This is a genomic window from Treponema zioleckii (assembly GCF_014737315.1).
Taxonomy (GTDB): Bacteria; Spirochaetota; Spirochaetia; order Treponematales; family Treponemataceae; genus Treponema_D; species Treponema_D zioleckii.
The window spans coordinates 1-55983 of the sequence record NZ_JPUF01000013.1; the positions used below are offsets into that span (position 1 = coordinate 1).

Below are 55983 nucleotides of genomic sequence, written 5' to 3' on the forward strand. Positions count from 1 at the left end.
CCGTTGCGGTGTTTCACAAAAATGACGGCTGACCGTAAGAGGAATCCGATTCTCTTCGGTCGCGAACGGTCAGAATCATTTTTGTGCTCCACCTCCACTACCGCCCCAGATTTTTGGTCTGGCTTTGCAACTTGAAATTGTTCCCATAAAATCTGTGTCCCATCTGTGTGTATCTGCGTCCATCTGTGTCCCCTCTGTGTCTTCCAAAAATTTCATTTTTCACTTTTCAATTTTCCTTTTTCTAACTAACTTTATTCTATGGCAAAAAAGAAGACCGAAACTGTTTTTAAGTGCACTGAATGTGGCTATTCCCAGCCGCGATGGCTTGGACGCTGCCCTTCCTGCGGTTCGTGGAACACCCTCGAAGAATGTATAATCGACCCGAATTCGACTACGGCGGCCTTTACCGGCAATGCCGCGACCGAAAAAATAAAGCCCGTGCCGCTTTCGTCCGTTGTGGCTCAGGAAAATTCCAGAATCGTGAGCGGAATCGACGAATTTGACCGCGTTCTTGGCGGCGGCGCAATGAAGCGGAGCGCGATTTTGATTGGCGGTGAGCCAGGAATCGGAAAATCCACCCTGATGATTCAGACTTGTGCCGCAATCCACAAAGTCACTTCTGGAAAAATCCTTTACATTTCTGGCGAGGAATCTGCCGGGCAAATAAAAAGCCGTGCCGACCGGCTCGGACTTGACGTTTCATCAATCGAAATCCTCTGTACGATGCGCCTTGAAGATATAAAAGACGCGCTAATCTCCGTGAATCCTGTTTTTGTTATAATCGATTCGATTCAGACCGTTTACAGCGTGGAAGCGGGCGTTGTTCCGGGAACCGTGAACCAGCTAAAATACTGCGCAAACGAACTTATCGGCTGGGTAAAAGAGCGTGATTCGGTTCTCGTGATGTCTGCCCACGTTACGAAAGAAGGCACGATTGCGGGGCCAAAAAGCCTTGAGCACATGGTTGACACGGTGATTTCATTTGAGCGGAATGATGACGAAGTTCGCTTTCTCCGCGCCGCAAAAAACCGCTTTGGCTCAATCAACGAGCTCGGAATTTTCGCCATGACCGAAAAAGGCCTTGAAGGCGTTGGCGACCCAAGTTTGATGTTCATCACGAAACGCACAGGAAAGCCCCCGGCCGGAATTGCGAACACTTGCGTTTTTGAAGGAAGCCGCTCGTTTTTGGTTGAGATTCAGGCTCTTACCGTGCCTGCAAAATCTTCGATAAGCCGCGTGTACAGCGACAAAATCGACAGTTCCCGCGTTGCCCGCGTTGCAGCCGTGCTTGAAAAACGCACCAAGCTCCGTTTTAGCGACCAGGACATTTACATAAACGTTGCGGGCGGTGTAAAACTTTCCGAAAGCTCAATCGACGCGGCTCTTGCGGCGGCCTTGTATTCCGCGCGCACCGACGTTTCGATCAGCGAAGGCTCCGTGATTTTGGGCGAGCTTAGTCTTGCAGGCGAAATCCGCCCGATTCCTCGTGTTAAACAGCGTGTAAAAACTTCGAAAGACTTAGGGTTTGGAAGAGTGTTCGCTCCGGAAAAAGAATCTGGCGTGGTTCAAATAACCTCTATTTCCCAGGGAATAAAAGAGATTTTCGGAGCGTAGTCACTTTTGCTCACGCATTGCACATTTTCCTTCGCCAATTATTTTGCTTTTAGGCACCGGCTTTTCAGGGTTCCGCTTTCGCTCCATTGCGCAAAGCGCAACGGCTACGCCGCCCTTACAATCCGGGCTAGGTTTTGCTTGTCGCGATGTTCCCATTTCTGCTGACTTTGCTTTTGACTTGTGGGACGTTTTATTTCGGTTAAAAATGTGTTATCGATATTGATTTATTTTTTTCACAAAGCTATTCTTTTATCAGCTTGTAAAAAAGCTGATAAACTCTCTCCGATGTCCTTTTTTGGACAGCAAGGGGCTTAAGAAGCGTTGCTTTTTAGGTCCCTTGTTTTTTTTATCCTCAGTTTGAGTTCTTGCTCTGCGAGACCATCGTTTTGGGCGGAACGGACTTTGTGATCCACGTGTTTCCGCCAATCGTGCTTCCCTTTCCGATTACGGTGTTGCCGCCGAGTATCGTCGCGTTTGCGTAAATCGTTACGTCATCTTCAATTGTCGGGTGCCTTTTTTTGTCCATAAGGGATTTTTCAACGCTGAGCGCGCCGAGAGTCACTCCCTGATAAATTTTTACATTGTTCCCGATAATCGTTGTTTCTCCGATTACGACGCCTGTTCCGTGGTCGATAAAAAAACTTTCCCCGATTTGTGCGCCGGGATGAATGTCAATGCCAGTTTTTCCGTGAATGTATTCGCTCATAATTCTCGGAATTACGGGAATTCCGTTTGCATGCAGAAAATGCGCGAGCCTGTGTACTATAATAGCTTCAAGGCCTGGGTAAGAGACAATTATTTCCTCGTTGCTTTTTGCCGCAGGGTCCCCCTTAAAGGCTGCCACAACATCACTGTGGATTGTTTTTCTGAGTACAGGAATTGCTTCGATTAGTGCGAGGGAAGCCTGTTCTGCAAGTCTGAAGCAGTGTGATTTCGGAACGTTTTCTTCTGCTCCGTCACATGCAGAAACTGTGTAAATCAAAGCTTTTTGAATTTCTTTCGTAAGGACCGTTATGATTCTGTTCACCCGTTGCCCTGTTATGTAGCGGATGTTGTGCGTGTTGAGTTCTTCCGCCGTCTTGTATCCCGGAAAAATGAGGCACTGCAAATCATGAATCACCGAAACAACATTTTCCTTGTTAGGAAAAGAATCGATTCCGGCCTCGTTGATTCCGCCAAATTCAACATACGAAGCAAGAATGTTGTCTACCATCGAATCTATGCACATGATTTTCCGCCTTGAATAAAAATTTCTAAAAATGAGACTCAAAAAATGATTTTTTGAGATTCTGAAAACAGTAACATGAATTAAAACAAAATACTACAATCATTTTTTTTGAACTTATTTAAAAAGTTGTATGGAATTCTATTGACACAAAAGAATTGATTGTCTATATTTTCAAAACACGTAAAGTTAACCTGCTCTTGTAGCTCAGTTGGTAGAGCACAGCATTGGTAGTGCTGAGGTCAGCGGTCCGATTCCGCTCGGGAGCTAGTTTGGATTAGTTATTAATTTTGAATAATTGATTATATAGGAGTATAAATAATTATGGGTAGCAAGAAGAAGACTGCAATTGATATCATCGCGCTTCAGTGTACAGAGTGTAAACGAAAGAATTACACAACTACAAAAAACCGCAAGAATATCCAGGGAAAACTTGAGAAGAATAAGTATTGCCCATTCTGTCGCAAAGAAATTCTTCACAAAGAAACAAAAGCAAAATAAAATTAACAGCTGTTTTGTTAACTTTTGCTTGACATTTTGTTAAAAATAGAGTACAACAATACAGCTTTAATAATAATTTAGGTCAGTAGCTCAGTTGGTAGAGTTGCGGTCTCCAAAACCGCCTGTCGTGGGTTCAAGTCCTGCCTGGCCTGATAATTTTTTTTAAGTGAGTGTTAGGGGATTATTATGGGAAAAATGCTTAACTTCTTTAGAGAGTGCGGTGCAGAACTTAGAAAAGTTGTGTGGCCTTCCCGTGATGATGTTGTTGCATCCGTAAAAGTAGTAATTTTTACTACGATTATAATTGCTGTCATCCTTGGTGGATTGGATTTGTTGTTCAGTACACTTTATCGTTTAGTATTCTAGTTTTTTTTAGTAAGCCTGTCGGTTGTGAGCCAAGATAATAAAGCCCATGATTTGACAGGCTTAATATTCATTTTATACATTTTTCTTTTTATTCTTTATTAATAAAAGTTTCGCAGAATCTGAATATTTCGATTTTTATTCATCTTTAATAAAAGATTTTAAGAGATTATAAGGTTGTAGATAATGGCAAAGAGCTGGTATATCGTTCATACATACACAGGTTATGAAAAGAAAATTGAGCGTACAATCCGTACAAAACTTGATGAGCGTGAATTGGATTCAAGCGTCGTAACGGACGTAAAGGTTCCTGAAGAAGAAATCGTAGAAGTCAAAGACGGAAAAAAGAAGACTCGAAAAAATAAATTTTTGTCAGGCTATATCATGCTTGAGATGGATTTGCCTCAGCTTGGCTGGAAAAATACTTGTTCTGTAATCAGAAGCATTCAGGGCGTTACAGGTTTCGTTGGAACAAATCCGAATGAAAAGCCTCGCCCGATTTCTAATGACGAAGCTAAAAATATCCTTATGAAGACTGGTGAAATCAAAGGCGACAAAAATGTCCGCATCAAGCAGGATTATGCTGTTGGTGACCAGGTTAAAATTACGGCGGGACCTTTTGCTACGTTCAGCGGCTCTGTTGAAGATATCAACGCAGAGCAGAATAAACTTCGTGTTTTGGTACAGATTTTCGGTCGTGCCACACCGGTTGAAGTTGACCTGACACAGGTTGAAAAGTTGGTCAACTAGTTAATTAGTTTAGAACTTTTGGGAGAGGTGCAAGTCCGTTGGACAGAGGCATCTCGTCAATACCAATTTAAGGAGCTATAAAATGGCTGCAAAAAAAATTGTAGAAGTGTTCAAAATTCAGGCACCGGCAGGAGCTGCAACTCCGGCTCCACCAATCGGACCTGCTCTTGGACCTAAAGGCGTTCCAGCACCAAAATTCTGTCAGGAATTCAATGCACGAACTGCCAAAATGGAAAAAGGACTTATCATTCCAGCAGTAATCACTGTTTATTCAGATAAGTCATTCACTTTCATCCTTAAAACTCCACCTGCTTCTGTTCTTATCAAGAAAGCATTGAAGTTGGAAAAAGGATCTGCAAATCCACTTCGTGATAAAGTTGGAAAACTCACTCAGGCTCAGCTTGAGGAGATTGCAAAGACAAAGCTTCCTGATGTAAATGCAAATGATCTTGAAGCTGCAAAAAAAATCGTAGCTGGTACTGCTCGCAGTATGGGCGTAGAAGTGGAGGCCTAAGTAATGAAACACGGAAAGAAATATCGTGAGTCACTCAAGAAGTACGATCCACAGCAGTCATATGACGTTGCAAAAGCTTGTGCTCTTGTAAAAGATCTTCACTTCGTAAAATTTGATGAGACTGTAGAACTTCATGTTGCTCTTCGTCTTGGAAAGAGCCAGACTGTTCGTGATACATTGGTTTTCCCAAATCAGTTCACAGCAGAGAAGAAAGTTCTCGTATTCTGTTCTGAAGAGCGTGCAAAAGAAGCCCTCGATGCAGGTGCAGCTTATGCTGGTTCAAAAGAGTACATCGACAAAGTAAAGGGTGGTTGGCTTGATTTCGATATCGCTGTTGCAACACCTGATATGATGAAAGATGTAGGTCGTCTCGGTATGGTTCTCGGACGCAAAGGTTTGATGCCAAACCCAAAAACTGGAACTGTAACAAATGACATCGTAACAGCTATTGGCGAGCTCAAAAAGGGTCGTACAGAATTCAGAGCTGATAAAGAAGGTATCATCCACATTGCTGTAGGTAAGGTTTCTATGGACGCTGACAAAGTTGCAGAGAACGTAAAGACTTTGCTCACAGAACTTGATAGAAAAAAGCCAGCTGATGCAAAAGCTGATTTTGTTCGCTCAGTATCAGTAAGCTCTTCAATGGGTCCTGGTGTTTGGGTTGACTTCAAGGAGGAGGCATAATTTATGGCTATTCTTGCTAAAAGTGTACAGCCTGCTAAAACAGCAGCTATTGAAGCTACAAAAAAAGCATTTCAGGAATACAAAGATTTTATCTTTGCTGAATATCGTGGTTTGACTGTAGAGCAGATTACAAAGCTCCGCAAACAGCTCCGAGAAAAGAATGTACCTCTCAAGGTTGTAAAGAACAACTTTGCTAAAGTTGCATTCGATGAAATGAAAGTTGAGAATGTTGCAGACTTCCTTAAGGGACCTACAGCAGTCGCAATGTCAAACGAAGATTCAAACGAAGTTGCAAAAATTTTGTTTGACTTCGCAAAAGAAGCTCCTGCACTTGTTGTAAAAGGTGCTTACGTAGAAAACGAAGTATACGATGCTGCAAAAATCGAGGCTTTCTCAAAAGTTCCTGGAAAGAAACAGCTTATCGCTATGCTTATGTCTGCTATCAATGGACCAGCTCAGAAACTCGCTGCTACATTGCAGGCTTATGTTGATAAAAAATCACAGGAAGGTGGAGCTGCTCCAGTAGCAGAGGCACCAGCAGCTGAGTAATCAGTTCGCGTGACTGTGAAGTAAGGTCAGGCTTCAATTGCTGTCGACTGTCCTTACGACTTTTATAAAATGCGGAAAAATCAATGACAGTTTGTCTTGACCGCATAATATTTTTTGGTTCGATATAAAAATCAAAATCGAACATGCCTATTTAGGAGAAGATAATATGGCAGCTCTTACAAATGATCAGATTCTCGATGCAATCGCATCAATGACAGTTCTCGAAGCTTCAGAACTCGTAAAAGCAATGGAAGAAAAATTCGGTGTTACAGCAGCTGTTGCTGTAGCTGCAGGTCCAGCTGCTGGTGCTGCTGGTGCTGCTGAAGAGCAGACTGAATTCACAGTGTCTCTCGACAGCTTCGACGCTGCTAAAAAAATTGCTGTTATCAAAGCCGTTCGCGTTGTTACAGGTCTCGGTCTTGGTGAAGCTAAAGCTCTCGTTGAAGGTGCTCCAAAAGTACTCAAAGAGGGTGTTTCTAAAGCTGATGCTGACAAGATCATCGCTGATATCGAAGCAGCTGGTGGAAAGGCTTCAAAGAAATAAGTCTGACGAATATATGATTATTACGGCTGAGCGGGCAGAAAAATCTGTTGCGGCTTAGCTAAATACTCTCGGATTTTGCGAAAAATCCAATTGCGCTTACGTTTTAGGTTGATTTAGTGTATTAATTTTATTAATATTATTTTCATCCTAAAACGTAAGCTTTATGTGTCTATAAAACTTACTCAATAAACTAAATGCTGCCACGATGGCGGTTCGCCTTGCCGAAAGGCTTTAGCTTTTCATTCTTGTGCTGTGAGAAAAATTTGTATGTCATATGAGTTTTGATTCATGTAGCAGTCTGAAACAGCAAATCTTCTATCCAATAAGACAGGGGGATTGAATGTTCGCTAAAAGTAGAACAATCAACCGTCAGTATTACGGGAAAGACATCCAGAATTTCATGGAGATTCCCAACCTTATCGACATTCAGACGTTATCGTATGAATCATTCCTTCAAAAAGAAAAATTAGACAGAAAAGAACCTTTGGAGAACAAAGGTTTGCAGGAAGTTTTCAATACAACCTTCCCGATTGACAGCCCAGACGGCTCAATGGCTCTTGATTTTGAATATTATGAGCTTGATGAGGCTCCGCTCTCTGAGCAGGAGTGTAAGCAGAAGGGAAGAACTTACGCAGCTCCTCTCCAGGCAAGCATAAATCTTACTTTTAAAGAAAGCGGTGCTATTCTCCAGAGAAAAATTTTCATGGGAAATATTCCTCTTATGACAGACCGCGGCACTTTCATCATCAATGGTGCAGAGCGCGTTGTTGTTTCCCAGATTCACCGTTCGCCTGGTGTAATTTTTAATCATGACAAAGGCGTTTATTCATCTCGAATTATTCCTTACCGTGGTTCATGGCTTGAATTTGAGATTGACCAGAAAAAAGAACTCATCTACGCAAAGATTGACCGCAAGAAGAAAATCCTCGGTACAATCTTCCTCCGTGCATTGGGATATTCTTCTCGTGAAGAAATCATCAGATGTTTCTATCTTACAGAGAATGTTTCGGTTGACCCTTCTAAAAAGGATGACCTCGTAAACAAAGTTCTTGCAAGTGCCGTAAAAATCAATGACGGTGATGAAGAAAAAATTCTTTTCAAAGCTGGAACTAAACTTCATCCGCATGACATTGACGACCTTCTCGCACAGAACATCAAGGAAATCTGCGTAATCAAATTCAACGCACGAAAAGATCCTGATAACAAAGATGAGGAAAATCCGTCTCTCGACAGTGAGATGATTATCAACTGTTTTGAGCGTGAGGAAATCCGATTCTCTAAAGAAGGTTCTGAAAATGAAGAGCCTACAAAAGAGGACGCGCTTTCGGCAGTTTACGCCGTTCTCATGCCTGGCGAGCCGATGACCGTTGAGAATGCTGAAAAAGATCTTACTTCAATGTTCTTCTCAATCCGTCGTTACGATCTCGGTCGTGTTGGTCGCTACAAGCTCAACAAAAAATTCGGCTACACAGAGCCTGTTGAAGAACACACTCTCGTAAAAGACGATATTATTCAGACAATGAAATACCTTATTAAGGTATACAACGGTTCTGAACCATTGGATGATATTGACCACTTGGGTAACCGACGAATCCGTTCTGTTGGTGAGTTGATGACTAACTCCCTCAAGACTGCATTTGCTCGTATGGAGCGCATTGCAAAAGAGCGCATGAGCAACAAAGAGACTGAGACGATGAAGCCGATGGACTTGATTTCTAACAAGCCAATCACTGCTGCAATTAAAGATTTCTTTGGTTCATCACAGCTTTCTCAGTTCATGGATCAGGTTAACCCTCTTTCTGAGCTTACTCACAAACGTCGTCTTAACGCTTTGGGACCTGGTGGTCTTTCTCGTGACCGCGCAGGATTCGAAGTTCGAGATGTACACTATACTCACTATGGACGAATGTGCCCTATTGAGACTCCTGAAGGTCCGAACATCGGTTTGATTGTTTCATTGTCTATTTACACAAAAGTCAATGAATACGGATTCCTTGAGGCTCCGTTCCGCAAAGTTGTTAACGGAAAAGCTACGAACGAGGTTGAGTATCTTTCTGCAATGGACGAGGACAAATACTACATTGGTCAGATTGCTGAAGGTATGAAGGCTGATGGTTCGTTCCCTACAGAAATGGTTTCTTGCCGTCACCGTGGTGACTACACGACTCGTTCTGTAAATGACATTCAGTACATGGACGTTTCTCCTCGTGAGGTTATTTCTGTATCAGCTTCTCTCGTTCCGTTCCTTGAGCATGATGACGCCAACCGTGCGCTCATGGGTTGTAACATGCAGCGTCAGGGTGTTCCTTTGCTCTTCCCTGAGCCACCTTTCGTTGGAACTGGTATGGAGCAGAAGGCTGCTTATGACTCTGGCGTTCTTGTTAAGGCTAAGCATGCCGGTGAAGTCGTATGGGTTACAAGCGAGATGGTAAAAGTTAAGCCTGAAGATTCAGACAAGCTTGATGAGTACCCACTTTTGAAATATCAGAGAACTAACCAGGATACTTGTTATCACCAGAGACCGACCGTACAGGTTGGCGAGAAAGTTCAGAAAGGTGCTGTCCTTGCAGATGGTCCTGCTACGTTCAACGGAGAGCTTTCTCTTGGACGAAACCTTCTCGTTGGATTCGTTCCGTGGAATGGTTACAACTACGAGGATGCCGTACTTATCAGCAAGCGCGTAGTTAAAGAAGATATGTATACTTCTATCCATATTAAGGAATTCGAGACTGAGCTTCGGGAAACAAAACTTGGACCTGAAAAAATCACTCGTGATATTCCTAATACAAGCGAGAAATCTCTTGAGCACTTGGATTCAGAAGGTATTATTTGCCGCGGTGCGAAAGTTCGTGCCGGAGATATTCTTGTTGGTAAAACAACACCGAAATCTGAGACGGAGACAACTCCTGAATTCAAACTTTTGAACTCAATCTTCGGTGAAAAGGCAAAAGAAGTTCGTGATTCTTCACTCAAAGTTCCTCACGGTGTTGAGGGCGTTGTAATCGGTATTGAGCGATTGAAGCGTTCTGAAGGCGACGATTTGGAGCCTGGAGTTGACGAGAAGGTAAAAGTTCTTATTGCCAACAAGCGAAAACTCCGCGAAGGTGACAAAATGGCTGGACGACACGGAAACAAGGGGGTCGTTGCGCGAATCTTGCCGGAAGAAGACATGCCATACTTGGAGGACGGAACTCCTCTCGATGTATGTTTGAACCCTCTTGGTGTACCTTCCCGAATGAACATCGGTCAGATTATGGAATCTGAGCTTGGTATTGCCGGACGTTATCTAAATGAATACTACGAGTGCCCTGCATTCCAGACTCCTTCTCAGGAGATGATTGCCGAGAAACTCAAGCAGGCGGGATTGAGTCCTGACTGTAAGCAGATTGTACGCGACGGACGTACAGGTGAGCCGTTCGTTAACCCGATTTTCGTTGGTGTAATTTACTATCTCAAATTGCATCACTTGGTTGACGATAAAATGCACGCTCGTTCAACAGGTCCGTACTCACTTGTTACTCAGCAGCCACTTGGTGGTAAGGCACAGTTTGGTGGTCAGCGTCTTGGAGAAATGGAGGTTTGGGCACTTGAGGCTTACGGTGCTGCAAACACATTGCAGGAGATGATGACGATTAAGTCTGATGATATGAACGGACGCTCAAAGATTTACGAGTCAATCGTAAAGGGCGACCCGGCTGCTCCTGCCGGTGTACCAGAATCATTCAACGTAATGGTTCAGGAACTTCGTGGTCTTGCATTGGACTTCAAGATTTACGATGCCAAAGGAAAACAAATCGCTTTGACAGAGCGTGATCAGGAACTTATCGACAAGGCAAGTTCAGGATTTGATAAGGAGGAAGATGATGCGTGATATTCAGGATTTTGACTCGATTAAAATTAAATTGGCCTCTCCGGACAATATCCGTGCGTGGTCTTATGGCGAAGTAAAAAAGCCTGAAACAATCAACTATCGTACTCTTCGTCCGGAGAAAGACGGTCTTTTCTGTGAACGTATTTTCGGTACGACAAAAGAATGGGAATGTTACTGCGGTAAATTCAAGTCTATCCGCTACAAGGGCGTAATTTGCGACCGATGTGGTGTTGAGGTAACTCACTTTAAGGTTCGCCGTGAGCGAACTGGACACATCGAGCTTGCGGCTCCTGTAAGCCACATTTGGTATTATCGCTCGGTTCCTAGCCGCATGGGCTTGCTCCTTGACTTGCAGGTAGCGGCTTTGCGCTCGGTTCTTTACTATGAGAAATATATCGTCATCGATGCCGGTGACACTGACCTCAAAAAAATGCAGCTTCTTACTGAAGAAGAATTCATTGAGGCTGAGGAACGCTACGGACAGTCTTTCCAGGCTGGAATGGGTGCTGAGGCAGTAAAAACTCTTCTTGAGAACTTGAATCTTGACGAACTTGCAGCAGAGCTTCGCCAGAAGATGATTGAGAAAGGAACAAAAAGCGACAAGCGTTTGCTCAAGCGAATCGAAATCGTTGAGAATTTCCGTTCGTCTGGAAACAAGGCTTCTTGGATGATTCTTGACGTGATTCCTGTCATTCCGCCGGATTTGCGACCTATGGTTCAGCTTGACGGAGGACGTTTCGCAACTTCTGACTTGAATGATTTGTATCGCCGAGTAATCAACAGAAATAACCGCTTGAAGAGACTTATGTCTCTTTCAGCTCCAGATATCATCATTCGAAACGAAAAACGAATGCTTCAGGAAGCAGTTGACGCTTTGTTCGACAACTCAAAACGAAAAAGAGTTGTTAAGGGGGCTTCGAACCGACCTTTGAAGTCAATTTCTGACATGCTCAAAGGTAAGCAGGGACGATTCCGACAGAACCTTCTCGGTAAGCGTGTTGACTACTCTGGTCGTTCTGTAATCGTTGTAGGTCCTGAACTTAAGCTCTGGCAGTGCGGTCTTCCTACAAAAATGGCACTTGAGCTTTTCAAGCCTTTCATTATGAAAAAGCTTGTTGACAAGGACGTTGTATTCAACATCAAAAAGGCTAAGATGCTTGTTGAGCAGGAGTCTCCAGAAGTTTACGCAATCCTTGACGAAGTTGTTCGTGAGCACCCGGTTATGCTTAACCGAGCTCCTACATTGCACCGTCTTGGTATTCAGGCGTTCGAGCCAGTTCTCGTTGAAGGAAAGGCTCTTAAACTTCACCCTCTCGCATGTAAGGCTTTCAACGCCGACTTCGACGGTGACCAGATGGCTATCCACGTTCCGCTGACGCAGGCTGCTCAGATGGAGTGTTGGACGCTCATGCTTTCTGCAAGAAACTTGCTTGACCCGGCAAACGGTAACCCAATCGTATTGCCTTCTCAGGACATGGTTCTTGGTATTTACTATATGACTTCCGTAAAACCGAACGCGAAGGGAACTGGAAAACGTTTCTCCGATGCGGACGAGGCTACGATGGCTGCGGAATTGGGATACGTTGAGTGGGGTGCGTTGATTAAAGTTCCGGCTCCAAAGAATTCATTCAAAGATGGTGAATTCAATGCCGGTGATTTGATTTCAACAACTGCTGGACGAATCCGATTTAATGCGGCAATGCCTGATGAGGTTGGATACATCAATCCTCACATTTCGGAAGCGGATCTTAAAAACAAAGTAACCACAGGTATGGGCGATAAAGATTTGAAGAAGATGATTTCAACTGTTTATCACAAGCAGGGCCCGTGGGTTACGATTAAAATGCTTGATGCAATCAAAGACGTCGGATATAAAAATGCAACTTTCTTCGGCGCAACTTTGTCTATGGACGATATCATCATTCCTGCAGAAAAGAAGGAGATGGTTGAGAGTGCAAACAAGCAGGTTGACGAATATGTAAAACAGTACTCTGGCGGTTTGATGACTGCGGAGGAACGTTATAACAAAGTAACTGATATTTGGGCGCGCACTAACGATAAGCTCACAGACATCATGATGAAGCAGTTTAAGGAAGATAAAGATGGCTTCAACACAATCTACATGATGGCTGACTCTGGTGCCCGTGGTTCTAAGAAGCAGATTTCTCAGCTCGCCGCAATGCGTGGTTTGATGGCTAAGCCGAACGGCGACATCATCGAGCTTCCTGTAAAATCAAACTTTAAGGAAGGTCTTTCGGTTATTGAGTACTTCATTTCTTCAAATGGTGCTCGAAAAGGTCTTACGGATACGGCTTTGAAGACTGCGGACGCTGGTTACATGACTCGTCGTCTTGTTGATGTTGCTCAGGATGTAGTAATCAACGAAGAAGACTGTGGCACAATCAACGGTCTTGATTATACGGCAATCAAAAATGGTGATGAAATCGTAACGCCTCTCTCTCAGAGAATCGTTGGTCACTTCACTATTGAACGCGTCGTTCATCCTGTAACTGGAGAACTTATCTGCGATGTAAACGAGTACATCACAGAAGATCTTGCAAAAGCGATTGAAGAAGCTGGTGTTGAGAAGGTTAAGCTCCGCACCGTACTTACTTGTGAAGCTGAACATGGCGTTTGTGTAAAATGTTACGGAAAGAACCTTGCTCGCAACAAGCTTGTTGAGATTGGTGAGGCAGTCGGTGTTATTGCTGCTCAGTCTATCGGTCAGCCTGGTACACAGCTTACGATGCGTACTTTCCACGTCGGTGGTACTGCGTCTAAGGAAACTGAGGATAACCGCATAGTTCTTAAGTATCCGATTCTCGTTGAGGGATTCGTTGGAACTAACGTACCAACAGACGATGGTTACATGCTCTTTACCCGAAAGGGATATATGAACGTAACTCGCATCATTGATGTGCTTGATGTTTCTGAGAGCGAACTTAAAGTTCAGAAGGATTCTCGCGTTCTTAAAGGAACTGTTATCGCTTCTTCTTCAAATGGTGATATTACGGCTTCTGCTAACGGACGAGTTCTCGTTGTTGACGGTAAGGTTTACCTTGCTGGTAACGAACTCAAAATCGATATCGGAAACGGTTCTACAATTCAGGTAAAAGCCGGACAGGTTGTTAATGCCGGTGAAATTATCGGAACGTTCGACCCTTACTCAGAGCCGATTATTGCCGAGGTTTCTGGTATCGTCAGATTTGAGGATGTTATTCCTGGTACAACTCTCGTTGAGAACGTTGATGCTGTTACGGGTTCTGTTGAGCGCCATATCAGCGATCTTCATCTTGACGTAAAACAGCCTCGAATCCTCATCACTGATGATGACGGTTTGAGCTTGGGTTCTTACTTCCTCCCTGCTGGCGCTGTCCTCCAGGTTGAAGAACATGCACAGGTTAAAGCCGGCGAGACTCTCGCTAAAATGCCTGTTGCAGCTGCAAAAACAAACGATATTACTGGTGGTTTGCCACGAGTTTCTGAATTGTTTGAGGCTCGTAAGCCAAAATCTCCTTGTGTACTTTCTCAGATTTCTGGAACAGTTAAATTTGAGAGCGTTCAGAAAGGTAAGCGCGTTGTAGTTGTTGAAGATGCTTATGGAAAGAGATTCGAGCATCTTGTTCCTATTACAAAGCGAATGCTTGTTCGTGACGGTGATACTGTTGTGGCTGGTGAGCAGCTTTGTGACGGTTCTCCGAGTGCGCATGATATTCTTGCAATCCTTGGTGAGAATGCTCTTCAGGAATATTTGATGACTGAGATTCAGCAGGTTTACTCTGCACAGGGTGTATCTATCGATGACAAGCACATTGGTGTTATCGTTCGTCAGATGCTCCGAAAAGTCGAGGTCGTTTCTGTAGGTGACACAAGATTCATCTTTGGTCAGCAGATTGATAAATATCACTTCCACGAGGAAAATGCGCGTGTAATTGCAGAAGGTGGACATCCGGCTGTTGCACGTCCTATGTTCCAGGGAATCACGAAGGCTGCTTTGGCAACCGATTCGTTTATCTCTGCATCTTCGTTCCAGGAGACTACAAAAGTTCTTACGGACGCTTCTATTAAGGGGTCTACAGATACATTGCATGGTCTTAAAGAGAACGTAATCATTGGTCACATGATTCCTGCCGGAACTGGTATCCGTGATTATCGGGACATAAGACTTGAAGATGGTTCTGGTGTTGACTTGAATGCACAGATGGAAGAAATTCTTGCTAAGCGCAAGGAAGAAAAATCTGCCGAGGCTTTGATTGATGAGCCTATGGAAGATTCTGCTTCTTCTGAGGACTAAAAATGTCATCTCCAAAAAGTGGTGAATTCTGATTTTTTGGAGATGCCGGAATGCCTTGCCGACACAGCATCGGTGAGGCATTTATTCACGATACAAATAAATTCTATAAAAACAGGTTTATTTGTATTGACTGTTTGAATGGAAATTCGATAAACTTACCAAACTTGGATTTTCTAGTTAATACTGTCGGGGTGCTGACCGACTAAAATATAGGAGAAATAGGCCGATGCCTACAATTAACCAACTTATTCGCAAAGGTAGACAGTCTTTAGCAAATCAGACTAAAGCACCTGCGCTTGAGTCATGTCCACAGAAACGTGGTGTTTGCACTCGCGTTATGACTGTTACACCAAAAAAACCTAACTCAGCTCTTCGTAAAGTTGCCCGTGTTCGCTTGAGCAACGGTATTGAAGTTACAGCTTACATTCCTGGTATTGGACACAACCTTCAGGAACACTCAGTTGTTCTTATTCGTGGTGGTCGTGTTAAGGATCTCCCTGGTGTACGCTATCACATTATTCGTGGTACAAAAGATACTCTCGGTGTTGATGGTCGAAAACGTGGTCGTTCTAAGTACGGCGCAAAGAGACCAAAGGCATAATAAGAAATATTTGAGAGGATTACTATGGGAAGACATAAGAAGTCAGAAAATCGTCCAATCGTACCTGATTCAAAATATAACAGCCCGGTTGTTACAAAATTTGTATCTCGCATGATGTTGGATGGAAAAAAAGATACTTGTACAAAAATTATCTACAAAGCAATGGATCAGTTGAAAGCTAAGACTGAAAAAGATCCGCTTGAAGTATTCTTGAAAGCACTTGATAACGTAAAACCAGTTGTTGAGGTTAAATCTCGACGTGTTGGTGGTGCTACATATCAGGTTCCAGTAGAAATCAGAGATGCTCGTAAAGAGGCTCTTGCTATGCGTTGGATTATCGCTGCTGCTCGTGCACGAAGCGGACACGGTATGGCTGACACATTGGCTGCTGAGTTGCTTGACGCATTCAACAATACAGGTTCTGCATACAAGAAGAAGGAAGATACACACAAAATGGCTGAGGCTAACAAAGCTTTCGCTCATTACCGCTGGTAGTTTCCGTCTTTATAATGCCTGCTTGTTTTTTTATGAAAATAAAATTGCGGCAGGCTTTTTTTTTATTTAAAAATCCTAAAAAAATAAAATAAAATGCTTGCACTTTTTTTATAAATGTTGTATAAATTAGGAACTTAAATAATAGCAATACAGGGTTCTTTGAAAAATTAGACGAACTTCATTTATTAAGTTCGGTAAAGGTCGTAAAGTCAACAAATAGTAGAGTAATGCGTGAGTAGTCCGCTATTGTTTTCAGGTTTTTACATATCTGAACATCCTCAGTTCAGATAATTCTAAATAAAGACTCTGGATGCCAAACCAGTTGTCAATGATTCATTAGTTAATAATCGTTGATTATGTATCTGTAAGTTCTTTTGTAGGGCTTGCATGTAAGAGTGGTCATAAAAGTGATGATGTAGGTGGGTCCGGATGTTGAGTGCTTCGAAATGTTATGAAGTACTTGTGATAAGGTTTGTGAATTGATTCCTTGTATCCAATATCCTACCATTTTTATAAATAATCTTTGAATTAGTGTGTATGCGAATGTAGCACTTTCGGTTGGAAGTGTTTGCGTTCTGGCTTAAAGTGCAACACATAAATATTTAATATGCCGACAGAGTTTATCGGCAAAGGAGAAAAACATGGCAAAGGAGAAGTTCGTTAGAACTAAACCTCACATGAACGTTGGTACTATCGGTCACGTTGACCATGGTAAGACAACATTGTCTGCAGCTATCACTTCATACTGTGCTAAAAAGTATGGTGATAAAGTACTTAAGTACGATGAAATTGATAACGCTCCAGAGGAAAAAGAGCGTGGTATCACAATCAACACTCGTCACCTTGAGTATCAGTCAGACAAACGCCACTATGCACACATTGACTGCCCAGGACATGCTGACTATGTAAAGAACATGATTACTGGTGCGGCACAGATGGATGGTGCTATTCTCGTTATCGCTGCTACTGATGGTGTAATGGCTCAGACAAAAGAGCACCTTTTGCTCGCTCGCCAGGTAGGTGTACCGAAGATTATCGTATTCTTGAACAAAGTTGATCAGCTCGACGGAGATGAGGAAATGCTCATGCTCGTTGAGGAAGATGTTAAAGATACAATCCAGAAATATGGATTCTCTGCTGATACACCAATCATTAAGGGATCTGCTTTCAAAGCTCTCCAGGACGGTGCTCCAGCTGAAGATACACAGTGTATCGAGGAACTTCTTGCAGCTATGGACTCATGGTTCGATGATCCAGTTCGCGATGCTGATAAACCATTCTTGATGCCAATCGAGGATATCTTCACAATTTCTGGACGTGGTACTGTAGTAACAGGACGAATTGAGCGTGGTGTTGTTAATATGAACGACCCAGTTGAAATCGTTGGTATCCGCCCGACAGCTTCTTCTACTGTAACTGGTATCGAGATGTTCCAGAAGACTCTCGATCAGGGACAGGCTGGTGATAACGTTGGTATCTTGCTCCGTGGTGTTGAGAAAAAGGACGTTGTTCGTGGACAGGTTCTCGCTGCTCCTGGAACAATTCACCCACACACGAAGTTCGAGGCTCAGATTTATATCTTGAAAGAAGAGGAAGGTGGACGCAAAAAGCCTATCCACTCTGGATATCGCCCACAGTTCTACTTCAGAACTACAGATATTACTGGTACAATCGAGCTTGATGAGAATGTACAGATGGTTTTGCCTGGTGATAACACAAAAATCAAGGCAGAGCTTATTCACCCAATCGCTATGGATCAGGGATTGAAACTCGCTATCCGTGAAGGTGGACGTACAATCGCTTCTGGACAGGTTACAGCAATTATTGAATAGTAATTAAGATTTGCAGTGGTTCGGTTTTCCGGGCTACTGCAATATTAGGAGAATAAAATGGCTAACGGAAAGATTCGCGTCAGACTTCGTGCTTTTGATGTTGAACTTATCGATCAGAGTGCAAAGGCCATCGTGCAGACAGTTCTTAAAGCAGGAGCAAAGGTTTCAGGACCTATCCCGCTTCCAACAAGAATCAACAAGGTAACAGTTCTTCGCTCACCACACGTAAACAAAAAGTCTCGTGAGCAGTTTGAGATGAGAACTCACAAACGCCTTATTGACATCCTTGAACCATCATCAGATGTTATGGATTCATTGATGAAATTGGAACTCCCTGCCGGGGTTGATGTAGAGATTAAACAGTAATTAAGCGATAAATCGTACTACGTTGTAGTTAAGGTTTGTTGTTAAAAAAAACGGTAACGGTCCCATGGATCTGGGATGGCGGCCGATTAGCAGAAGATTCTTAGATTCAGGTGCTTTTTTGTGGCTGAATGGTAAAGAGCTTCTTAGGAGTTATATCAGAATGAAAGGTCTGATTGCAAAAAAAGTAGGAATGACTCAGGTATTTGATGCAAACGGAAATCTGACACCAGTAACCGTGATCCAAGTAGAGCCAAATACTGTTGTTGCTACTAAATCGACAGAAACTAACGGTTATAATGCTGTTGTTTTGGGCGTTGAGGATGTAAAAGAATCACGCGTAAACAAAGCTTATAAAGGTCAGTTTCCAGAAAACATTGCACCAAAGCGCCATCTGAAGGAATTCAGAGATTTTGAGAAAGAAGTTGCTATTGGTGATCAAGTGGGTCTTGAGTTGTTTGAGAAAACATCATTTTTGGATGTTACAGCAACTTCAAAAGGAAAAGGTTTCCAGGGTGTTATGAAGCGCTGGGGATTCCATGGTGGACGTGCGTCACATGGTTCTAAATTCCATCGCGAAGCTGGTGGTACAGGAAATTGTACAACTCCAGGACACTGTCTTAAGAATGTTAAAATGCCAGGACACATGGGCTTTGAGCGTGTAACTGTTCAGAATCTTAAAATTGTAAAAATTGATCCTGAACTTAAAGTAATTATGGTTCGCGGTGCTGTTCCAGGTGTTAAGAATGCTACGCTGATCATCAAGTCTGCGGTTAAGAAATAAAGTCGAGGAATAAGATGGAAAAGAAAGTCTTTTCAATCGATGGTAAAGAGCTGCGAACGATTACTCTTGATGATAATGTTTTCGGTCTTCCAGTAAACGAAGATGTTATTTACTATGCCATCACTAATGAATTAGCAAATAAACGTGTAGGAACAGCGTGTACAAAAACACGTTCAGAAGTACATGGAAGTAATGCTAAACCTTACAAACAGAAGGGAACTGGACATGCACGTCGTGGTGATAAAAAATCACCAATTACACGTGGCGGTGGAACAATTTTTGGACCAAAACCACGCGATTTCAGCTATGCTATCCCTAAGAAAGCTAAGCGTTTGGCAATGAAATCAATTTTGAGTCTTCAGGCTCAGAGTGATAGAGTTGTTGTTGTTGAAGATTTTACTGTTGAATCAGGAAAAACAAAGGACTTGTTGAAAGTTCTTAATAACTTCGTAAAAGATGAAAGAACCGTTGTTATCTTGAAGGATGATGATGGAAAAATTAAGCAAGCTGGTAGAAATATCAGACAGCTTTCGTTCCTTTCATACAACAGATTGCGTGCACATGACTTGTTCTATGGTCGCAAGGTAATTTTGTTGGAAAGTGCTGCGAAAAATCTTTCAGAGTTCTATAAAGTTGAAGAGGAGGCTAAATAATGATCAGTTTTAATGATGTTCTTATTGAGCCAGTACTTTCAGAAAAAGCTACTACTTTGCGAGAGCAGGGTAAATATGTTTTCAAAGTTGCTCCTTCAGCTACTAAGATTCAGATTAAAGAAGCTGTAAGAAAATTGTTTGATGTTAAAGTTGTATCATGCACAACTATTAACGTAAGCGGCAAAGCTAAACGGGTTCGTGGAAAACCTGGTAGAACTGCTAGCTGGAAGAAGGCTGTTGTACGCCTTGCTCCTGGCGAAACTATTAAGGTATTTGAGGGCGTTTAAGCCTTCTTGAATTAAGGGGAACCAGATGGCTCTTAAAGTTTTTAAACCATATTCAGCCGGTACTCGCAACCGTATTGATTTGGTAAGAGATGAACTGACAGCTGATAAGCCTGAGAAAACACTGGTATCAGGTAAAAAATCAAATGGTGGTCGTGGTCAGGGTGGACGTATTTCTGTACGCCATCAGGGTGGCGGTCACAAAAGAAAGTATCGTGTAATTGATTTCAAAAGAAATAAACACGGTATTCCAGGAACTGTAAAGACAATTGAATACGATCCAAATAGAAGTGCTAATATCGCTTTGATTTACTATGCTGATGGTGAAAAACGATATATTATCGCTCCAAAAGGATTGACTGTTGGTCAGAAAATTATGTCTGGAGAGAATGCTGCTCCTACTGTTGGAAATGCACTTCCTCTTGAGGCAATCCCAGTTGGATTTACAATTCATAACATTGAGTTAACACTTGGCCGTGGTGGTCAGTTGGTAAGATCTGCTGGAGCTAGCGCTTTGGTAGCTGCTAAAGATGGTGAGTATGTAATCATCCGTTTGCCATCAAGTGAAACACGCCGTGTACATGGAAAATGCTACGCAACAATCGGTATTGTTGGTAACGAAGAAAGAATGAATACACAGCTTGGAAAAGCTGGTCGCAAACGCTGGCTTGGTATTCGTCCTACTGTACGTGGTATGGCTATGAACCCTGTTGATCACCCACTTGGTGGTGGTGAAGGTGCAGGTAAAGGACATGTTCCAGTTACTCCTTGGGGACAGCCTTGTAGAGGATACAAGACTCGCAACAAGAGAAAGACTTCTAGCCGCTTCATTGTTTCACGTCGCAAGAAGTAATCTTATAGGAGTTAACGGTGTCAAGATCTGTTAAAAAAGGACCTTTCATTGAAAAGAGTCTTTATAAGAAAGTTATTGAAATGAACAAAGAGTCAGACAAGAAGATGATTAAAACATATTCTCGTTGCTCTACAATTATTCCAGAGATGGTTGGAAACACAATCAGTGTTTACAACGGAAAATCATGGATTCCTGTATACGTAACTGAAAACCTTGTTGGTCATAAGTTGGGAGAGTTCGCTCCTACTCGTACATTTAAGGGTCATAGCGGTACAGATAAAACTGCTGGTAAATAAGGGTGGATATTATGGCTGAGAAGAAAGGTTATGTAGCCACTACAAAGTTCCTTATCGCATCTCCTACAAAGGTTCGTCCTGTAGCTCATGTGGTAAATCAAAAGTCTTGCTCAAAGGCTATGGCAATTCTTGAAAATATGCCGCAAAAAGGAGCACGACTGATTCAGAGCACTCTGAAATCAGCTGTTGCTAATGCTTTGTATGCAAACAAGAAATTGGATGAAGATATGTTATATGTTAAGGAAATTCGTATTGACGAAGGTCCAAGACTTAAGAGAGTTTGGTTCCGTGCTCGTGGACGTGCCGATCAGCTTTTGCGTCGAATGTGCCATATAACAGTCATCGTTGATGAGAAGGCGGGGGAATAAAGTGGGTCAGAAAGTAAGTCCTATTGGTTTGCGTCTTGGAATTAACAAGACTTGGCAGTCACGTTGGTATGCTAATCCACGTGAGTATGCAGACCTCGTTTTGGAAGATTTGAAAATCCGCAATATGGTAAAAGCACTTCCTGAGTGCCAGAATGCTGATATTGCTGAAATTGAAATTGTTCGTCATCCACAGAGAGTGACTATTGTTATTCATACTGCTAGACCAGGTGTAATCATCGGTGTAAAAGGTGCGACAATCGAAAAGATTAGCGCTGAATTGCAGTCGAAACTTACAAAGAAAGTTCAGATTAAAATCAAGGAAGTTAAGAGAGCAGATATCAATGCTTCTTTGATTGCTCAGAACGTTGGTCGCCAGTTGGCTGGTCGCGGATCATTCCGAAAGGCTTTGAAACAGGCTTCTTCAAATGCAATGAAGGGCGGGGCTCAGGGAATTAAGATTCGTTTGTCAGGACGTCTTGGTGGTGCCGAGATGAGAAGAAGTGAGGAACACAAAGAGGGACGAGTTCCTCTTCACACTCTTCGCGCTGACATTGATTATGGAACATTTGAAGCACATACAACATACGGAAAAATCGGTGTAAAAGTATGGGTTTACAATGGTATGAATTATGGACGTGAACACACCGAGGATGTTGGCCAGACTACAGAGAGAAAGCCACGCCACGAGCGTTCAAACTCAAATGGTGACAAACCAAGAGCAAAACGTCCTGCTCGTGTGGCAAATACTTCTAAGGAGTAACATAAATGCTTAGTCCTAAAAGAGTTATTCACCGTAAGGTTCAACGCGGTAGAATCAATGGTTGTGCTACTCGTGCTAATAATATTGACTTCGGAGACATTGCTCTCGTAGCAATGGAGCCAGTTTGGCTTAACGCAAGACATATTGAGGCTGCACGTGTTGCAATCAACCGTAAGCTTGAACGAAAAGGTAATGTTTGGTTGAGAGTATTCCCAGACAAACCTGTTTCTAAAAAACCTGCTGATACACGTATGGGTAAGGGTAAAGGTGCTCCAGAGTTCTGGGCTGCTGTTATCAAACCTGGTGTAATTCTTTTTGAGGTTGGCGGAATTGATATCAAATTGGCAGAACAGGCTTTGTCTTTGGCTGCTAGCAAATTGCCAATCAAAACAAGAATCGCTTTTAAGCCAACTAAAGATTAAGGAGTAAGAAATGGCTGATACAAAGAAGAAGAATGTAAAAGAATTGTCTTACGCTGAATTAGTTGCTGAACGCGATGAGCTTAAAAAGAAATACATGGACTTAAGATTTCAGATGGTAATTGGTCATGTTGATAGTCCAATTCAGAAGCGTGCGATGAGACGTCAGATTGCAAGAATCAATACGTTTATTCGTCAGAAGGAAATAGCTGAATCAAGCAAGTAGGAGCTATAAAGTGGAAGAACAGGTTCTTCAGACTAAAGAAGGCAAACGTTCACTTGTTGGCATTGTAACTAGCGACAAGATGGATAAAACCATTGTTGTTTCAATTGCCACAAAACGAATGGATAGCCTTTATAAAAAGTACGTAACACGTACTAAAAAGTGTAAGGCACACGATGAAAAGAACGATGCTCATATCGGAGATACAGTTCGAATTGTAGAGTGCAGTCCTATCAGCAAAGATAAATGCTGGAGACTCGCTGAGATTATTGAAAGAGCAAAATAAGTTAAGGAGTTAAAGACATGCTTCAGATGCAATCAAATTTGACAGTTGCCGATAACTCTGGCGCTAAGCTCGTTCAGGTAATCAAGGTTCTCGGCGGTTCACATCGCCGCTATGCCGGAATCGGTGACATCGTTGTAGTAGCTGTAAAGGAAGCAATTCCAACATCTACAATCAAAGAAGGTTCTGTAGAAAAGGCAGTAATCGTTCGTGTTTCTAAAGAATATCGTCGTCCAGACGGAACTTATATCAGATTCGATGATAACGCTTGTGTTATCGTTGATGGCGATAAGAATCCAAAAGGAAAGCGTATCTTTGGACCTGTAGCACGTGAACTTCGTGATATGGATTATATGAAAATCGTATCATTAGCACCGGAAGTACTTTAAGAGGAGTTTCTGAATAATGAGCAAGAATTTCAAAATCCATAAGGATGATACAGTTCAGGTAATTGCAGGAAAAGACAAAGGTAAGAGAGGTACTGTTGTACGTGTTCTTACTAAGAAAGATGCTGTAATCGTATCTGGAATCAACATTGTTAAGAAAGCAATGAAAAGACGTAGCCAGCAGGATCAGGGAGGAATCGCTGATGTTGAGGCTCCGTTGAATATTTCAAATGTAGCACTCATTTGTAAAAAATGCGGTCCTACAAGAGCTGGTTATAAAATTGACGGCGACAAGAAGATTCGTGTTTGCCGCAAGTGTGGAGAAGCACTGTAATGGATAACTACGTACCACGGCTTAAGAAAGTCTATAAGGAAACAATCGCTCCTGAGCTCTTCAAAGAACTTGGTTACACATCAGTTATGCAGATTCCTACTATTAAAAAGGTAGTTGTAAGCATGGGTGTTGGCGAAGCTCTTACTAATAAGAAACTCCTTGATGCCGCAGTAGCTGATATTTCTCAGATTACTGGACAGCACGCTGTTAAAACGAGAGCTAGAAAGAGTATTGCTAATTTCAAACTTCGTGAAGGTAATGAAGTTGGAGTTATGGTAACATTGCGTGGAAACATCATGTATGAGTTCCTCGACCGATTAATCAATGTTGCTTTACCTCGTGTAAAAGATTTCCGTGGAATCAAAGCAACTGGTTTTGATGGTCATGGAAATTTCTCTCTTGGTATTACAGAACAGATTATCTTCCCTGAAATCGACTTTGATAAAATCACTAAGATTTCAGGAATGAATATCTCTATTGTTACTAGTGCACGAACCGATGCTGAGGCACGTGCTCTTCTTACCAAGTTCAGAATGCCTTTCAGGAAATAGTGGGGAATTCATGGCTAAGAAATCAATGATTATCAAGGCGAACCGCACTCCAAAATTCAAGACACGAGAATATAATCGTTGTCAGATTTGTGGTCGCCCTCGTGGATATTTGCGTAAGTTTAAGATGTGCCGTATTTGCTTCCGCAAAATGGCAGGTGAAGGTTTGTTACCAGGTGTAACAAAATCTAGTTGGTAGTGGTAGGAGATTAAAATGAGTGTTTCAGATCCAATAGCAGACATGCTTACAAAGGTTCGTAATGCTGTTCAGGCTCGCCACGAAAAAGTAGATGTTCCTACTTCAAAGCTTAAGCTGGAAATCGTGAAAATCCTGAAGACAGAAGGTTACATTAAGAATTTTAAGAAAATTCAGGAAGATGGAAAAAATATCATTCGTATTTTCTTGAAATATGATGAATCTAACGATTCAGTAATTCATGGTCTTGAAAAAATTTCAAAACCAGGTCGTCGTGTTTATTCTGCATGTAAAGATTTGCCACGTATCTATAATGGATACGGTACATTGATCGTTTCAACTTCTACTGGTGTTACAACTGGTAAGAAAGCTAGCGAAAAAAATGTTGGTGGCGAATTAGTTTGCAAAGTTTGGTAGTGGGAGGAAGAAATGTCAAAAATTGGTAAGCTTCCTGTTTCTATCCCTTCTGGAGTAACAGTTTCAGTTAATTCTGGAGTTGTTGCTGTAAAAGGTCCGAAAGGAGAACTTAAAGAGACTATTAATGAAAAATTGGTTACTGTTGAAGTAAATGGTAACGAATTGATTGTTAAACCTGTTGATGAGTCAAAGAATGCTGGTGCAGCTCACGGTTTGTACCGCAACTTGATTCATAATATGGTTGTAGGTGTTACAACTGGCTTCTCGAAGACTCTTGTAATTACTGGTGTTGGTTATCGTGCAGAAGTTCAGGGGAAATACCTTGTTATGAATCTTGGTTTCTCTTCAGAATTTATTGCTGTAATTCCAGAAGGTCTTACGGTTACAGCCGATGCTCAGGGAAAAATCACTATCAGCGGTATTAGTAAACAGTTGGTAGGCGAATTCAGTGCTCAGATTCGTAAATTGAGAAAACCTGAACCATATAAAGGAAAGGGAATCCGTTACGATAACGAAGTTATTAGACGTAAAGTCGGAAAAACCGGCGTTAAATAAGGTATAACATATGTTTAAGAAACTTAATGACAAAGCAAGAAAGCGCCTCCATCGAAAGGTTCATATCCGCAAATCTGTTTACGGAACTGCTGAAAGACCTCGTATGACTGTATATCGCAGTAATACAAACTTGTATATCCAAGTTATTAATGATGATGAGGGAACTACTCTTGCTTCTATCTCTACTTTGGAGAAGGAATTTGCAGACTTGAAGCCTAACACAGAAGGCGCTGCAAAACTTGGAGAAGCTTTTGGTAAACGACTTCAGGATAAGAAGATAACTACTGTTGTTTTTGATCGCAATGGTTACTTGTATCATGGTGTTGTAAAAGCCCTTGCTGATGGAACCCGTAAAGCCGGGATCATTTTCTAGGAGAGTTTATGGAACGCCAAAATAAATTCGATAGAGAAAAAGATCAGAAAGAATTCGTAGAAAAGCTGGTCAGATTAAATCGAACTGCAAAAACTGTAAAAGGTGGACGACGAATGTCTTTCTCTGCACTGACGGTTGTTGGTGATGGAAAAGGTCGCGTAGGATACGGATTTGGTAAAGCAAATGATGTATCTGAGGCGATCAGAAAGAGTATTGACCGTGCTAAGAGAAATCTTGTTAATGTTTACGTTAAGAACGGAACATTGCCACATGAGATGCTTGGAAAATATAAGAGTTCTTCTATCCTTTTGAAGCCAGCATGTCCTGGAACTGGAATTATCGCTGGTGGTACTGTACGTGCAATTATGGATGCTATTGGTGCTACCGACGTTATTTCTAAGTCTTTGGGATCATCAAGCCCTGTTAATGTAGTTCGTGCTACATTTGATGCGCTTGCTCATCTTATGGATGCAAAGAAAGTTGCTTCTAACAGAGGCAAAGCTTTGCAGGATATGTGGGGTTAATAAATGGCAAAGACATTGAAAGTAACTCTTGTAAAGAGCACAATTGGTCAGAAACCAGAGAAAAAAGCTACTGTTCGTAGCCTTGGTTTGAAAAAACTTAATTCATCTGTTGAGAAAGAAGATACACCTGCTCTCAGAGGTATGATTGCCGCTGTATCTCATCTTGTAAAAGTTGAGGAGTCAAACTAATGGCAGATTTTATTTTGAGTGCCCCAGAGGGTGCTAATAAGAAAAGACGCATTGTTGGACGTGGATCTTCTTCTGGTAGTGGTACAACAGCTGGTAAAGGAAACAAAGGTCAGCAGTCACGTTCTGGTGGAAAGACTTACGTAGGATTTGAAGGTGGTCAGATGCCTCTTTATCGACGCATTGCGCACAGAGGTTTCTCAAACTATCCTTTCAAAAAAGAATATGTTTGTCTTAATGTGAAAGTTCTTGAAGAAAAATATTCTTCTGATGAAACTGTAAATAATGAGTCTCTTATTGCTAAGGGATTGATTAAATCAGCAAGTGCCTTGGTAAAAGTTCTTGGTGATGGAGATTTAACAAAAAAATTGACAGTATCAGTAGCTAAAGTTTCAGCTTCAGCAAAAGAGAAGATTGAAAAAGCTGGTGGTTCTGTTGTTGCTCCTGCAGAAAAAGCTTCTGAAGAAAAATAGTAATCATTGGGGACTTTCATGGCAAATAATCCTGTTGTAAATATTTTCAGAATTAAAGAACTTCGAGATAGATTGTTCTTTACTTTTGTAATACTTGTCGTTTTTCGTCTTGGTTGTGTTTTGACAATACCAGGTATTGATGCAGCAGCCCTTGTAACTTATTTCGAAGGGTTGGTGAATCAGAATAAAAACGCATTTGCCAGCTATATGGACTTCTTTGCCGGTGGAGCATTTTCAAATTTTTCTGTGTTTATGCTTGGTGTTATGCCATATGTATCAACACAGATTATTTTGCAACTTGCGCTGATTATCTTCCCTGGTCTTAAAAAGGCTGCTCAGGAAGATGGCGGTCAGCGCCGAGTTGCTGCTTGGACTAGAATCGGTACAGTATTTGTGTGCTTGATTCAGTCCTTGGCTGTAACTGTTTATGCAAGTAGCATTCCTAATGCTATTGCAATGACAAATCCGATTGCCTTCAGATTGCTTGCTATGCTCACTGTAACAACGGGAGCTATGGTTACAATTTGGTTGGGCGATCAGATTACAGCGCACGGCATTGGCAATGGAATTTCCATGTTAATTTTTGCTGGTATTGTTGCAAGATTGCCACATGCAGTAATGGATCTTGGAAAGAGGATTCATTCAGATCAGATTAACATTGTACTCGTAATTGTTGTACTTCTTATGTTTGTTGCTATCATTGCGCTTGTTGTTTTTGAGCAGCGTGGTGAGCGAAAAATACCTGTGCACTATGCGAAACGCGTTGTTGGTCGAAAAATGTATGGCGGTGGAAGCACCTATATACCTTTTAAGATTAATCCTTCCGGAGTTATTCCTGTAATTTTTGCATCATCATTCTTGACTTTTCCTTTGCAGATTGTTTCTACTTTGGGTAACCATGCAGAAGCACCTCGTTGGGTTTCAAGGCTTTCTGTTATTCTGACCCCTACAGGGTTGTTGTATAACGTATTATTGGTCTTGCTCATCGTTTTCTTTGCTTACTTCTATACGCAAGTAACGTTGAACCCGATTGAAATTGCAAAAAATGTTCGTGAGAATGGTGGTTCGATTCCTGGAATTAGAACAGATAAGATTGAAGAATATATGCAGAAGGTTCTTAATCGACTTGTTCTTCCGGGTTCTTTGTATCTCGCTCTTATTGCGGTTATTCCGACAGTCGTTCAGATTTTCTTTGATTTTCCACAGTCAATAGCAATGTTGATGGGTGGAACATCATTGTTGATTCTTGTTGGTGTTGATCTTGATACAATGAGCCAAATTGAAGCATTGCTTAAGATGCATCATGCTGACGGATTAGTAAAAAAAGGCAAATTGCGTTCTAGAAAATTGTAAAATTTAATTTTTTTTCATGTTTATATATGGAATAAAGTTAAACATTTATGGTATACTCATTTCCCTAGGTTTTGTAACGTTATGTTGCAGAACCTTGATGAGTATCTTTCTTTGGGGGATTTTTATGAAAGTACGAACTAGCGTAAAACCCATCTGTGATAAATGCAAAGTTATCAGAAGAAATGGGATTGTACGTATTATTTGCAGTAACCCTAAGCACAAGCAGAGACAGGGTTAAGGAGTAAATAGATGGCTCGAATTGCGGGAGTTGACCTCCCAAATAAGCACGTTGTAATTGCTTTGACTTATATCTTTGGTATCGGTCGTTCATCAGCAAAGGCAATTTGTGAAAAAACAAACATTAATCCTGATAAAATGGTAAATGATTTGGATCAGGATGAACAGGCAAAACTTCGTTCTGTAATTGATGCAGAATACAAAGTTGAAGGTCATCTTAGAAGTGAGATTGGTCTTAACATAAAGCGTTTGATGGATATCGGTTGTTATCGTGGTCTTCGTCATCGCAAGGGATTGCCAGTAAGAGGACAGAGAACTAGAACTAATTCTCGAACTCGAAAAGGTAAGAAAAAGACTGTAGCTAATAAGAAGAAGGCTGTCTGATAACGGAGGATTGATTAATGGCTACTGTAAAAAAGCGAAAGGAAAAGAAGAGCGTATACGAGGGAAACGTATATATTCAGGCTACTTTCAACAATACAATCGTAACAATTACAGACTTGAATGGAAATGCACTTTCATGGGCATCTTCAGGTGGGCTTGGATTCAGAGGAGCAAAAAAATCAACTCCTTTTGCGGCTCAGACTGTAGCAGAGACTGCTGTACAGAAAGCTGTAAGTTATGGATTGCGTGAGGTACATGTGTTCGTAAAAGGACCTGGTGTTGGTCGTGAAAACGCAGTTCGTTCTTTGGGCGCATTGGGACTTAAAGTAAAATCAATTTCTGATGTTACTCCTATTCCTCACAATGGATGCCGTCCTCGAAAAACTCGTCGTATGTAATTCAGACCGATTTTGGTTTGTTTTGCAACGATAAAAATTAAAATCTTGGACATCAAGGAAGAAGGTTATTTATTAATTTAGAGCAATCTAAAATATAAGTAAGTTGAAAATCCTTGACTAACGAAATGAGTTGCTCCCAAGTGGGGCATAAGTCAAATAAAAGGAGTTCTGATGGCTCGCAAAAATCTGCTCAAAGGATTTAAGAAACCAAAAAGCATTCAGTTCGAACATCTTGAGAATAACCCTAACTATGGAAGATTTACAGCTTATCCTTTCGAGACTGGATTCGGTACAACTGTAGGAAATACGCTTCGTAGAGTTTTACTTTCCTCAATTCAGGGGTATGCTGTTTCTTCTGTGAGAATCACAACATTCGATGTTGATGATGTGCCGCATGTTATTTCAAGTGAGTTTGAATCAATTGCTGGAGTTTCTGAAGATACTCTTGAGATTTTGAATAGCTTGAAACAGATTCGTTTGCGTCTCCCAGAGGATGTAGAGCAAGATCTTCTTACTTATGAATTCAAAGGTCCTGGCACTGTAAAAAGTGATGACTTTGAAAAAGAAGGACAGCTTGAAGTTCTTACGAAAGGTGTTGATATCTTCACAATGATGGATACAGCGCACATTCAGTTTGAGATTCAGGTTGATTTAGGTCGAGGCTATGTTCCTGCAGAAGTAAATGAACATTACATTGAAGTTGTTGGTACAATTCCAATGGATGCAATTTTTACTCCTGTTCGCAAGGTAAAATATTTAATTGAGCCTTGTCGTGTCGGACAAAGAAACGATTATGATAAATTAATTCTTGAGATTTGGACTGATGGTACAATTTCTCCAGAAGATGCTCTTGCTGAGGCTGCAAAAATTGCGAAAGATCATTTCTCTATTTTTGTTAACTTCAACGATAGTGATTTATCAGGAAGTGATGATATGGATGAGGGTGATGAGAAGATTCGTCAGTTGCTCAATACTCCAGTAGAAGAACTTGAACTTTCAGTTCGCTCTTCAAATTGTCTCAAAAATGCTAACATTCGTACAATTGGTGAATTAACACGAAAGACTGAAGATGACATTGCCAAAACTAGAAACTTTGGTAAGAAAAGTTTGACTGAGATTAAAGAGAAACTCCTCGAATGGAACTTGAATCTTGGAATGACAGATTATAGCCATCTTAAAAATTCTGTTGATTTAACAAAGCCTAAGCAAAAGGAAGAATCTAATGAATAATAAGACAGGTTTTAACGCCCTCTCTCGTACATCAGCACATCGTCGTGCTATGTCACGCAACATGGTAACTTCACTTTTCAGGTTTGAACGCATTACGACTACAAGCGCAAAAGCTAAAGAGGTTCGTAAAGCTGCTGAAAAATTGATTACTAGAAGTAAAGAAGATACTGTTCATAATCGTCGTATCGCTGCAAAGTTTATTCAGGATGAGAAAATCTTGAACAAACTCTTTACAGAGCTTGGACCACGCATGAAAGATCGCAATGGTGGTTATACACGCATTATGAAGATTGGTTTCCGTCAGGGTGATGCCGCTGATATGGTAATCCTTGAGTTGGTTGACTATAAATTGCCAACTGCTGATGATACTGCTGAAAAGACAAAGAAAACTAAGTCTAAGAAAGAAGCACCTGCATCATCAGAGGCTTCTGCAGAAAAACAAAAAAAGACTCCTGCAAAGAAAGCTGCACCAAAAGCAAAGAAAACTGCAGCAAAAGCAGATGAATCAGCTGAGTCAGCAAAATAAGGAGTGAAGAATGTCTAAATCACATCGCGGAACAGGTGTTCGCACAGAACCTAAGCACGGTCGTGGAAAATGCCCGGTTTGTGGAAATGAAAACGTAAAAGTCCTTTATGAAAAGGAAATTGACGGCAAAACTGTAAAAGTTTGCAAATTCTGCAACGCAAAAATGAAGAACGTTGCTAGAAAAGAAGCTAGAGCTGCAAAAGCTGCTGCTCCTGCTGCGGAATAAGCTTTTTCGATAAATAAATAGTATCGAAGCTATTCATACGCCATCTCTTGAAACACAGAGGTGGCTTTTATTTTTTTTAAATCTTCTGGAATCCGTTGATAAAAACTTGATTGTTGTATTTTTTTGAATGGCAAAGAATTCTGGCGGTCTTTTTTTTAATCATATGTCATTGTTTGTTATCATTTTGATTATTGAGTGTTTCAAAACTTGCATTCAGGGCATAGTTTGCGAGTTTCCGGGTGACGTCCGCGAGGAGGTGAGAATTTCTGAAGCTGGATTCTGAATAAATTTGCCATGAAAAAAAGTGAGTTTTGAAATACCACAATTGATAAACAAAAAGGCTTGATTCCATTTTTTATTGGAATCAAGCCTTTCGGGTAACTTAGAAAATTACTTTGCTAAAACATTACGTTATGCAATGTTTATTTGAATTCTTTTTGGTTGGACTTCTGGACGGCGAGGAATTCGTATTGAAAGCACCCCGTTTTTGAATCCTGCAGAAACATTTTCTTCATCAATGTCTTTTGGCAATGAGAAGGTTCGTTTAAAGTCTGGATGCCTGCGTTCGCGAATCAAATATGTCTCTTCCTCGTTCGCGTTGACATTTTCTTCATTTGAAGATTCTGTTTTGACTTCTTTTTCTGCTTGTTTTACTGATGAGATTGTAAGTACGTGGTCGTTCAGCTCAAGGTTTACGTCTTTTTCTGAGCGTCCTGGCAAATCTACGTCGAAGACATAAGAATCGTTGTTTTCCGTAACATCGACAGCAGGTGTAAAAGCACTGTTTTGTGTGCGACCAAATCCGTAATAATCTGAATTGAGCCAATCGTTAAAAACTGATAATGCGTTCATAATAAACCTCCTGTATTTTTTATGCAACTTTGATTTGAATGCGTTTTGGTTCTTCTTTTGCTTTTCGGCCGATTTTTACTGTAAGAACTCCATTCTCAAAAGCGGCTGAAACTTTTTCTGAATCAATGTCGTCCGGCAACGTGAATCTGCGTTCGAAATCTGCACGTCTGCGTTCACGGAGCAAGATGTGTGTGTTTTTTTCTGTTGTTTTTTCGCTTTCGGATTTCTGTTCTGTCTCTTTCTGGTCGTTGTTTCTTACAGATGAGATCGTGAGCAGCTTGTCATTCAATTCAATATTGATTTCTTTTTCATCACGTCCTGGAAGATCCATATCCAAAACGTAAGCATCTTTTGTTTCTTTTACATCAACTGACGGTGTGAAAGCGCAGTTTTTTGCTGCTGAAAAATAGTCATCAGAATCAAGCCAGTCATTAAAAAGTGATAAAGCGTTCATATAAAGCCTCCAGTTTTTTGGAATCATTTGATTCCTTAATTTTTACACTTTATATATAGCAAGATTCGTGCCAACTTTTTATTTTTTTAATTTGAATTGCAATTTTTTTAGTAATGGCTGATGAAAACGTTGTGAAATAAAATTATTCGGATGAATTTTGAGTTTCTGCAAAGTCTGTATTGCCATGCTTGAGGCGAATTTTGCAAAAGCAAATGCCAGTCTGCAAGCTTTCCGCGGTTCAGGTATGAAAATTATCGGGCTAGGCTTGAGCGTGGCGCACATTTTGTTCTTTGCAAATTAAAAATCTAAATTGAACTTATTTTATTGTGCAAGATTTTAGGGACAAAAAGATACAGTAAGAGTGGGTAAAAATGACTCAATTTTCTTGATGAAAAAAATCAATTTTGTGTTATTATGTACTTATAGTAGATTTTTTTTCAAATTTTTATAGACTTTTTGACCTATGCCTAATTATCTTAACAGTATGGATGCTACAATTTATAATTTTCTGGATACTCTTGTTCGTGATTATAACGAAATTTTTTCTGCGCATGATATACAGAAATTCTTGAATTCATTTCATTTAAAAGCGTCTCTGCAAGAACTTTCTGAATTTTTTGACAATGATGAACGAGTTTTTCCGTTGGAGCGAAAGCTTTATATAACGCGCTCTGGTGCGTTTTCTGGGCAGCTTTTTAGTTTTGCTCCGACTCGCCAAGAAATTATGCAAAAATGTTTTGTACCTGGCGATCGATGTATACCTTTTGCGGATCCTGAAATTCTTTCCGTATCTTTGCGTTTTTTTTATAAAAACAAGTTGTTGCCTAAGAAGGTTTTTGAGTGCGACAGAAATTCTGCCTACGAATTTTTTACGCTTTATGGCGACGAATATTCTTCGCAATACATTGCTTCTGACCCGCAAAATTCAAATCTGCATTTTGCTGAAAAAGATTTTGAACTTCCGGCGCACTTAAAACTTACGGGCACTTCGTTGGAGCCGATTTTTGAGGATATGGATTTTCAGTATGGCGACAGGCTCCTTTTGCGGGTTTTGAATTGGGGCGAAGGCGTGGTAGAAATTGTTCCGCAGTCAAGAAATCGGATGAATCCGTTTAAAATAGATTCTGCTGATATTGAGCGTGAACGCTGGTACGGTCTTCTTGAAACTTATCTGCTTGAAAGTTTTGAGCGTATTGGGCCTTGTTCTTCGATTGAAGAGCAATTGGCCGATGTTTTTTATGAGCATCGCAAAGATTTATGCGTTCCTTCATGCGGTTCGATACATGAATTTTTGAATCGGACTAAGAAAGTCGGGATTGAGCTTTTTGGCGTTGAAAGTCGTCTTTGGTTCGCAGGCGAGAGTGTTCCGGCTATTGGAGATTGGAATGGCAATTCTTTTGGGCTTGGGGGAAATGGAACTTTGCCGTTTTTTTCTATGCCAATCTACGTAATCGATAGTTTTTTGAAGGATTTGCTGCACGAGAAAAAAAATGATATTTCGGAAGCCATTCAGCGGATGCTTCCGGATCGAACTTTGCTGTCAAATTCGGAACGTGAGTTCCTTGCATTGCAGATTAGGCATAGAAATGCTATAATTCGCAAAAAATATAATTGGTTTGCGGATTTTACAAATGCCGCTTTGAGGCATCGTGCACTTGATTTGTATTGCAAAGTTGACTCATTAGTGAGCGAGCTTGATTGTGATAAAAAAGAAATTGCGCAGCTTCCTCAGCAGGAACTTGTAACTTTGTCGCAACTTTTTACCCATGTTTCAAGAATCCTTGAGGTTATTGAATCCAATAATGACTGTGATGAGGATGAGTCTTATACGATGAGTCTTTCGCTTGAAGGAATGGAACTTAATTTTGATGAGATTCGAGTTCCGTTGCTCTCTGCGATGGATAAAATTCGGAGAGACCGATTTATCGTGGTTTAAGATTTTGAATTTAAATAAATTTGTATTTAATAAAGAAGGAATTTATGAGTATGGATGTTGACATTGCACAACTTTTTGCTCGTGGCGGGCTTTATAAAAACATAGCTGGCTCTACGGCAGAGGAACTTTTTGCTTCAATTTCTAAGACAATTTTACTTCCAGAAGAGCTTGATTCAGAAAAATTTTGTGAGGCACTTTGTCTTCGTGAGAAAATAAGCACGACTGCGGTTGGAAATGGAATCGCAATTCCTCATTCTCGGATTCCGATTTTGAAAAATGATGATGAGCAACGAATTTCAATTTGCTATTTAAAAGAACCTGTTGATATGGGGGCTGCTGACAAACGAAAAGTTTTTGTGATGCTCGTTGTTTTGACCAGCAATATGCAGACTCACATGAAAATCATTTCAAAAATTGCAGAGCTTCTTAAAAAATCAGAAATCAGAAAGGCTCTTGAAGCCCATGTTGAACTGGATGATTTGCTTAGGCTTTTTTAAGGGAGGCTCAAAAACTTTCGGTTTTTGGGATAACTTTTAAATTTTTATAAATGTGAGGTTTTATTATGAACTTGAATGGAATTGCTGCTGTTGCAAAATCTGTCCGAAGTCTGTCAATCGATGCCATCCAGAAAGCCAATTCGGGTCATCCTGGACTCCCGCTTGGATGTGCAGAACTGGCTGCGGTTTTGTACGGAGAAATCCTAAAACACAATCCTGCTGATTCAAAGTGGGCAGACCGAGACCGATTTGTTCTTTCTGCTGGTCACGGTTCTATGTTTTTGTATTCGATTCTTCACTTGAGCGGATATAAAGTAACTCTTGATGATATAAAAAATTTCCGTCAGGTTGGCTCAAAGTGTCCTGGTCATCCTGAATTCGGTTGGACTGATGGTGTTGAGAATACGTCTGGTCCACTCGGACAGGGAATTGCGATTGCTGTTGGTATGGCAATGGCTGAGTCTATGCTCGCCGCAAAATACAACACTCCAAAACATAAGATTGTAGACCATTACACATACGTTCTTACCGGCGAAGGCTGTCTTGAAGAAGGCGTTTCTTCTGAGGCAAGTTCGTTCGCAGGTCATAACAAACTAGGAAAACTCATTGTTTTCTATGATCAGAATAAAATTTCGATTGACGGTTCAACTGACATTACTTTTACGGAAGATATTGCAAAGCGATATGAGGCTTATGGTTGGCAAGTTCTCAGAGGCGATATGTACGATGTTGAGGGAATCGTAAAACTCGTTGAGCAGGCAAAGGCAGAGACTGAGAAACCTACTTTGATTATGCTCAAATCTGTAATCGGTAAGTTTGCTCCAAAACAGGGAACTCCTGCTGTTCATGGTGAGCCACTTGGCGATGCTGATGTTGCTCAGACAAAAATCAATCTCGGATTTGACCCAGAGAAATTCTTCCAGATTGATGATGAGGCTGTAAAATACTTTGCGGCCAAAAAATCTGAGTTTGCTTCAAAGGAAGAGGCTTGGAACAAAGAGTTTGCTGAATGGCGAAAAGAGAATCCTGAGCTTGCAGGCGAATGGGATGCTAGCTTTAATGGTGTTGCTGATGGCGACTCTCATCTTTCAGATCCTGTTTTTGAGGTTGGAAAATCAGTTGCAACCCGAACGGCTTCTGGCGAGATGATAAATGTTATGGGTGAGCGATACTCATATTTGGTTGGCGGCTCTGCAGACCTTAAAGGCTCTAACAAGGCTGGAATGAAATGCGACGGCGGAACATATACTCCAGAGAACCGAAAAGGTCGCTTCGTTGAGTACGGAATCCGAGAGTTCGGAATGGCTAGTGAGGCTCTTGGTATGGCTGCCCACGGCGGAATCAGGCCTTACGTTTCGACATACCTTGTTTTCTCAGACTATATGCGACCTTCAATTCGTCTTGCAGCGTTGATGAAGATGCCTGTAATCTATGATTTGACTCACGATTCAATTTACGTTGGTGAGGATGGCCCTACACATCAGCCTATCGAGCATCTTGCAAGTTTGAGGGCTATTCCGGGCTTGCAGGTTTTGCGTCCTGGTGATGCGGAGGAGACTGCCGCTGCATGGCATATTGCCATGACTTCTAAAGATCATCCTGTATTGTTCGCGCTCACTCGCCAGAACGTTCCTGTTTATGCAAAAGATGATGCTAACTGGCGCGAGACTATTAAAAAGGGTGCTTACATCGTAAAGAACGGTGCAGAGAATCCTGACGTTACTTTGGTTGCGACTGGTTCTGAAGTTAGCATGGCTCTTGAAGCAGCTTCTAAAGTTTCTGGAAAATCAGTTCGTGTTGTTTCTGTTTTGGACAAGAATCTTTTTGAGGCTCAGGATGAAGCTTTCCAGAAATCAATCCTCGGTGCAAATGCGCGTGTGATTGTTGTTGAGGCTGGTGTTCGAACTGGTTGGGAATTCTATGTACGAAACAAGAAAGATTTGTTCACAATCGACAGATTTGGTGAGAGTGGTCCTGCAAAGAAAGTTGCGGAGGCCCTTGGCTTTACTGCCGACAAGCTTGCTGAACTTATCAATGCGTAGGGCATTGCGTATAAAATAGAAATATTTTGATGCAAAAATCGTGGTTTCCTTTTTGGGGCCACGATTTTTTTTGCTTTGCGGATATTGCTAATTTTCGGCGGAAAGAACAGTAAAATGCCTTGTGAGCGAGGTTCCGTTTGAGTCGCAGATTGTGAGCGTGTGCGCTCCTGTTTTTGGGCTCGCTGCCATTTCGTGAAAATTTTGCGTTTTCCCCAAAAAATCACCGTCCAAATCCCAATAAACTATGCTGTCATCTTTGCGGGCCGCGGCTTGCATAATCATTGAGCCTTTCGTGCCGTCAATTTCGACTGGGATAATCAGGTTTGCTTTTTCGTCAGGGAAAATAATTACCAAATCCTGGTTTGTGGATTTTTTATGATTTTCGACGAATGGCGGAAGCGGATTGTAACTCATATTGACACGCTTGTACCAGTTTTCGATATTTGGTGGCAGAACGAATCTTTTTTGAATCAGCGGAAGTTCCCCGGCTGGAAGATCGTCTGCTGTGGCTTGAAATTTACCATCTGGTGTGAGCGAGACAATTCTGCAGTAAGGGCAAGTTGTGCTGATTGGAGCATTTTTTGCCGTGAACGCTGTTCTCCGTTTTTCGCAGTTTTTCCCTGCAAGAAAGCCTGATTTTTCACAGACTTCAACGAGTTTTAATTCCGAATAGGGAACTTCTTGCCACGAAGTTTGGCCCAATGTTGAAAAAATGTCGAACATGATTGGGGCTGCCGTGAAGGAACTTTTTAATTCTGTGTTGCCGTTTCCGGCGGCATTTCCGACCCAAATTCCCACGGTGAATTCGGGAGTCGTTCCTACGCACCATGCGTCGCGGTTGCCGTTTGACGTTCCCGTTTTCCATGCGATTTTTTTTGAGTGGGCGTATTTCTTCCAGTTTGCTTCGTCGCGCGGGCGAGCGCCTTCAACGAGGGCTGAAAGTGTAAGGTAGACGCTTCCGCGTGAGGACGGAAAATCGCTTGGGCGGTCTAGTGACTTGTTCATCATTTTTGCGTAGGCGTTCGTTACTTCAAAAAGCGTTACTTCGCCGCCGCCCAAAATTAGCGGAAGCCCGTATTCGTCGGCGGTGCGGTGAAAAGTAGTGAATCCGATTCGTTTTAGGTGTGCAAGAAAAGCGCTTACGCCGTATTCGCGGAGTTCGCCGATGGCGGGAATGTTCAGCGAGCTGGAAAGTGCGTCGGCCGCCGAAATTACGCCCTGATATTCAGGAAGATTATTGTCTGGGCGATAGCTTCCTATTCTGATTGGCACGTCGATTACGAGCTGATTTTTTAGGAGTTTTCCCGAATCAATCATTGCGGCGAACAAAAATGGCTTTAGAAGGCTTCCAGAACTTCGTTTCGCCTGAATCAAATCGACTGCATAATTGTCTGGATTCCGCTCGTAGCCGCCGGTATTTGCGCAATATGCCAGAATATTTCCTGTTTTTGTTTCAAGAACGAGAGCGGCTGCATTTTCGATTCCTTTTTTTGAAAAAACTTCCGACCAGCGTTCAAGGATTCTTGCTGAATTCAGCTGTATGTTCGAGTCTAGAGTCGTGTGGAATTTTGTTTGAGACTGATTTTTGGGAGAATCCTTTGTCGCTGTCTTTTTTAGATATTCAAGGTAGTGGGGCGAGAGGGCCGGAAGCGCATAGGGTTTTTGGGGTAATTCCTCTTCTTGCGAGAGCGCGAGGATTTTTTCTGAGAACTCTCCGTTTTTGTATAATTTTTGTAAAAGTTCATTTCTCTTTGCAAGGAGAATTTCTTTGTTTGCGCCAGGATAAACGAGGGCCGGCTGATTCGGAAGTACCGCGAGCGTTGCGGTTTCTGCCCAGGTCAGCTGGTCTGGCGCGCGGTTAAAATATCGCCATGAAGCGGCTTCAAGTCCGACTACGTTTCCGCCGAAAGGGGCGTTTGCGCAGTAAAGACTCAATATTTCTTTTTTTGAAAAACGCATTTCTAGCGAAACTGCAAGCAGGGCTTCTTTTGCTTTTTGAAAAATCGTTCGCTTAGGATGGTTTTCGAGTAGCCTGATTGTCTGCATCGTTATTGTGGAGCCGCCGGAGACGATGCGATGATTTTTTAAATTGAGGGAAAATGCTCTTGCCAGCGAAAATGGGTCTACTCCGGGGTGCGAATAAAACCTTTTGTCTTCGAAGGCGATGATTGCTTTTTCGAATTTTTCGGGCACTTCGCATTCTTCAAGGCGCCATTGCTCGTCAGTGGCAACCTGCGCTCCGATAAGTTTGCCTTCCTTGTCGTAAACTGCATACGAAAATGGGCGTGATTTTAGGTTCAACGTGAATGAGCTTAAAAAGAGCAGTAAAACAAAAATAATCAACGCGGAAAGAAAAATAAAAATCCGCTTGTGGGAGTAAAAGATTTTTTTTATTGAATTCATAATTTTGTGAGCTGAAGGTTGATTTTCCTTAATTAAAAATCGGGCGAGCCGAGTTTTTTTTGATTTTACTCAGTTCTGTGCCCGATTTTTAAAAGGTTATTACTTCAAAAAGTTCACTTCTCGTCCAGGAGAAATTGCGGAAATCTCGTTGTCGTACATTGCTTCAACGTGAATTGCCGGAATTATGTAATTTCCTGGGTAAGCGAGTGTTGCGTTGAATGTAAACGTTACGGTTTCGCCTCGTTTTAGGTCAAAGTAAGTGTAAATTGCCTCGTCCCTAATGTCTTGATACCTGTATGCGCTGCTTGTTGTGCCAGAAGCGAGTCGTTCGTTTGTGAATTCAAAGCCTGTTGGTACTGGCACTGTGAGTGCGAGGTTTTCAAGATTTTTTTCTGAAGTGTTTGTAATCTGAACCGAAATGTCTACTGGCGAGCCCTGTGCTTTATCTGTAACCCAGTTCAGGCCAGAGACTGTCATTTGGAGTCCAGAATTCTGTGCCGTTTCAGTTCCCGCTTTAGACATTCCCTTTGTGGTAAGAACGCCGAAAATTGTCTTTGTGCCTTTGTTTGTCACTTGGACTTCCTGAGTTGCGCTGTCGGCTGCCACGAGTTGTTCGATTATGGCTCCGCCTGAAATCTTGTTTTTGACGGACTTGCCGTTGCTCGTGATTTCGTACTCCGCTGGAATTTCAGCCTGTTTGCTGTAAATCGGGATAAGTGCAAAGAGCGACCAAGCTGTTTCTTGCGTGCTGAGCCATCTGTCGGAACTGAGCGTTTCGGCGATTTTCTTTGCGGCGCGGTCCGCTTCGTTTCGCATTCCTGAAAGGTTGTAAGTTATGAGCGTTACGGCCTGTTCGCGGAGTGACGAGCTAAAATCGCCTCCCGTTGACCTTGAGTCTGAGTTCTTAAACTTGTATTTTTTAAGAATGTCTGTTGCCGATTGTGCGCGTCCTGACTGTGCGTAGCTTGCCGCAAGAAGGAGGGCAGTTTCGCCAGACAAGTCGTCTTCGAGGAGAAGTCGGTTCATAGCTCCGAGGTTAGGTCTGTCGCCCAATGAGAGTACAAAGAGTCTGTAAGCCTGAGTTGCGGCGCTCGTTGAATTTGAGCGGGTCCAATCTGTTGAAGCCTTGGCAAGATGTTTCAAGGCTGGAGTGAGCAGTTCGTCTGGGACTGCGTAACCGTGATTCTTTGCTTCGAGCATAAAGTGCGTTGCGTAGCAGGTTCCCCATTCGCTGGTCTGCTGTTCGCCCTGCCAATATCCGAATGTTCCGCTTGGAGTTTGATAATTCGGGTAACGCTGAATAACTGAGTTTACGTTGCCTTTGATTTTTTCGACTTGTTCTTTCGAGAGTTTTAGGTACTCTGGAAGGTAAATCTGCGGGAATCCACCGCTTGTAATCTGCTCAATGCATCCGTGTGGATAGCCCGTGAGATATTCGAGTCGGCTTTCAAGCGAAAGCTGAGGATAGGTCGAAATCTCGGCGAAAAGTGTTGTGGTTGACTTTTCTGTTGGTGAGCTGACTTTTATTTTTTCTGTTGCGCCAGGTTTTACGGAGAATTCTGTTCTGTAAGTGACCGGGAATCCTCGTGATTTTACTTCGACTGAATCTGCGGCCTTAGCGGAACTTGAATCTGCTGAAATCGAGCTTTCGAATCTTGCGATGCCCTCCGTTTTGGTTTTTACCTGGAAGAGAATCGTCTTGTTTTCGTTCTTGGCTAGCGTTACTGTCTGCAAATCTGAATCTTCGATTGCGCCCGTTACCTTAAAGCGTACTGTTGCGTTAATCTCTTTTTCAAGATTGTTGAATACAGTTACTGGAACTTGAATGATTTCGTTTGTTCCCAGTGTTCGAGGAAGCGTGTTCTGAATCATCAAGTCTGATTTTACAGGCACAGTTTTTTCGGTAGTTCCGTATGCGCCTTTATTTCCTGCGATTACCATTATGCGAACCGCACCGATGTATTCAGGCATTGTGAATTTTGTAGCTTTCTTTTCGCCAGCTTTGATTGTGAACGGACCGAAGAACTGAACGACCGGTTTGAATCGGTTGTCATTATTCTTTGCGTCATCGCCAGAAGAATCTGAACCTCCGATTGCAAGCAGGGTTTCGAGTTTTCCGCTGAAGGAATTCGTTACGTATTTGTATAAATCCCAGTTTTTGAGGAGAGATGCTTCTTTTTTGTAGAACTCGTTTCTTAGATTGATACTGTGGAAGTTCGTGATTCCGAGAAGACCTTCGTCAACGACTGCGAGCGTGTAAGTCATTTCTTTGCCATTTTGCTCAGAAACGGAGATTGTAGCCTGCTGGTTCGGATTGAACGTTTTGCTCGTCGTGATTACTGGCGTGAGTTTTGTGTTCGGATTGTCCACTAAGACTGGCACTACACCGTAAAGCCTGATAGGAAGGCTGTTTTCTTTTTGGCCGTGAGGCTGGAGAAGAGTTACGTGTGCATAAATGTTCGGTGCCATATCCTCGGTCAACGAAAGCTGATATGTAGTTGTGCCTTCATTTGTCGGAACCCATTCCTGTTTGAGAACTTCGCCCGATTTTTCAATTGTTATGAGAGCCTGGGCGTTCTTGTTCGCGTTGAATGATATTTTTGCGACTTCGCCGGTCGTGTACTGTTTTTTGTCAGTTACGAGAGGAACCATTGCCGCGCTGCTGGAGCCGTTTTCTTGGGCGCGTCCTGCCCAGCCCGGCCAGTCAATGTAAACAATTTGTGCCGCGCTGTGGCCTTCTTCGTCATTTACTTCAATAAGATATCGTCCCCAGTCAGGATATTTTACTTTGAATGTGAAAGAGCCCCGTCCAGACTGAATGCTGGCTTTCCCATCGTCAATGAGGCTTGAGTATCGTGAAGAAACGTATGTGGCTTCGGAATAAGCATCCTTTTCCCACCACCACTTCCAGTTAAGTTTGTACATCTTCCATTTTACTTCGGCAGATGGAATTTCATTTCCCTCCGCATCTACGAGAAGAATGTCGGCTTTGTGGTCTACATCGGTAAGCAGCATGTTTCGCGCTGCATCGCCCTTTGGTAGTTTGAGTCCGACGTAACGCGAGTAAGGCGAGAATTTTATTGTTTTTGAGTTTGTTGAGAATGCTCCTGAAGGTTCGTAAAGCTTTGTTGTAAAGTTTGCGTTGAGCATTCCAGGAACGTCTGAGCCAGCCCAAAGTTTTTCGCTAAAGGCTGCTCTTGAGTCTTCGTTTAGTCTTCCGCTCCAAACATTCTGGCGGCTTGACTTTAAGCTTCTGCTCATGTTCGAGAATGTATATCCGGTGAAGTTGTCGAAGGCGTTCGGCAAGGTCGTAAAGAGAACAGAAACTTCTGCTTCGTAATTCGCTGTTGGTGCACCGTGGAGCCATGCTCCGGTAATCGTAAATAGTGTTGGATCGGTTTTGAGGATTTTCCTTTCCGTTTCAAGATTTATGCTCAATCTGTTCGGAATTATTTCTTCGACTTTGAGTTCTTTTGTCCACTGTTTTCCGCCGATTTTTACTTTTGCTACCCAGTTTCCTGTTCCGGCCTCTTTTTGAGTTTGCGTTTTGATTGCGTAGAAGCCGTTTTCTGATTTTGTGAATGTCTGTGTGTCTGTGACTCTGCCAAGCGGGTCTTGCAACGTAAAGAGCACAGGAATCTCTTTTGGAAGTGTTGAGTTCAAGTCCTGCAGGACGAACGTAAGATAAATGTCGTCTCCAGGTCTCCAGACTCCGCGTTCCCCGTAAATTGCGCCCTTTACGCCGTTCTCAGTTTTTACACCACCAACTTCAAAATGGCTCGTGCTGAGCTGCGTTCCGTCAGAAATCTTGAGGAATGAACTCTGATTTTTGTCTTGTGCGGTGATTACGAAAGCTTTTTCTGATTTTTCCGCATCAAAATTTACGCAACCGTTTGCGTCGGTTTTAGAGCTTGCGAGTTTTTTTCCTGTGAATGAATAAAGTTCTACGTTAATATCTTTGAGCGGTTTTGCGGTCTTCAAGTCTGCCACCGTAACGTGATACTTTCCTGTTGCGGTGCATTTTGCCATGAGCCCCAAATCCGAAACGAGGACGTTTCTCTTGATGAGTGAGCGTGAATTGTAGTTTGGAAGATAATAAGCCGGATGGCATGGGTCGTCATCGTAGTACCAGAAAGTTCGTCTTAGCTCCCAGTCCATGTCGTTGTAGTAATCCCAGTAGCTCTTTTCGCGCGATTCGTTGGTGTCTGTGATTCTATCTTCCGGCATAGGAATCTTGCTGAAATCCTGATGCCCGCGCGTACAGTTGTACATTATCTGGTCGTGTCTGAACGATACGCGAATCTGGAACATTCCGTTCGGGTATTTTTTTACCAGCTCAGAAAGGTCGAGTCCGCGGTTGATAAACGTGTCTTTGTATGAATCTTTCCACTCAAAGAAAACTTTTTTCTCCCAGACCGGCTCGCCTACGCGGTACATTTCTCTTTCTTCGTCAAGTTCGTTTACCTGCAGGAACTGGTTTATGTTCCTGTTAGGAATAGCGTATGCCTGAAGCAAAAGACCTACAAGGTTCTTTGTTTTTACCGTTACAATCGGTTTTTCCGTTGTCGGGATTATTATGCCGTCGTTTGCAAATTCAATACACGGCTTTTCCCAGGTGCCGGTGAGAGGCATTGCCGTTGTTCGGGCAAGCGTTGTGCCGTCAGCGCTTTTTATTCCTTCTTCAAAGGCTACTTCCGTTGAGCCAATCCACTGCGCGTCGTCAAAAATCGTGAGTAGGTTTCCGCTGATTGTCGAATTGTACTTGCTGTAGTTTTTGAGCGCATCATTTTTTTTGAGAGAGATGAATGAAGAAATGTCCTGCGACTCGTCAAGATTTTTTGAGAAACTTACGGTGATTGCAGTTTTGTCGTTCGTGTTTATGTCGATGATTTCAAAATCGTCTTTTTTTGGAAAGTTAAGTGTTTTGCTTCCTTTTAGTATCTTGTTCTGAACGTTGTCCAGACCGAGTGGCTTTCCGCTCCAATCAATTTCAAGTTTTTTTGCTTTTTCGGAATTCTGCACCGGAATTACGAAAGTCCATTCTTTTTTTTCGGTGGACTGTTTCCATTCAACAGATTTTTTTGAGCCATTTTCTTTTGCTGTAAGGATTTCTTGAATTACTGAAAGTTCTTCTGGAATGTCGGTGTTCAAAGAACCTGTGACCGAGAAAGTTTCACCAGATTTGTCCAGTTTTACGTCGTTGAAAGTTACTTTAAAATTCGGATAATCTACCAAAAATTCATGGCGATAATAATTATCCTTAAAATCCGCGCCAAAAAGCTTTTTGCAGTCAACTGAAAGAACTAGCTCCGCGCCTGCCGGGTAAGAAGTTTCTGGAATGAACACCGCTTCCCGCTCCGTAATCTGCCATTCACCTTTTTGTTTTGGCGAGAGCGAAATTGCGTTCTCGATTTTTGTTTTAGGTTCTTCGGTGAAGCTTATGGCAATCGGACTTTGCCGTCCGATTCTGATTGGTGAGACAGACTCAATGAATTTTTCTGTGTCTGGATTCCAACTGACTTTTTGATTTGCTCTAGAACAACTTGTGAGAGTTGCCAAAAAACAAATTACTGAGATAATTAAAATAGAAGAAAACTTAACTTTATTCATAATTGTTTATTATAAAAAAGTTTTTAGTGTTTTCAACATTTTGGTAAGGAAAATTAAAAGAAAAGTTCGGAATGATTCAATTTGTTCTTTAAAATCTCAAAATTTGTTATAAAAATAGTAGGTAATAGCTTTTTTTAGAGAAAAAATGCCGCCAGTACAACAAATAATAATTAACCGTCAGTCCAAATTTGTTTCGGAATCTTTGTTTTGGGATTCGTTATGCTAGGATTGTCCGATAAGTTCGTTGCGCATGGCCGGTGAGCCAGTCGCAGGAACGGCCACCGTAAAGACCCCGAAACAAGTTCGGGGTGACACGATGAATTGATTTTTGTTTATTCGTTGGTGTTTTGCAGTTCTTTTTTGTGCAGAATGTAGCTCGTTATTCCGACTCCGATTCCTCCGAGAATCATCAGGAAACAGAGAATCTGCCCGGTGGAAATGTCGGCGAATGAGTTGAATTCGTAAATCGGGTTGTCTGAATTCCTGAATCCCAAATCTGCGTCTGGTGCGCGGAAGTATTCGATAAAGAATCTGAAAATTCCGTAGCCCGTCGTGTAGAGCATTCCGCTGAATCCGTCGAACGGCTTTTTTTTGTGGAAAGCCCAAATAATCAGGAAAAGCACAAGACCTTCGAAGAACGCTTCGTAAAGCTGGCTCGGATGCCGCGGAAGGCTTACGAGATTGTCCGTTGTGACCATTCCGATTTTTTCCATGTAGGCTTTTACCCAATCGAGCGATGAAGAAAACTTTTCGGCGTGCGGAAAAATGATTCCCCATTTTGCCGTGGTGATTCTTCCGTAAAGCTCACCGTTCATAAAGTTCCCGATGCGACCGAAAGTGTATCCGAGCGGAATAGCTGTGACCATTGCGTCAATCCACTTCATGTACGGGGCTTTGTGCCTCCAGCACCAGAAAACCATGCCGATAAGTCCGCCGATGAATCCGCCGTGGTAGCTCATTCCCGCAAGTCCTGTGAACTTTCCGTTTTGGAATGGCCAGAAAATGAGCCAGGGCTTTTTCCAGTAGATTCCGGAAGTGTCGTAAACGAGCGTGGAAAAAATTCGCGCACCGATTAAAAGAAAGACGATTCCCGTGGCGATGAAGCTAAAAATATCATCTTCGGTGGCTTTTTTGAGCGTTCCGTCTTTTTGTTTGTAGTCAAGCGCACCCTCTTTTAAGAGTTTTCGCAGAACGAGAAAAGCCGTTCCGAATGCGAGAATGTACATTAGACCGTACCAGCGGATAAGTCCCAAAATCGGTACGTTCGGAAAAATTTCTGGATGAATCCATGTCGGATATTGTATATAAAGAGGCGTCATCTAAACTTCCTTTTTGACCCTAAACGAGTTTTTAAATTGAATTCTAAATAACTGGTCATTCCGAAGTTGATTCGGAATCTATGCACTATATAGCGTAGATGCTGAATCGAGTTCAGCATGACAATGTTTTTTAGTCAGTTCCGAATATTATTTTACTTGCGTCAGACCTTGAAGCCCTGTTCTGCGGCTTTTAGGATTTTTGATTTTAATAAAATATTCTCGTTTTTGAGCTGGTTAATTTCGTATTGCTGAGTTTTTATCATCTCGGCAAGCTCGCTTACGCTCAATGCACCGGTTCCGAGCAAATCTTCAACGTAAGACATTTTTGCTGCAAAATCGTCAGTAGCTTCCTCTGCCGCAAGTTCGAACGAACTGTCCTCGTCAAAAGAAGAATTCTCGCCCTGCATGATTTTTTCTGCGATGCGGAAAACTGCCTGAGAAATCACTGAGTTTGGTTTGTAAACCGTTACAGGAAGTCTTGAAGAAAGTGCCCTGTCCTGCATTGAGTCGCGGTACATTACGCCGAGAGACTCAACATCGATTCCGAGATACTGCTGGCACGAGCGTCGGATTTTTTGCGCTTTGTCCGCGTCTTTTGGCTCGTCAATCATGTTCATAATGAGCCGCGGGCGGAATTTTTTGAGGCGCGCTTTGAATTTGTCTGCGCTCACTGGGTCGATTCCAGAGACCGCTTCGATGAGTTTTGGAATGTAGAGCCGCTGGAGGGATGTGGAGTCGTTCTTTAGCTTTGTAAGATACTCGTGGGCTTTCGTTCCTTTTTTGAACGTTGCCGCCATGAGCCTGAACACCGCGTTCTTTAGGAAAAGGTATCCGTTGAGCGTTGCAGTGACCGTTGGGGCCGTAACGATGATTCCTTGAGGTGAGAGCAAGAAAAGGTCAAGAATCGTAAGATGCGTTCCTGCTCCCAAGTCTATAATTAAATAATCTGCGTCGAGAGACTGAAAATTCTTTATGAGGCTGTTTTTTTGCGACACCTTCAATGCGCTAAGGCCCGGAATTTCTGAGTCGCCGGCAATGAATCTGATGTTGTCGTAGTCCGTTGGGGCGATGATTTCCTCAAAACTCGATTCACCTGTGAGAAATGTGCCGATTCCTGTTTTTGGAGCGTTCTGCCCGATTACAAGGTGAAGATTTGAAGCTCCTAAGTCCAAATCAGCCAAAACAACTTTTTTTCCTGCCTGTCCGAGGGCTATCGCTAAGTTTGCGGAGAGAAGGCTTTTTCCAACGCCGCCCTTACCGCTTGCTACTGGTATAATCTGCATAATTCTAAAGTATAACATAAATTAGTTTTTATAGGGAATCGAAAAGAAAACAATATTATAAGATAAAGCATATTTTAAGATGTTGTTTGAGATTTTAGAGACTAAAACTTGCCTTTGTCAAAGTTCGCGCCCCAAAAATCTGAAATTTAAGATTATTAAAATTGTGTTTTTTAACAAAATGTTATTTAATGTGCGAAGATAAAAAATTTTTTGTTTATATCATTCATATTATTGGTAAATTTGCTTGCATCTTGCGTTTGTCTTTCGGATACACCTCAGTTGCAATCTGTAAAATTTGTGAACGACCGTACCATTGAATATGAATTTACCTTGGCACTTGGTGATGATTATTCAAATATATATTCTGTATCTCTTTTTTCAATGAAGCCAAGAGATAAAAATGGAATAAAATGGCATGAAGGTTCTACAACAAAAGGAAAAATCCATTTTGAGAAAGATGTTCTTGATGAAACAACAATCGTACTAAAATTTTATGACCATGAAACCTTTATCTGTAAGCATACTCTTGTAAAAGGTGTAGGGGCTGGTGTAACTGAATACAGTGAGTTTTAGTAAAATTTGGCGGGAAATTCCCGCCTTTTTGATGAACTAACAGAAAGTTAATACACTTTATCTGTGTCGTATCCGTGTGCATCTGCGTTCATCTGTGTCTTTGAGGAAAGGCAATTAGTGTTATGGTTGTTTGTGGTTTCGACAGGCTCAACCACCGTGGTTTTCACTTTATCTGTGTCGTATCCGTGTGCATCTGCGTTCATCTGTGTCTTTGAGGAAAGGCAATTACTGTTATGATTGTTTGTGGTTTCGACAGGCTCAACCACCGCGGTTTTCACTTTGTCTGTGTCGTATCCGTGTGCATCTGCGTTCATCTGTGTCTTTGAGGAAGGGCAATTATTATTTCTGTTGTAAAAATGTTACGAAGTTTTTTTACTTTTATTGAATTAAATATCTTATAAACGTTAAAATAACATTATGAAAAAGAAGTTTGAGATTGGAAGAATTTTTAGAATCCTTTCTGGATTGTTAGTTCTCACTATATTCACATCGCAGTGTTTCTCGCAGTCACCGGCAAAAAGCACAAATGAGAATAGCGCGAGACAGTACGGTGAGCTTTTGAGCGGGCTCTTGCAGTTCGTTCAGAGCAATTACGTTGATGAAGTTGACCCTGCCGTTCTTTACAGGGGAGCGTTAAAAGGAATGATGGAGTCTTTGGGCGACCCTTACACGGTTTACCTTGACCAAAGTTCCTACAGAAGCCTTTCAGACACTACCGAGGGAACTTTCGGCGGCGTTGGGCTTTCTATTTCCAAGCCGTTCGAGTCAACTCCGGACAAGCCTGCGTACATTGAGGTTGCTTCTCCAATCGAGGACACGCCTGGCTACAAGGCTGGAATCCTTGCGGGCGATTTGATTATTTCTGTTGAGGGAATCGACACGTCTACGATTACGATGGACGAGGTTCTGGACAAGCTCCGCGGAAAGGTCGGCGAGGATGTTCATATTGTAATCCGCCGCGGAAAGAACATGGAATTCCCTGTAACGCTCACCCGCGCGGTAATCGAAGTTCCTGTCGTAAAATACGGGATGATTGGCTCAATCGGCTACATGCGCCTTATTGAGTTCACTCCGAACACAGTTACCCGCGTGCAGGAAGCTCTGGATTCATTCAAGAAGAACAAGGCTACAGGACTCATTATTGATCTTCGAAACAATCCGGGCGGACTTATAACCAGCGTTTCGGATATTGCTAACAAATTTATTGACAGCGGCGTTATCGTTTCTACAAAGAGTCGTCTTGCGTTCGAAAATCAAGAATTCAAGGCGAGCAAAATGAAGACGACATGGGGAAGTTCTACTCCGATTGTTGTGCTCATAAACAAAGGTTCGGCAAGTGCTTCCGAAATTCTTTCGGGCGCGCTCAAGGATTACAAGCTCGCTTACCTAGTCGGTCAGCGCACTTACGGAAAAGGTTCCGTTCAGCAGGTTCTGCCTTTGAGTTCCACCGACGGAATCAAGCTCACAATGGCCCGCTACTACACTCCGAGCGACGTGAACATTGACAAAATCGGTATTCCGCCGGACAGGGAAATTCTCTTCCCGGTTCTTAGCGAGGAGGGCGAAAAACAGTCCCTTGAACTCATAAAGTCAAACGAGATTGAGACTTACGTTGAAAATCACCCGAACATGAGCGAAAAGCAGATTGCCGAGTATGCGAATGTTCTGAAGGCGAAATATCCTGACATCGACAGCGCGAGCCTTAGAAAACTCGTCCGAAATCAGAACAATCGATTGAAGGGCGCGATGCTCTATGATTTGGATTACGACGTTCAGCTCAACGAAGCTTTGAAGATTCTTGAAAAAGAAGATTTTTACAAGCTCGTAAAAAAGACCAAGACGCTGAAGCAGTTGCAGGACGAAGCGATTCTTGAAGATTCATCGAAGGACGGAAATTCTTCGAAAGATGACAAAAAAGGAAAGAAAAAATAAATCGAATTTATGCGCCAGTATATTTCACAAAAAGATTTTGACAAGGACGGGCTTCTCACGATAATCGGCAAGGATTACAGGTATCTTCGTAATGTCTTGCGTCTCGTTCCTGGGGATATGCTGAGCGTTCGTCTGCCTGACGGTTCCTTGCAGAATTCTACTGTGGCGAAAGTTGACGAGTCCGCAAAAAAAATCGTCTTGCAACTTTGCGCCGACACTTCTGCTCCGCATTCAGAAAATCAGCCGGATGCAAAAAATCTTGTTGAATACTGGCTTTTTATGTTCGTTCCGAAAAGCTCAAAGTTCGATTTGATTGTGCGGCAGGCGACTGAGTGCGGTGTTTCAAAAATAGTTCCTGTACTTTCGGAATTCTCTCAGAGCGGGGCCGAAAAAATGAACTTTAGGGGCGAGCGTCTTGAGCGGATTGTTCGCGAGGCACGGCAGCAGAGCGGTTCTGCGGTGGATACCAAAATCCTTGATTGCGTTACCGTGCGCCAGCTTTGCGATATGTGGAATCTTGACGAAAATTCGGATTCACAAAAAAAAGATGAGAAAATAGAAAAAATCGAGAAAATAGAAAAAATCGAGAAAATCGAAAAATTCGCTTGCGTTTTGTATGAGCGAAGTGATAAAACTGTAACGCTAAAAAAAGCTCTTGAACCGTTTGGGGCGGGGCAGATAAAAAAATGTGCGCTTGTTTGCGGGGCCGAAGGCGGAATTAGCCCTGCGGAGATTGATTTGATGATGAAAGCGGGCTTTGTTCCGATTCATTTTGAGACGAATATTCTTCGTTGCGAAACGGCTGCCCTTTATGGAATTGCGTCTGTCCAGAGCATGATTTGCTTTTAGCGTTTTGAGTGTATTTCTTCGAAATTGTATGGAGAATTAAAAATGTCTGTTACTAGAATTGAGTTGCTTGGTGTTCCGGTTGATATTTGTAAACCAGAAGATTTAAAATCTGAAATTTCAAAAATAATTGCTAAGCCCGGCACAAGGCAGATTGTTTTTCTTACAGTTTGGGATTTGCTAAAAGCCCGCAGGAAACGAAGTGATTTTAAGCTTTGTCTTCGGAATGCGGATTTGATTCTTCCTGTGTCAAAAAGCATTTTGAAAGGTGCAAAATTCCTTAAACTTCCGGTTCCTGTTCGATACAATCCTTTTGAGGCGACGATAGAACTTTTGAACTGCCTTGATGAACAGTACAAGAGCCTTTATCTTCTTGGAAGCCGCAAAAAGACTTTGATGCAGGCTGAACGAAATGTTCACGCGACTTTTTCGAATATGAAGATTGTCGGTCGTTACGTGGGCTATTACCCAAAAAGTGTTGAAAAGGACGTTATTTCTGCGATTTTTAAGGCGGCTCCTACGGTGGTTCTTTATGCGGACGGAATCAAGGACAAAAATCTGTGGTTTTACCGCCGACGCGAGAATTTTAAGACCAGCACGTTCTTGTATTACCGGGACAGCCTTGGAATTTTTTCTTCGCGCGTAAAGCGGGTTAGCAAAAAGACTTTTGACCGCGGGTTAGAAATCTGGAATGAGGTTCTTCATAACCCGTTCAAGCTTTTACTGATTCTTCCGTACATGCGTTACAAGTTTCTGCTCCTGTGGTATCGGCTTTTTAGGTCTTCAAAGCGAAGCGATGCAGTCAAAGAGGTTGCTGCTACGGAGCCGGGTCAGGCATCCGAGAATAGTCAGACTGAAAATTGAAAATTGCGCTTCGACTCCGCTCAGCGTCTGGTGTTAAGCGTATGCGGTGGTTGTGGTTTCGATACGCTTCGCTACTCAACCACCGTTTTTTTGGCATTGTGGTGGTTGAGCTTGCCGAAAACGCAATGAATGTAGTTATGAATTGCTTGATTTTGATGCCAGCCCGGCCGCTTTGTCGAAAGTCTTTTCGATGTAGGCGGCTTCGCTTTCGCTAAGGTTTGCTCGTGAAAGTACGTCCCTCCAAAATTTTTCCATGTCGGGTCTGCCGTTCAATTTAAAAAATCCGATTTTTTGAAGGTCGTCCGCAATGTTTGTGACAGTCTTTTCGAGGCGGGCGAGGGAAACTGGAGTCCAGCCTTTTGAGATTGACTGGCTTTCCCTAAAGCACTGGTAAGCGATAATCTGCACCGCGTGCGAGAGATTTAGCGATGGAAAAACGTCGTCCGAAGGAATTTTAACGCCCAAAGTGCATTCGTCTATTTCTTCTTCGGTAAGACCCGTGCGCTCATTCCCGAACACGGCTGCAACTTTTGCCTCTCCGTCGCCAGTTGTTTTTGCGGCGAGCGCGCTGAATTCTTCCGGCAGAACAAGTTTTCCGCGTTTTTTTCCGCGTCGCCTGGTCGTTCCCGCGCAAAGCACGCAGTCTTTCGTTGCCTCTGTGATTGAATCAAAAAATTGTGTGTTTTCCCAAATGTATGCCGCGTGAATCGCAAGAATTCTTACGCGTTCCTCATCGAATTTTTCTTTTTTGCCCACGATTCTCAAAGTCGTGATTCCGTTGTTCGCCATAGCCCGGCAAACTGCACCCACGTTTCGGCTCTCGTCCGGGTTTACGAGTACGATTACAATGTTCTTTAAGTTCATTCCTAAAATCTACTTCTTTTACGAAGTTTTCGCTACAATCTGAATATGAATAAAATTTTTGAAGGTAAAAAAGCCCTCGTTATTGGCGGCACGGGCGGAATTGGGCTTGAAATTGCCAAAAGGCTTCTTTTTCGTGGGGCTGAGGTTTGTGTGCACGGTGCGCATAAAAAAAATCCTGCCCAAATTTTTGGATTGCCTGCTGAATCAGAATTGGAAAAGAAAATTGAATTGATTGAATATGATTTTAAAAATCATCATTTTGAAGATTTGGAGAATTCGGTTTTGATAAAAAAAGCTGAGTCCTGCGACATTCTTTGTGTGTGCTACGGACCTTTCGTTCAGAAATCCCTTGACGAGATGACTTTTGCCGACTGGCAGACGGTCTCGCTTTTGGATTACGCGCTTCCCGGAGTTTTTGTTTCTGCTGCGCTAAAAAATATGCGCCAAAAAAACTGGGGACGGATTTTGCTTTTTGGCGGCACGGGAACCGACCACCGCACGGAATACAGGACGAATGCAGCTTATGCAGGGGCAAAGTGCGGTGTTGGCATTCTGGTGCAGTCCACCGCCGCTTTTTACGCTGATTCTGGCATTACCTGCAACGCGCTTTTGCCGGGCTTTACCAAGACCGAGTACACGGCGGCGACCGATGCTCTCCTCGCAAAAAAAATGCCTCTCGGAACGCTTGTAAGTTCCGCCTCCGTTGCCGAAAGCGGAATGTTCCTGCTGGAGAACCCAGACCTGAACGGCGTGCTCCTGCGGGTGGACAGGGGCTGGTCCCCGAACGCGCGGTGAGGGGACTTTAAGATTGCTGACGCAGATAAACACGGACAGGCGCGGGTAGAAAAAATGACAAATTACGATTTGACAAATCTAGATTTGACAGATATGGTGTCTTTATGATGAAATTTATTGGAAGGGAAGACGAGCTTTCGTTTTTGCAGGAAAAATATGAATCTAGGCGAGGTGAGCTTGTGATTGTTTATGGTCGCCGGCGCATTGGGAAAACCGAGACAATCTCGCACTTTTGTTTGGACAAGAATCCTGTGTTTTTTACTTGTACGCAAACAGATGACAGGAATCAGCTAAGGAATTTCAGCCGGAAGATTCTTTCGTTCAATCTGCCTCAGAGTCAGTACATTACGGAGTTTTCAAGCTGGGAGCAGGCTCTTTTGGCGATGAAGGATATTCCGCATTCTGGTCAGCAAAAAAATTTGGTATTTTTCTTGGGGCGGTTACACGAAAGAGGCGAGGCAATTTGCAGAAGAAAATGAAATTTGCATTGTCTCGGCGGAGGAGATGTTTTGAGAGTGCGCGTATTTTGGTGGGGCGGAGAAAGAAACGAATTTGTTCAGACCTAACGGTCTTCACTTTTTGTATGTGAGCGGCGTTAGTCGCGAACAAATCCAGTTTGTTTTATTCACATTCCGCATTATTTCTGATATTCGTCCATCAGCTTTTTGAGGTACTCGCGGTCATTCGTTGCCTTCTGAACTTCATCGCCTTTTCCCAATGCATAAAGCTTTGCAAAAAGAGAAAGAATCTTGTCCATAGCCTCTTTTCTGCCTTCTGCTCGGCCTTCAGTTTTTATCGCCTGTATTACTTCACACATATTTACGCCTCCCGTTGTTTTCTTGGCTTCGGTTAAAATCTCTTCCTGAATGTCGTGGAACGAATTGTCGCCGGTCATCACGCGGAAAAGTTCCAGAATCTCTTCGATATGGTCGAGCTGGTTCTGCGAGCCTTCGTATCGGATATGAAGCCGCTTTGCCCTCAGATACTCGACGACCTCGTGAAAGTCGCTTTTGAACATCGCTATCTGCTCGTCGGTGAGCCACGCAAGTTCGAACAGGTTCAGTTTGTAGTCATTCACGAATGGAGAGAGTTTCTCGTTTATCTTGAGCCTGTCTTTTAGGTTTCTCTTTGCCGACCACCGTTGCTCCGTCCCGAAATAAAGCACGAGCGACACGACCGGGTAACGCTCTGTCTGCTTTTTCTCCGAGAGTTGTGCCCTGTAAGCCGCTCCGTCATAACCGAAAAGCCGCAGTGCCATATCCTTGTCCGGCACGCTCTGGTTTTCGATTCCGTAAAAGCCGATTCTGATGCATTCATTATTCTGCCAGTATTTCGCAACGTCCCTGTCTTGGTTCCGCACGTCGCCGTCCATCTTGTACATCGAGAACGGCTGCGCGTCGGTGAGTGAATCTTCTGTGATGACACGCTCACCGTTGAAAAGCAGAACGTTCACAATATCGGCAAAAACATCGTTGTAAGATTCCAGCGTCTTTTGGATTGTGTCTTTCTCTCCCATACTGTAAATATACGCTGAATATAGCGGAAAAACAAGGTTCTGGAATTTATTTCGGAAATTCTCGGCGTGTTTTGTCTGAAAACATACGGAGAATTTTTTTAAACTCCGTATGTTTTTTAAATTCGTCCGATGGTTTTTGCTGTATTTCCGAAATTGATAGTTTTCAAGCAAAGGAGATGTTTTGAGAGTGCGCGTATTTTGGTGGGGCGGAGAAAGAAACGAATTTGTATGTGAGCGGCGTTGGTCGCGAACAAATCCAGTTTGTTTTATTCACATTCCGCATTATTTCTGATATTCGTCCATCAGCTTTTTGAGGTACTCGCGGTCATTCGTTGCCTTCTGAACTTCATCGCCTTTTCCCAATGCATAAAGCTTTGCAAAAAGGGTGTTAAAGTCGGGAAGATATATTCTTCCAAACTCTACAGGAGGCTTAAAAAAATCATCTGCAAAATGACCTTTTTTCAATAGAAAATAAAAAAAGTCGAAGTTTGGGCTGACTAAAATATTCGTGAGATAATATGAAAATTTGTGTGGAATGCCAGTACACGTTTCGTGGGATGACAGCTGATAAATCGTGGGATGACAGCTGATGAATCGTGGTATTACAGCTGATGAATCGTGGTATTACAGCTGATGAGTCGTGGTATGACTGCTGATATTTCGTGTACTGACAGCTGAAGGTTCGTGGAATGACAGTACACGATTCGTGGAATGATGGAAGATTTTCC

61 protein-coding genes and 2 tRNA genes are annotated in these 55983 nt (G+C 42.4%); 52 read left to right on the forward strand and 11 right to left on the reverse strand.

Annotated features, from left to right (window positions below):
- Positions 1 to 258: 258 nt before the first annotated feature.
- On the forward strand, positions 259 to 1614 hold the full coding sequence (radA, locus tag JI65_RS04905) for a DNA repair protein RadA (RefSeq protein WP_191014270.1): 1356 nt from the start codon (positions 259 to 261) through the stop codon (positions 1612 to 1614).
- A 352-nt stretch (positions 1615 to 1966) separates the two neighbouring features.
- Here the strand turns inward: radA and epsC are convergent, their stop codons facing one another.
- Positions 1967 to 2842: a serine O-acetyltransferase EpsC gene (gene epsC, locus JI65_RS04910; protein WP_191014271.1), complete on the reverse strand. Its 876-nt coding sequence runs from the start codon at positions 2840 to 2842 to the stop codon at positions 1967 to 1969.
- A gap of 193 nt (positions 2843 to 3035) precedes the next feature.
- Here epsC and JI65_RS04915 point away from each other — a divergent pair.
- The 42 genes from JI65_RS04915 to JI65_RS05120 all read left to right on the forward strand — a co-directional run bounded on the left by JI65_RS04915 (position 3036) and on the right by JI65_RS05120 (position 31469).
- A tRNA-Thr gene (locus JI65_RS04915) sits at positions 3036 to 3108 on the forward strand.
- Positions 3109 to 3163: 55 nt separating this feature from the next.
- The gene (gene rpmG / locus JI65_RS04920; protein ID WP_191014272.1) at positions 3164 to 3340 is read left to right on the forward strand and encodes a 50S ribosomal protein L33; all 177 of its coding nucleotides are present in this window, start codon (positions 3164 to 3166) and stop codon (positions 3338 to 3340) included.
- Positions 3341 to 3419: 79 nt separating this feature from the next.
- Positions 3420 to 3492: transfer RNA gene (locus JI65_RS04925), tRNA-Trp, on the forward strand.
- 34 nt (positions 3493 to 3526) lie between these two features.
- Positions 3527 to 3706 carry a preprotein translocase subunit SecE gene (secE, locus tag JI65_RS04930; RefSeq protein WP_191014273.1) on the forward strand — a complete coding sequence of 60 codons (180 nt, stop codon included), beginning with the start codon at positions 3527 to 3529 and terminating at the stop codon, positions 3704 to 3706.
- A 183-nt stretch (positions 3707 to 3889) separates the two neighbouring features.
- On the forward strand, positions 3890 to 4453 hold the full coding sequence (gene nusG, locus JI65_RS04935) for a transcription termination/antitermination protein NusG (RefSeq protein ID WP_191014274.1): 564 nt from the start codon (positions 3890 to 3892) through the stop codon (positions 4451 to 4453).
- 82 nt (positions 4454 to 4535) lie between these two features.
- The gene (gene rplK, locus JI65_RS04940) at positions 4536 to 4967 is read left to right on the forward strand and encodes a 50S ribosomal protein L11 (protein ID WP_191014275.1); all 432 of its coding nucleotides are present in this window, start codon (positions 4536 to 4538) and stop codon (positions 4965 to 4967) included.
- A gap of 3 nt (positions 4968 to 4970) precedes the next feature.
- Positions 4971 to 5651 (forward strand): 50S ribosomal protein L1, encoded by a 681-nt coding sequence (gene rplA, locus JI65_RS04945; protein ID WP_191014276.1) that lies wholly within the window; start codon positions 4971 to 4973, stop codon positions 5649 to 5651.
- A gap of 3 nt (positions 5652 to 5654) precedes the next feature.
- On the forward strand, positions 5655 to 6200 hold the full coding sequence (gene rplJ / locus JI65_RS04950) for a 50S ribosomal protein L10 (protein ID WP_191014277.1): 546 nt from the start codon (positions 5655 to 5657) through the stop codon (positions 6198 to 6200).
- 166 nt (positions 6201 to 6366) lie between these two features.
- Positions 6367 to 6744, forward strand: a complete 378-nt coding sequence (rplL, locus tag JI65_RS04955; protein ID WP_191014278.1) for a 50S ribosomal protein L7/L12 — start codon at positions 6367 to 6369, stop codon at positions 6742 to 6744.
- Positions 6745 to 7084: 340 nt separating this feature from the next.
- Positions 7085 to 10615: a DNA-directed RNA polymerase subunit beta gene (rpoB, locus tag JI65_RS04960; protein ID WP_191014279.1), complete on the forward strand. Its 3531-nt coding sequence runs from the start codon at positions 7085 to 7087 to the stop codon at positions 10613 to 10615.
- Positions 10608 to 14909, forward strand: coding sequence for a DNA-directed RNA polymerase subunit beta' (gene rpoC / locus JI65_RS04965; RefSeq protein WP_191014337.1), 4302 nt, complete (start codon positions 10608 to 10610; stop codon positions 14907 to 14909). The genes rpoB and rpoC overlap by 8 nt, the downstream gene beginning before the upstream one ends.
- Before the next feature lie 226 nt (positions 14910 to 15135).
- Positions 15136 to 15510 (forward strand): 30S ribosomal protein S12, encoded by a 375-nt coding sequence (rpsL, locus tag JI65_RS04970; protein WP_191014280.1) that lies wholly within the window; start codon positions 15136 to 15138, stop codon positions 15508 to 15510.
- A 24-nt stretch (positions 15511 to 15534) separates the two neighbouring features.
- Complete coding sequence (rpsG, locus tag JI65_RS04975; protein ID WP_191014281.1) at positions 15535 to 16005, forward strand: 30S ribosomal protein S7; 471 nt, start codon at positions 15535 to 15537, stop codon at positions 16003 to 16005.
- 641 nt (positions 16006 to 16646) lie between these two features.
- A complete protein-coding gene (tuf, locus tag JI65_RS04980; RefSeq protein ID WP_191014282.1) occupies positions 16647 to 17837 on the forward strand; it encodes an elongation factor Tu in 1191 nt (396 codons plus the stop codon).
- 57 nt (positions 17838 to 17894) lie between these two features.
- Positions 17895 to 18203, forward strand: a complete 309-nt coding sequence (rpsJ, locus tag JI65_RS04985; protein WP_191014283.1) for a 30S ribosomal protein S10 — start codon at positions 17895 to 17897, stop codon at positions 18201 to 18203.
- 160 nt (positions 18204 to 18363) lie between these two features.
- Positions 18364 to 18984 carry a 50S ribosomal protein L3 gene (gene rplC, locus JI65_RS04990; RefSeq protein ID WP_191014284.1) on the forward strand — a complete coding sequence of 207 codons (621 nt, stop codon included), beginning with the start codon at positions 18364 to 18366 and terminating at the stop codon, positions 18982 to 18984.
- A gap of 14 nt (positions 18985 to 18998) precedes the next feature.
- Positions 18999 to 19637 (forward strand): 50S ribosomal protein L4, encoded by a 639-nt coding sequence (gene rplD / locus JI65_RS04995; RefSeq protein WP_191014285.1) that lies wholly within the window; start codon positions 18999 to 19001, stop codon positions 19635 to 19637.
- 2 nt (positions 19638 to 19639) lie between these two features.
- Positions 19640 to 19924 (forward strand): 50S ribosomal protein L23, encoded by a 285-nt coding sequence (locus JI65_RS05000; RefSeq protein WP_191014338.1) that lies wholly within the window; start codon positions 19640 to 19642, stop codon positions 19922 to 19924.
- Between the two features lie 25 nt (positions 19925 to 19949).
- The gene (rplB, locus tag JI65_RS05005) at positions 19950 to 20774 is read left to right on the forward strand and encodes a 50S ribosomal protein L2 (RefSeq protein WP_191014286.1); all 825 of its coding nucleotides are present in this window, start codon (positions 19950 to 19952) and stop codon (positions 20772 to 20774) included.
- A 17-nt stretch (positions 20775 to 20791) separates the two neighbouring features.
- The gene (gene rpsS, locus JI65_RS05010; RefSeq protein ID WP_191014287.1) at positions 20792 to 21070 is read left to right on the forward strand and encodes a 30S ribosomal protein S19; all 279 of its coding nucleotides are present in this window, start codon (positions 20792 to 20794) and stop codon (positions 21068 to 21070) included.
- 11 nt (positions 21071 to 21081) lie between these two features.
- Positions 21082 to 21438: a 50S ribosomal protein L22 gene (gene rplV / locus JI65_RS05015; protein WP_191014288.1), complete on the forward strand. Its 357-nt coding sequence runs from the start codon at positions 21082 to 21084 to the stop codon at positions 21436 to 21438.
- A gap of 1 nt (position 21439) precedes the next feature.
- The gene (gene rpsC, locus JI65_RS05020) at positions 21440 to 22198 is read left to right on the forward strand and encodes a 30S ribosomal protein S3 (protein ID WP_191014289.1); all 759 of its coding nucleotides are present in this window, start codon (positions 21440 to 21442) and stop codon (positions 22196 to 22198) included.
- 5 nt (positions 22199 to 22203) lie between these two features.
- A complete protein-coding gene (gene rplP / locus JI65_RS05025; protein ID WP_191014290.1) occupies positions 22204 to 22620 on the forward strand; it encodes a 50S ribosomal protein L16 in 417 nt (138 codons plus the stop codon).
- A 10-nt stretch (positions 22621 to 22630) separates the two neighbouring features.
- Entirely contained in the window at positions 22631 to 22843 is a 213-nt protein-coding gene (rpmC, locus tag JI65_RS05030) for a 50S ribosomal protein L29 (RefSeq protein ID WP_191014291.1), read from the forward strand.
- Positions 22844 to 22853: 10 nt separating this feature from the next.
- Entirely contained in the window at positions 22854 to 23126 is a 273-nt protein-coding gene (gene rpsQ / locus JI65_RS05035) for a 30S ribosomal protein S17 (RefSeq protein WP_191014292.1), read from the forward strand.
- Positions 23127 to 23143: 17 nt separating this feature from the next.
- Complete coding sequence (gene rplN / locus JI65_RS05040) at positions 23144 to 23512, forward strand: 50S ribosomal protein L14 (RefSeq protein WP_191014293.1); 369 nt, start codon at positions 23144 to 23146, stop codon at positions 23510 to 23512.
- A 16-nt stretch (positions 23513 to 23528) separates the two neighbouring features.
- On the forward strand, positions 23529 to 23843 hold the full coding sequence (rplX, locus tag JI65_RS05045; RefSeq protein WP_191014294.1) for a 50S ribosomal protein L24: 315 nt from the start codon (positions 23529 to 23531) through the stop codon (positions 23841 to 23843).
- A complete protein-coding gene (gene rplE, locus JI65_RS05050; protein WP_191014295.1) occupies positions 23843 to 24394 on the forward strand; it encodes a 50S ribosomal protein L5 in 552 nt (183 codons plus the stop codon). The genes rplX and rplE overlap by 1 nt, the downstream gene beginning before the upstream one ends.
- A 10-nt stretch (positions 24395 to 24404) precedes the next feature.
- Positions 24405 to 24590: a type Z 30S ribosomal protein S14 gene (locus tag JI65_RS05055; RefSeq protein ID WP_191014296.1), complete on the forward strand. Its 186-nt coding sequence runs from the start codon at positions 24405 to 24407 to the stop codon at positions 24588 to 24590.
- A 15-nt stretch (positions 24591 to 24605) separates the two neighbouring features.
- Positions 24606 to 25004: a 30S ribosomal protein S8 gene (gene rpsH / locus JI65_RS05060; protein ID WP_191014297.1), complete on the forward strand. Its 399-nt coding sequence runs from the start codon at positions 24606 to 24608 to the stop codon at positions 25002 to 25004.
- Positions 25005 to 25016: 12 nt separating this feature from the next.
- Positions 25017 to 25559, forward strand: coding sequence for a 50S ribosomal protein L6 (gene rplF, locus JI65_RS05065; RefSeq protein WP_191014298.1), 543 nt, complete (start codon positions 25017 to 25019; stop codon positions 25557 to 25559).
- A gap of 10 nt (positions 25560 to 25569) precedes the next feature.
- Positions 25570 to 25932 carry a 50S ribosomal protein L18 gene (gene rplR, locus JI65_RS05070; RefSeq protein ID WP_191014299.1) on the forward strand — a complete coding sequence of 121 codons (363 nt, stop codon included), beginning with the start codon at positions 25570 to 25572 and terminating at the stop codon, positions 25930 to 25932.
- Between the two features lie 8 nt (positions 25933 to 25940).
- The gene (gene rpsE / locus JI65_RS05075) at positions 25941 to 26456 is read left to right on the forward strand and encodes a 30S ribosomal protein S5 (protein ID WP_191014300.1); all 516 of its coding nucleotides are present in this window, start codon (positions 25941 to 25943) and stop codon (positions 26454 to 26456) included.
- 3 nt (positions 26457 to 26459) lie between these two features.
- Positions 26460 to 26645, forward strand: a complete 186-nt coding sequence (gene rpmD, locus JI65_RS05080; RefSeq protein WP_191014301.1) for a 50S ribosomal protein L30 — start codon at positions 26460 to 26462, stop codon at positions 26643 to 26645.
- Positions 26645 to 27115, forward strand: a complete 471-nt coding sequence (gene rplO / locus JI65_RS05085; protein WP_191014302.1) for a 50S ribosomal protein L15 — start codon at positions 26645 to 26647, stop codon at positions 27113 to 27115. Before rpmD ends, rplO begins: the two co-directional genes overlap by 1 nt.
- An 18-nt stretch (positions 27116 to 27133) precedes the next feature.
- Positions 27134 to 28468 carry a preprotein translocase subunit SecY gene (gene secY, locus JI65_RS05090; RefSeq protein ID WP_191014303.1) on the forward strand — a complete coding sequence of 445 codons (1335 nt, stop codon included), beginning with the start codon at positions 27134 to 27136 and terminating at the stop codon, positions 28466 to 28468.
- Between the two features lie 124 nt (positions 28469 to 28592).
- Complete coding sequence (gene rpmJ / locus JI65_RS05095) at positions 28593 to 28706, forward strand: 50S ribosomal protein L36 (protein ID WP_191014304.1); 114 nt, start codon at positions 28593 to 28595, stop codon at positions 28704 to 28706.
- A gap of 11 nt (positions 28707 to 28717) precedes the next feature.
- Positions 28718 to 29089 (forward strand): 30S ribosomal protein S13, encoded by a 372-nt coding sequence (rpsM, locus tag JI65_RS05100; protein ID WP_191014305.1) that lies wholly within the window; start codon positions 28718 to 28720, stop codon positions 29087 to 29089.
- Positions 29090 to 29106: 17 nt separating this feature from the next.
- On the forward strand, positions 29107 to 29487 hold the full coding sequence (gene rpsK, locus JI65_RS05105; RefSeq protein WP_191014306.1) for a 30S ribosomal protein S11: 381 nt from the start codon (positions 29107 to 29109) through the stop codon (positions 29485 to 29487).
- Between the two features lie 171 nt (positions 29488 to 29658).
- Positions 29659 to 30717 carry a DNA-directed RNA polymerase subunit alpha gene (locus tag JI65_RS05110; protein ID WP_191014307.1) on the forward strand — a complete coding sequence of 353 codons (1059 nt, stop codon included), beginning with the start codon at positions 29659 to 29661 and terminating at the stop codon, positions 30715 to 30717.
- On the forward strand, positions 30710 to 31243 hold the full coding sequence (gene rplQ / locus JI65_RS05115; protein ID WP_191014308.1) for a 50S ribosomal protein L17: 534 nt from the start codon (positions 30710 to 30712) through the stop codon (positions 31241 to 31243). The genes JI65_RS05110 and rplQ overlap by 8 nt, the downstream gene beginning before the upstream one ends.
- A gap of 10 nt (positions 31244 to 31253) precedes the next feature.
- The gene (locus tag JI65_RS05120) at positions 31254 to 31469 is read left to right on the forward strand and encodes a hypothetical protein (RefSeq protein ID WP_191014309.1); all 216 of its coding nucleotides are present in this window, start codon (positions 31254 to 31256) and stop codon (positions 31467 to 31469) included.
- A gap of 411 nt (positions 31470 to 31880) precedes the next feature.
- Here JI65_RS05120 and JI65_RS05125 read toward each other — a convergent pair whose 3' ends face one another.
- Entirely contained in the window at positions 31881 to 32321 is a 441-nt protein-coding gene (locus JI65_RS05125; protein ID WP_191014310.1) for an Hsp20/alpha crystallin family protein, read from the reverse strand.
- 19 nt (positions 32322 to 32340) lie between these two features.
- Positions 32341 to 32775, reverse strand: coding sequence for an Hsp20/alpha crystallin family protein (locus tag JI65_RS05130; protein ID WP_191014311.1), 435 nt, complete (start codon positions 32773 to 32775; stop codon positions 32341 to 32343).
- Positions 32776 to 33238: 463 nt separating this feature from the next.
- On the opposite strand from JI65_RS05130, the gene JI65_RS05135 reads away from it, so the two are divergent.
- The 3 genes from JI65_RS05135 to tkt all read left to right on the forward strand — a co-directional run bounded on the left by JI65_RS05135 (position 33239) and on the right by tkt (position 37250).
- Complete coding sequence (locus JI65_RS05135; RefSeq protein WP_191014312.1) at positions 33239 to 34711, forward strand: hypothetical protein; 1473 nt, start codon at positions 33239 to 33241, stop codon at positions 34709 to 34711.
- Between the two features lie 44 nt (positions 34712 to 34755).
- Positions 34756 to 35208 carry a PTS sugar transporter subunit IIA gene (locus JI65_RS05140; RefSeq protein WP_191014313.1) on the forward strand — a complete coding sequence of 151 codons (453 nt, stop codon included), beginning with the start codon at positions 34756 to 34758 and terminating at the stop codon, positions 35206 to 35208.
- 65 nt (positions 35209 to 35273) lie between these two features.
- Positions 35274 to 37250, forward strand: coding sequence for a transketolase (gene tkt, locus JI65_RS05145; RefSeq protein ID WP_191014314.1), 1977 nt, complete (start codon positions 35274 to 35276; stop codon positions 37248 to 37250).
- An 87-nt stretch (positions 37251 to 37337) separates the two neighbouring features.
- Here tkt and pbpC read toward each other — a convergent pair whose 3' ends face one another.
- The 4 genes from pbpC to JI65_RS05165 form a co-directional block, all read right to left on the reverse strand.
- On the reverse strand, positions 37338 to 39653 hold the full coding sequence (pbpC, locus tag JI65_RS05150) for a penicillin-binding protein 1C (protein ID WP_191014315.1): 2316 nt from the start codon (positions 39651 to 39653) through the stop codon (positions 37338 to 37340).
- 99 nt (positions 39654 to 39752) lie between these two features.
- Entirely contained in the window at positions 39753 to 45263 is a 5511-nt protein-coding gene (locus JI65_RS05155; protein WP_191014316.1) for an alpha-2-macroglobulin family protein, read from the reverse strand.
- A 332-nt stretch (positions 45264 to 45595) separates the two neighbouring features.
- Positions 45596 to 46582 (reverse strand): prolipoprotein diacylglyceryl transferase, encoded by a 987-nt coding sequence (gene lgt, locus JI65_RS05160; RefSeq protein ID WP_191014317.1) that lies wholly within the window; start codon positions 46580 to 46582, stop codon positions 45596 to 45598.
- 161 nt (positions 46583 to 46743) lie between these two features.
- The gene (locus JI65_RS05165; protein WP_191014318.1) at positions 46744 to 47865 is read right to left on the reverse strand and encodes a P-loop NTPase; all 1122 of its coding nucleotides are present in this window, start codon (positions 47863 to 47865) and stop codon (positions 46744 to 46746) included.
- Between the two features lie 279 nt (positions 47866 to 48144).
- Here JI65_RS05165 and JI65_RS05170 point away from each other — a divergent pair, with 279 nt between their 5' ends.
- The gene (locus JI65_RS05170; RefSeq protein ID WP_191014319.1) at positions 48145 to 48438 is read left to right on the forward strand and encodes a hypothetical protein; all 294 of its coding nucleotides are present in this window, start codon (positions 48145 to 48147) and stop codon (positions 48436 to 48438) included.
- A 47-nt stretch (positions 48439 to 48485) separates the two neighbouring features.
- Here the strand turns inward: JI65_RS05170 and JI65_RS05175 are convergent, their stop codons facing one another.
- Positions 48486 to 48752, reverse strand: a complete 267-nt coding sequence (locus tag JI65_RS05175) for a hypothetical protein (protein WP_191014320.1) — start codon at positions 48750 to 48752, stop codon at positions 48486 to 48488.
- 103 nt (positions 48753 to 48855) lie between these two features.
- On the opposite strand from JI65_RS05175, the gene JI65_RS05180 reads away from it, so the two are divergent.
- Genes JI65_RS05180 through JI65_RS05190 form a run of 3 tightly spaced genes read left to right on the forward strand, consistent with a single transcriptional unit; the run spans position 48856 to position 52080 of the window.
- On the forward strand, positions 48856 to 50370 hold the full coding sequence (locus JI65_RS05180; protein WP_191014321.1) for a S41 family peptidase: 1515 nt from the start codon (positions 48856 to 48858) through the stop codon (positions 50368 to 50370).
- Positions 50371 to 50379: 9 nt separating this feature from the next.
- Entirely contained in the window at positions 50380 to 51219 is an 840-nt protein-coding gene (locus tag JI65_RS05185; RefSeq protein ID WP_191014322.1) for an RsmE family RNA methyltransferase, read from the forward strand.
- A 42-nt stretch (positions 51220 to 51261) separates the two neighbouring features.
- Positions 51262 to 52080 carry a WecB/TagA/CpsF family glycosyltransferase gene (locus JI65_RS05190; RefSeq protein ID WP_191014323.1) on the forward strand — a complete coding sequence of 273 codons (819 nt, stop codon included), beginning with the start codon at positions 51262 to 51264 and terminating at the stop codon, positions 52078 to 52080.
- Positions 52081 to 52215: 135 nt separating this feature from the next.
- Here JI65_RS05190 and JI65_RS05195 read toward each other — a convergent pair whose 3' ends face one another.
- Positions 52216 to 52944, reverse strand: a complete 729-nt coding sequence (locus tag JI65_RS05195) for an RNA methyltransferase (RefSeq protein WP_191014324.1) — start codon at positions 52942 to 52944, stop codon at positions 52216 to 52218.
- A gap of 45 nt (positions 52945 to 52989) precedes the next feature.
- On the opposite strand from JI65_RS05195, the gene JI65_RS05200 reads away from it, so the two are divergent.
- Both JI65_RS05200 and JI65_RS05205 read left to right on the forward strand, forming a co-directional pair.
- Complete coding sequence (locus JI65_RS05200; RefSeq protein WP_191014325.1) at positions 52990 to 53739, forward strand: SDR family NAD(P)-dependent oxidoreductase; 750 nt, start codon at positions 52990 to 52992, stop codon at positions 53737 to 53739.
- Positions 53740 to 53843: 104 nt separating this feature from the next.
- Positions 53844 to 54218, forward strand: a complete 375-nt coding sequence (locus JI65_RS05205) for an AAA family ATPase (RefSeq protein ID WP_191014326.1) — start codon at positions 53844 to 53846, stop codon at positions 54216 to 54218.
- 158 nt (positions 54219 to 54376) lie between these two features.
- On the opposite strand, the gene JI65_RS05210 is transcribed toward JI65_RS05205, so the two are convergent.
- Both JI65_RS05210 and JI65_RS05215 read right to left on the reverse strand, forming a co-directional pair.
- The gene (locus JI65_RS05210; protein ID WP_191014327.1) at positions 54377 to 55255 is read right to left on the reverse strand and encodes an Rpn family recombination-promoting nuclease/putative transposase; all 879 of its coding nucleotides are present in this window, start codon (positions 55253 to 55255) and stop codon (positions 54377 to 54379) included.
- Between the two features lie 282 nt (positions 55256 to 55537).
- Positions 55538 to 55720 (reverse strand): hypothetical protein, encoded by a 183-nt coding sequence (locus JI65_RS05215; protein WP_191014328.1) that lies wholly within the window; start codon positions 55718 to 55720, stop codon positions 55538 to 55540.
- Between the last annotated feature and the right edge of the window lie 263 nt (positions 55721 to 55983).

What these genes read in the sequence shown, in the direction of transcription:
- JI65_RS05210 (WP_191014327.1), bottom strand. Translation starts at nt 55,255, where the DNA reads ATGGGAGAGAAAGACACAATCCAAAAGACGCTGGAATCTTACAACGAT.
- pbpC (WP_191014315.1), bottom strand. Translation starts at nt 39,653, where the DNA reads ATGAATTCAATAAAAAAAATCTTTTACTCCCACAAGCGGATTTTTATT.
- rpsJ (WP_191014283.1), top strand. Translation starts at nt 17,895, where the DNA reads ATGGCTAACGGAAAGATTCGCGTCAGACTTCGTGCTTTTGATGTTGAA.
- rpsM (WP_191014305.1), top strand. Translation starts at nt 28,718, where the DNA reads ATGGCTCGAATTGCGGGAGTTGACCTCCCAAATAAGCACGTTGTAATT.
- rplD (WP_191014285.1), top strand. Translation starts at nt 18,999, where the DNA reads ATGGAAAAGAAAGTCTTTTCAATCGATGGTAAAGAGCTGCGAACGATT.
- JI65_RS05200 (WP_191014325.1), top strand. Translation starts at nt 52,990, where the DNA reads ATGAATAAAATTTTTGAAGGTAAAAAAGCCCTCGTTATTGGCGGCACG.
- rplA (WP_191014276.1), top strand. Translation starts at nt 4,971, where the DNA reads ATGAAACACGGAAAGAAATATCGTGAGTCACTCAAGAAGTACGATCCA.
- rpoC (WP_191014337.1), top strand. Translation starts at nt 10,608, where the DNA reads ATGCGTGATATTCAGGATTTTGACTCGATTAAAATTAAATTGGCCTCT.
- rplX (WP_191014294.1), top strand. Translation starts at nt 23,529, where the DNA reads ATGAGCAAGAATTTCAAAATCCATAAGGATGATACAGTTCAGGTAATT.
- JI65_RS05110 (WP_191014307.1), top strand. Translation starts at nt 29,659, where the DNA reads ATGGCTCGCAAAAATCTGCTCAAAGGATTTAAGAAACCAAAAAGCATT.
- JI65_RS05130 (WP_191014311.1), bottom strand. Translation starts at nt 32,775, where the DNA reads ATGAACGCTTTATCACTTTTTAATGACTGGCTTGATTCTGATGACTAT.
- rpsE (WP_191014300.1), top strand. Translation starts at nt 25,941, where the DNA reads ATGGAACGCCAAAATAAATTCGATAGAGAAAAAGATCAGAAAGAATTC.
- rpsL (WP_191014280.1), top strand. Translation starts at nt 15,136, where the DNA reads ATGCCTACAATTAACCAACTTATTCGCAAAGGTAGACAGTCTTTAGCA.
- rpsH (WP_191014297.1), top strand. Translation starts at nt 24,606, where the DNA reads ATGAGTGTTTCAGATCCAATAGCAGACATGCTTACAAAGGTTCGTAAT.
- JI65_RS05195 (WP_191014324.1), bottom strand. Translation starts at nt 52,944, where the DNA reads ATGAACTTAAAGAACATTGTAATCGTACTCGTAAACCCGGACGAGAGC.
- epsC (WP_191014271.1), bottom strand. Translation starts at nt 2,842, where the DNA reads ATGTGCATAGATTCGATGGTAGACAACATTCTTGCTTCGTATGTTGAA.
- JI65_RS05055 (WP_191014296.1), top strand. Translation starts at nt 24,405, where the DNA reads ATGGCTAAGAAATCAATGATTATCAAGGCGAACCGCACTCCAAAATTC.
- tkt (WP_191014314.1), top strand. Translation starts at nt 35,274, where the DNA reads ATGAACTTGAATGGAATTGCTGCTGTTGCAAAATCTGTCCGAAGTCTG.
- JI65_RS05120 (WP_191014309.1), top strand. Translation starts at nt 31,254, where the DNA reads ATGTCTAAATCACATCGCGGAACAGGTGTTCGCACAGAACCTAAGCAC.
- JI65_RS05190 (WP_191014323.1), top strand. Translation starts at nt 51,262, where the DNA reads ATGTCTGTTACTAGAATTGAGTTGCTTGGTGTTCCGGTTGATATTTGT.
- rplJ (WP_191014277.1), top strand. Translation starts at nt 5,655, where the DNA reads ATGGCTATTCTTGCTAAAAGTGTACAGCCTGCTAAAACAGCAGCTATT.
- rplL (WP_191014278.1), top strand. Translation starts at nt 6,367, where the DNA reads ATGGCAGCTCTTACAAATGATCAGATTCTCGATGCAATCGCATCAATG.
- rpsG (WP_191014281.1), top strand. Translation starts at nt 15,535, where the DNA reads ATGGGAAGACATAAGAAGTCAGAAAATCGTCCAATCGTACCTGATTCA.
- rplO (WP_191014302.1), top strand. Translation starts at nt 26,645, where the DNA reads ATGGCAGATTTTATTTTGAGTGCCCCAGAGGGTGCTAATAAGAAAAGA.
- rplQ (WP_191014308.1), top strand. Translation starts at nt 30,710, where the DNA reads ATGAATAATAAGACAGGTTTTAACGCCCTCTCTCGTACATCAGCACAT.
- lgt (WP_191014317.1), bottom strand. Translation starts at nt 46,582, where the DNA reads ATGACGCCTCTTTATATACAATATCCGACATGGATTCATCCAGAAATT.
- secY (WP_191014303.1), top strand. Translation starts at nt 27,134, where the DNA reads ATGGCAAATAATCCTGTTGTAAATATTTTCAGAATTAAAGAACTTCGA.
- rplK (WP_191014275.1), top strand. Translation starts at nt 4,536, where the DNA reads ATGGCTGCAAAAAAAATTGTAGAAGTGTTCAAAATTCAGGCACCGGCA.
- JI65_RS05155 (WP_191014316.1), bottom strand. Translation starts at nt 45,263, where the DNA reads ATGAATAAAGTTAAGTTTTCTTCTATTTTAATTATCTCAGTAATTTGT.
- rplR (WP_191014299.1), top strand. Translation starts at nt 25,570, where the DNA reads ATGTTTAAGAAACTTAATGACAAAGCAAGAAAGCGCCTCCATCGAAAG.
- JI65_RS05180 (WP_191014321.1), top strand. Translation starts at nt 48,856, where the DNA reads ATGAAAAAGAAGTTTGAGATTGGAAGAATTTTTAGAATCCTTTCTGGA.
- rplP (WP_191014290.1), top strand. Translation starts at nt 22,204, where the DNA reads ATGCTTAGTCCTAAAAGAGTTATTCACCGTAAGGTTCAACGCGGTAGA.
- tuf (WP_191014282.1), top strand. Translation starts at nt 16,647, where the DNA reads ATGGCAAAGGAGAAGTTCGTTAGAACTAAACCTCACATGAACGTTGGT.
- radA (WP_191014270.1), top strand. Translation starts at nt 259, where the DNA reads ATGGCAAAAAAGAAGACCGAAACTGTTTTTAAGTGCACTGAATGTGGC.
- rpmG (WP_191014272.1), top strand. Translation starts at nt 3,164, where the DNA reads ATGGGTAGCAAGAAGAAGACTGCAATTGATATCATCGCGCTTCAGTGT.
- nusG (WP_191014274.1), top strand. Translation starts at nt 3,890, where the DNA reads ATGGCAAAGAGCTGGTATATCGTTCATACATACACAGGTTATGAAAAG.
- rplE (WP_191014295.1), top strand. Translation starts at nt 23,843, where the DNA reads ATGGATAACTACGTACCACGGCTTAAGAAAGTCTATAAGGAAACAATC.
- JI65_RS05125 (WP_191014310.1), bottom strand. Translation starts at nt 32,321, where the DNA reads ATGAACGCATTATCAGTTTTTAACGATTGGCTCAATTCAGATTATTAC.
- JI65_RS05205 (WP_191014326.1), top strand. Translation starts at nt 53,844, where the DNA reads ATGATGAAATTTATTGGAAGGGAAGACGAGCTTTCGTTTTTGCAGGAA.
- rplV (WP_191014288.1), top strand. Translation starts at nt 21,082, where the DNA reads ATGGCTGAGAAGAAAGGTTATGTAGCCACTACAAAGTTCCTTATCGCA.
- rpmC (WP_191014291.1), top strand. Translation starts at nt 22,631, where the DNA reads ATGGCTGATACAAAGAAGAAGAATGTAAAAGAATTGTCTTACGCTGAA.
- rplC (WP_191014284.1), top strand. Translation starts at nt 18,364, where the DNA reads ATGAAAGGTCTGATTGCAAAAAAAGTAGGAATGACTCAGGTATTTGAT.
- JI65_RS05140 (WP_191014313.1), top strand. Translation starts at nt 34,756, where the DNA reads ATGAGTATGGATGTTGACATTGCACAACTTTTTGCTCGTGGCGGGCTT.
- JI65_RS05185 (WP_191014322.1), top strand. Translation starts at nt 50,380, where the DNA reads ATGCGCCAGTATATTTCACAAAAAGATTTTGACAAGGACGGGCTTCTC.
- JI65_RS05165 (WP_191014318.1), bottom strand. Translation starts at nt 47,865, where the DNA reads ATGCAGATTATACCAGTAGCAAGCGGTAAGGGCGGCGTTGGAAAAAGC.
- rpsK (WP_191014306.1), top strand. Translation starts at nt 29,107, where the DNA reads ATGGCTACTGTAAAAAAGCGAAAGGAAAAGAAGAGCGTATACGAGGGA.
- rpoB (WP_191014279.1), top strand. Translation starts at nt 7,085, where the DNA reads ATGTTCGCTAAAAGTAGAACAATCAACCGTCAGTATTACGGGAAAGAC.
- rplF (WP_191014298.1), top strand. Translation starts at nt 25,017, where the DNA reads ATGTCAAAAATTGGTAAGCTTCCTGTTTCTATCCCTTCTGGAGTAACA.
- rpmJ (WP_191014304.1), top strand. Translation starts at nt 28,593, where the DNA reads ATGAAAGTACGAACTAGCGTAAAACCCATCTGTGATAAATGCAAAGTT.
- rplB (WP_191014286.1), top strand. Translation starts at nt 19,950, where the DNA reads ATGGCTCTTAAAGTTTTTAAACCATATTCAGCCGGTACTCGCAACCGT.
- rpmD (WP_191014301.1), top strand. Translation starts at nt 26,460, where the DNA reads ATGGCAAAGACATTGAAAGTAACTCTTGTAAAGAGCACAATTGGTCAG.
- JI65_RS05175 (WP_191014320.1), bottom strand. Translation starts at nt 48,752, where the DNA reads ATGAACGCAGATGCACACGGATACGACACAGACAAAGTGAAAACCGCG.
- rplN (WP_191014293.1), top strand. Translation starts at nt 23,144, where the DNA reads ATGCTTCAGATGCAATCAAATTTGACAGTTGCCGATAACTCTGGCGCT.
- secE (WP_191014273.1), top strand. Translation starts at nt 3,527, where the DNA reads ATGGGAAAAATGCTTAACTTCTTTAGAGAGTGCGGTGCAGAACTTAGA.
- JI65_RS05135 (WP_191014312.1), top strand. Translation starts at nt 33,239, where the DNA reads ATGCCTAATTATCTTAACAGTATGGATGCTACAATTTATAATTTTCTG.